The organism is Agrobacterium sp. (assembly GCF_059499945.1).
The window spans coordinates 1-57,259 of the sequence record NZ_JCABZP010000011.1 but is presented as its reverse complement, the minus strand read 5'-3'; the positions used below and the strand labels follow the sequence as shown (position 1 = coordinate 57,259).

52 protein-coding genes (1 of these 52 cut by a window edge) are annotated in these 57,259 nt (G+C 59.9%); 31 read left to right on the top strand and 21 right to left on the bottom strand.

Translation table 11 applies throughout. From position 1 onward, the window contains the following. Positions 1–722, bottom strand: partial view of a sugar ABC transporter ATP-binding protein gene (locus AC5I5B_RS09310; RefSeq protein WP_003506542.1) — the beginning only. It extends 802 nt beyond the left edge of the window; 722 of the gene's 1,524 nt are visible here — the first part of the coding sequence; it begins with the start codon at positions 720–722; the stop codon falls past the left edge of the window. Positions 723–797: 75 nt separating this feature from the next. Continuing rightward, positions 798–1,757, bottom strand: coding sequence for a galactofuranose ABC transporter, galactofuranose-binding protein YtfQ (ytfQ, locus tag AC5I5B_RS09305; protein WP_003506544.1), 960 nt, complete (start codon positions 1,755–1,757; stop codon positions 798–800). 521 nt (positions 1,758–2,278) lie between these two features. Between ytfQ and AC5I5B_RS09300 the strand changes: the two genes are divergently transcribed. Beyond that, positions 2,279–4,090 carry an IlvD/Edd family dehydratase gene (locus AC5I5B_RS09300; RefSeq protein WP_003506552.1) on the top strand — a complete coding sequence of 604 codons (1,812 nt, stop codon included), beginning with the start codon at positions 2,279–2,281 and terminating at the stop codon, positions 4,088–4,090. A gap of 140 nt (positions 4,091–4,230) precedes the next feature. On the opposite strand, the gene AC5I5B_RS09295 is transcribed toward AC5I5B_RS09300, so the two are convergent. The 10 genes from AC5I5B_RS09295 to AC5I5B_RS09250 all read right to left on the bottom strand — a co-directional run bounded on the left by AC5I5B_RS09295 (position 4,231) and on the right by AC5I5B_RS09250 (position 11,964). Then, positions 4,231–4,458, bottom strand: a complete 228-nt coding sequence (locus AC5I5B_RS09295; protein ID WP_003506553.1) for a hypothetical protein — start codon at positions 4,456–4,458, stop codon at positions 4,231–4,233. Between the two features lie 38 nt (positions 4,459–4,496). Then, entirely contained in the window at positions 4,497–4,901 is a 405-nt protein-coding gene (locus tag AC5I5B_RS09290; RefSeq protein ID WP_003506554.1) for a VOC family protein, read from the bottom strand. Then, a complete protein-coding gene (locus AC5I5B_RS09285; protein ID WP_112958655.1) occupies positions 4,898–5,404 on the bottom strand; it encodes a helix-turn-helix domain-containing protein in 507 nt (168 codons plus the stop codon). The genes AC5I5B_RS09290 and AC5I5B_RS09285 overlap by 4 nt, the downstream gene beginning before the upstream one ends. Before the next feature lie 66 nt (positions 5,405–5,470). Further along, positions 5,471–5,659: a hypothetical protein gene (locus AC5I5B_RS09280; RefSeq protein ID WP_003506556.1), complete on the bottom strand. Its 189-nt coding sequence runs from the start codon at positions 5,657–5,659 to the stop codon at positions 5,471–5,473. A gap of 164 nt (positions 5,660–5,823) precedes the next feature. Further along, positions 5,824–6,942 (bottom strand): pyridoxal-phosphate-dependent aminotransferase family protein, encoded by a 1,119-nt coding sequence (locus AC5I5B_RS09275; RefSeq protein WP_087745548.1) that lies wholly within the window; start codon positions 6,940–6,942, stop codon positions 5,824–5,826. A 9-nt stretch (positions 6,943–6,951) separates the two neighbouring features. Beyond that, positions 6,952–7,731, bottom strand: a complete 780-nt coding sequence (locus AC5I5B_RS09270; RefSeq protein ID WP_112958641.1) for an ABC transporter ATP-binding protein — start codon at positions 7,729–7,731, stop codon at positions 6,952–6,954. Then, positions 7,728–8,531, bottom strand: coding sequence for an ABC transporter ATP-binding protein (locus tag AC5I5B_RS09265; protein ID WP_112958642.1), 804 nt, complete (start codon positions 8,529–8,531; stop codon positions 7,728–7,730). The genes AC5I5B_RS09270 and AC5I5B_RS09265 overlap by 4 nt, the downstream gene beginning before the upstream one ends. Further along, positions 8,528–9,358 (bottom strand): ABC transporter permease, encoded by an 831-nt coding sequence (locus AC5I5B_RS09260; protein ID WP_111785056.1) that lies wholly within the window; start codon positions 9,356–9,358, stop codon positions 8,528–8,530. The genes AC5I5B_RS09265 and AC5I5B_RS09260 overlap by 4 nt, the downstream gene beginning before the upstream one ends. Next, positions 9,355–10,344, bottom strand: coding sequence for an ABC transporter permease (locus AC5I5B_RS09255; protein ID WP_003506565.1), 990 nt, complete (start codon positions 10,342–10,344; stop codon positions 9,355–9,357). Before AC5I5B_RS09255 ends, AC5I5B_RS09260 begins: the two co-directional genes overlap by 4 nt. A gap of 9 nt (positions 10,345–10,353) precedes the next feature. Next, complete coding sequence (locus AC5I5B_RS09250; RefSeq protein WP_112212282.1) at positions 10,354–11,964, bottom strand: ABC transporter substrate-binding protein; 1,611 nt, start codon at positions 11,962–11,964, stop codon at positions 10,354–10,356. 375 nt (positions 11,965–12,339) lie between these two features. Here AC5I5B_RS09250 and AC5I5B_RS09245 point away from each other — a divergent pair, with 375 nt between their 5' ends. Both AC5I5B_RS09245 and AC5I5B_RS09240 read left to right on the top strand, forming a co-directional pair. Next, positions 12,340–15,045, top strand: coding sequence for a DNA translocase FtsK (locus AC5I5B_RS09245; protein ID WP_035213009.1), 2,706 nt, complete (start codon positions 12,340–12,342; stop codon positions 15,043–15,045). A gap of 91 nt (positions 15,046–15,136) precedes the next feature. Then, complete coding sequence (locus AC5I5B_RS09240; protein WP_003506571.1) at positions 15,137–16,213, top strand: Ldh family oxidoreductase; 1,077 nt, start codon at positions 15,137–15,139, stop codon at positions 16,211–16,213. A gap of 33 nt (positions 16,214–16,246) precedes the next feature. Here the strand turns inward: AC5I5B_RS09240 and AC5I5B_RS09235 are convergent, their stop codons facing one another. Beyond that, entirely contained in the window at positions 16,247–18,241 is a 1,995-nt protein-coding gene (locus tag AC5I5B_RS09235) for a putative bifunctional diguanylate cyclase/phosphodiesterase (RefSeq protein WP_003506574.1), read from the bottom strand. Between the two features lie 316 nt (positions 18,242–18,557). Between AC5I5B_RS09235 and AC5I5B_RS09230 the strand changes: the two genes are divergently transcribed. From AC5I5B_RS09230 to AC5I5B_RS09190, 9 genes are all read left to right on the top strand, one after another. After that, complete coding sequence (locus AC5I5B_RS09230; protein WP_161974198.1) at positions 18,558–19,604, top strand: class I SAM-dependent methyltransferase; 1,047 nt, start codon at positions 18,558–18,560, stop codon at positions 19,602–19,604. 91 nt (positions 19,605–19,695) lie between these two features. Next, positions 19,696–20,520, top strand: coding sequence for a bifunctional allantoicase/(S)-ureidoglycine aminohydrolase (locus AC5I5B_RS09225; protein ID WP_035213010.1), 825 nt, complete (start codon positions 19,696–19,698; stop codon positions 20,518–20,520). A 168-nt stretch (positions 20,521–20,688) separates the two neighbouring features. Beyond that, on the top strand, positions 20,689–22,191 hold the full coding sequence (locus AC5I5B_RS09220; RefSeq protein ID WP_035213033.1) for a sensor domain-containing diguanylate cyclase: 1,503 nt from the start codon (positions 20,689–20,691) through the stop codon (positions 22,189–22,191). A 276-nt stretch (positions 22,192–22,467) separates the two neighbouring features. Next, positions 22,468–23,658 (top strand): efflux RND transporter periplasmic adaptor subunit, encoded by a 1,191-nt coding sequence (locus AC5I5B_RS09215; protein WP_003506580.1) that lies wholly within the window; start codon positions 22,468–22,470, stop codon positions 23,656–23,658. An 11-nt stretch (positions 23,659–23,669) separates the two neighbouring features. Further along, the gene (locus AC5I5B_RS09210; protein ID WP_080864945.1) at positions 23,670–26,804 is read left to right on the top strand and encodes a multidrug efflux RND transporter permease subunit; all 3,135 of its coding nucleotides are present in this window, start codon (positions 23,670–23,672) and stop codon (positions 26,802–26,804) included. Positions 26,805–26,922: 118 nt separating this feature from the next. Beyond that, positions 26,923–27,546 carry a TetR family transcriptional regulator gene (locus AC5I5B_RS09205; protein ID WP_031234023.1) on the top strand — a complete coding sequence of 208 codons (624 nt, stop codon included), beginning with the start codon at positions 26,923–26,925 and terminating at the stop codon, positions 27,544–27,546. A gap of 201 nt (positions 27,547–27,747) precedes the next feature. Beyond that, positions 27,748–29,271 (top strand): sugar ABC transporter ATP-binding protein, encoded by a 1,524-nt coding sequence (locus tag AC5I5B_RS09200; RefSeq protein ID WP_080864946.1) that lies wholly within the window; start codon positions 27,748–27,750, stop codon positions 29,269–29,271. Positions 29,272–29,320: 49 nt separating this feature from the next. Further along, entirely contained in the window at positions 29,321–30,322 is a 1,002-nt protein-coding gene (locus AC5I5B_RS09195) for an ABC transporter permease (RefSeq protein WP_112958643.1), read from the top strand. A 72-nt stretch (positions 30,323–30,394) separates the two neighbouring features. Then, entirely contained in the window at positions 30,395–31,348 is a 954-nt protein-coding gene (locus AC5I5B_RS09190; protein WP_020011756.1) for a substrate-binding domain-containing protein, read from the top strand. Between the two features lie 56 nt (positions 31,349–31,404). On the opposite strand, the gene AC5I5B_RS09185 is transcribed toward AC5I5B_RS09190, so the two are convergent. Further along, a complete protein-coding gene (locus tag AC5I5B_RS09185) occupies positions 31,405–32,298 on the bottom strand; it encodes a LysR family transcriptional regulator (protein ID WP_003506591.1) in 894 nt (297 codons plus the stop codon). A gap of 537 nt (positions 32,299–32,835) precedes the next feature. On the opposite strand from AC5I5B_RS09185, the gene odc2 reads away from it, so the two are divergent. The 6 genes from odc2 to AC5I5B_RS09155 all read left to right on the top strand — a co-directional run bounded on the left by odc2 (position 32,836) and on the right by AC5I5B_RS09155 (position 38,320). Continuing rightward, a complete protein-coding gene (odc2, locus tag AC5I5B_RS09180; RefSeq protein ID WP_003506594.1) occupies positions 32,836–33,969 on the top strand; it encodes an ornithine/lysine decarboxylase in 1,134 nt (377 codons plus the stop codon). 193 nt (positions 33,970–34,162) lie between these two features. Continuing rightward, complete coding sequence (locus AC5I5B_RS09175) at positions 34,163–34,732, top strand: GNAT family N-acetyltransferase (protein ID WP_003506595.1); 570 nt, start codon at positions 34,163–34,165, stop codon at positions 34,730–34,732. 145 nt (positions 34,733–34,877) lie between these two features. Then, positions 34,878–35,279 carry a MarR family winged helix-turn-helix transcriptional regulator gene (locus AC5I5B_RS09170; RefSeq protein WP_020813368.1) on the top strand — a complete coding sequence of 134 codons (402 nt, stop codon included), beginning with the start codon at positions 34,878–34,880 and terminating at the stop codon, positions 35,277–35,279. Positions 35,280–35,366: 87 nt separating this feature from the next. Then, positions 35,367–36,662 (top strand): MFS transporter, encoded by a 1,296-nt coding sequence (locus AC5I5B_RS09165; protein WP_112958644.1) that lies wholly within the window; start codon positions 35,367–35,369, stop codon positions 36,660–36,662. 307 nt (positions 36,663–36,969) lie between these two features. Then, on the top strand, positions 36,970–37,668 hold the full coding sequence (locus AC5I5B_RS09160; RefSeq protein ID WP_080866755.1) for an OmpW/AlkL family protein: 699 nt from the start codon (positions 36,970–36,972) through the stop codon (positions 37,666–37,668). A 208-nt stretch (positions 37,669–37,876) separates the two neighbouring features. Then, positions 37,877–38,320 (top strand): glyoxalase superfamily protein, encoded by a 444-nt coding sequence (locus AC5I5B_RS09155; protein ID WP_020813365.1) that lies wholly within the window; start codon positions 37,877–37,879, stop codon positions 38,318–38,320. 72 nt (positions 38,321–38,392) lie between these two features. Here the strand turns inward: AC5I5B_RS09155 and AC5I5B_RS09150 are convergent, their stop codons facing one another. The 4 genes from AC5I5B_RS09150 to ugpB form a co-directional block, all read right to left on the bottom strand. Further along, positions 38,393–39,454 (bottom strand): sn-glycerol-3-phosphate import ATP-binding protein UgpC, encoded by a 1,062-nt coding sequence (locus AC5I5B_RS09150; RefSeq protein WP_080864949.1) that lies wholly within the window; start codon positions 39,452–39,454, stop codon positions 38,393–38,395. Further along, on the bottom strand, positions 39,454–40,302 hold the full coding sequence (gene ugpE, locus AC5I5B_RS09145) for a sn-glycerol-3-phosphate ABC transporter permease UgpE (RefSeq protein ID WP_080864950.1): 849 nt from the start codon (positions 40,300–40,302) through the stop codon (positions 39,454–39,456). Before ugpE ends, AC5I5B_RS09150 begins: the two co-directional genes overlap by 1 nt. Positions 40,303–40,312: 10 nt before the next feature. Beyond that, the gene (ugpA, locus tag AC5I5B_RS09140; RefSeq protein WP_003506735.1) at positions 40,313–41,194 is read right to left on the bottom strand and encodes a sn-glycerol-3-phosphate ABC transporter permease UgpA; all 882 of its coding nucleotides are present in this window, start codon (positions 41,192–41,194) and stop codon (positions 40,313–40,315) included. 68 nt (positions 41,195–41,262) lie between these two features. After that, entirely contained in the window at positions 41,263–42,573 is a 1,311-nt protein-coding gene (gene ugpB, locus AC5I5B_RS09135; RefSeq protein WP_174014776.1) for a sn-glycerol-3-phosphate ABC transporter substrate-binding protein UgpB, read from the bottom strand. 363 nt (positions 42,574–42,936) lie between these two features. Between ugpB and AC5I5B_RS09130 the strand changes: the two genes are divergently transcribed. From AC5I5B_RS09130 to AC5I5B_RS09120, 3 genes are all read left to right on the top strand, one after another. Further along, the gene (locus tag AC5I5B_RS09130) at positions 42,937–44,043 is read left to right on the top strand and encodes a CobW family GTP-binding protein (RefSeq protein WP_031234541.1); all 1,107 of its coding nucleotides are present in this window, start codon (positions 42,937–42,939) and stop codon (positions 44,041–44,043) included. Then, the gene (locus tag AC5I5B_RS09125; RefSeq protein WP_003506739.1) at positions 44,040–44,324 is read left to right on the top strand and encodes a hypothetical protein; all 285 of its coding nucleotides are present in this window, start codon (positions 44,040–44,042) and stop codon (positions 44,322–44,324) included. The genes AC5I5B_RS09130 and AC5I5B_RS09125 overlap by 4 nt, the downstream gene beginning before the upstream one ends. Before the next feature lie 81 nt (positions 44,325–44,405). Then, positions 44,406–44,843 carry a YqaA family protein gene (locus AC5I5B_RS09120; RefSeq protein ID WP_060724971.1) on the top strand — a complete coding sequence of 146 codons (438 nt, stop codon included), beginning with the start codon at positions 44,406–44,408 and terminating at the stop codon, positions 44,841–44,843. 204 nt (positions 44,844–45,047) lie between these two features. On the opposite strand, the gene zigA is transcribed toward AC5I5B_RS09120, so the two are convergent. Then, complete coding sequence (zigA, locus tag AC5I5B_RS09115; RefSeq protein WP_065695022.1) at positions 45,048–46,253, bottom strand: zinc metallochaperone GTPase ZigA; 1,206 nt, start codon at positions 46,251–46,253, stop codon at positions 45,048–45,050. A gap of 299 nt (positions 46,254–46,552) precedes the next feature. Here zigA and aztA point away from each other — a divergent pair, with 299 nt between their 5' ends. Genes aztA through aztC form a run of 3 tightly spaced genes read left to right on the top strand, consistent with a single transcriptional unit; the run spans position 46,553 to position 49,294 of the window. Further along, the gene (gene aztA, locus AC5I5B_RS09110) at positions 46,553–47,380 is read left to right on the top strand and encodes a zinc ABC transporter ATP-binding protein AztA (RefSeq protein ID WP_112958645.1); all 828 of its coding nucleotides are present in this window, start codon (positions 46,553–46,555) and stop codon (positions 47,378–47,380) included. Further along, positions 47,373–48,239 (top strand): zinc ABC transporter permease AztB, encoded by an 867-nt coding sequence (gene aztB / locus AC5I5B_RS09105; RefSeq protein ID WP_077998654.1) that lies wholly within the window; start codon positions 47,373–47,375, stop codon positions 48,237–48,239. Before aztA ends, aztB begins: the two co-directional genes overlap by 8 nt. A 29-nt stretch (positions 48,240–48,268) precedes the next feature. Further along, positions 48,269–49,294 (top strand): zinc ABC transporter substrate-binding protein AztC, encoded by a 1,026-nt coding sequence (gene aztC / locus AC5I5B_RS09100; protein ID WP_003510406.1) that lies wholly within the window; start codon positions 48,269–48,271, stop codon positions 49,292–49,294. A 129-nt stretch (positions 49,295–49,423) separates the two neighbouring features. On the opposite strand, the gene AC5I5B_RS09095 is transcribed toward aztC, so the two are convergent. After that, on the bottom strand, positions 49,424–49,852 hold the full coding sequence (locus AC5I5B_RS09095) for a GNAT family N-acetyltransferase (protein WP_223564883.1): 429 nt from the start codon (positions 49,850–49,852) through the stop codon (positions 49,424–49,426). A 193-nt stretch (positions 49,853–50,045) separates the two neighbouring features. Between AC5I5B_RS09095 and AC5I5B_RS09090 the strand changes: the two genes are divergently transcribed. The 7 genes from AC5I5B_RS09090 to AC5I5B_RS09060 all read left to right on the top strand — a co-directional run bounded on the left by AC5I5B_RS09090 (position 50,046) and on the right by AC5I5B_RS09060 (position 56,997). Further along, the gene (locus tag AC5I5B_RS09090) at positions 50,046–50,519 is read left to right on the top strand and encodes a ribonuclease H family protein (protein WP_080867430.1); all 474 of its coding nucleotides are present in this window, start codon (positions 50,046–50,048) and stop codon (positions 50,517–50,519) included. A gap of 309 nt (positions 50,520–50,828) precedes the next feature. Continuing rightward, positions 50,829–51,521 carry a FadR/GntR family transcriptional regulator gene (locus AC5I5B_RS09085; protein WP_003510400.1) on the top strand — a complete coding sequence of 231 codons (693 nt, stop codon included), beginning with the start codon at positions 50,829–50,831 and terminating at the stop codon, positions 51,519–51,521. Further along, positions 51,518–52,690 (top strand): PLP-dependent transferase, encoded by a 1,173-nt coding sequence (locus tag AC5I5B_RS09080; RefSeq protein WP_020813353.1) that lies wholly within the window; start codon positions 51,518–51,520, stop codon positions 52,688–52,690. Before AC5I5B_RS09085 ends, AC5I5B_RS09080 begins: the two co-directional genes overlap by 4 nt. Before the next feature lie 38 nt (positions 52,691–52,728). Continuing rightward, positions 52,729–53,988: an ABC transporter substrate-binding protein gene (locus AC5I5B_RS09075; RefSeq protein WP_099087117.1), complete on the top strand. Its 1,260-nt coding sequence runs from the start codon at positions 52,729–52,731 to the stop codon at positions 53,986–53,988. Between the two features lie 149 nt (positions 53,989–54,137). Next, positions 54,138–55,082, top strand: coding sequence for a carbohydrate ABC transporter permease (locus AC5I5B_RS09070; protein ID WP_003510397.1), 945 nt, complete (start codon positions 54,138–54,140; stop codon positions 55,080–55,082). 3 nt (positions 55,083–55,085) lie between these two features. Next, positions 55,086–55,916, top strand: coding sequence for a carbohydrate ABC transporter permease (locus AC5I5B_RS09065; RefSeq protein WP_003510396.1), 831 nt, complete (start codon positions 55,086–55,088; stop codon positions 55,914–55,916). Positions 55,917–55,920: 4 nt separating this feature from the next. Then, entirely contained in the window at positions 55,921–56,997 is a 1,077-nt protein-coding gene (locus tag AC5I5B_RS09060; protein ID WP_112958646.1) for a sn-glycerol-3-phosphate ABC transporter ATP-binding protein UgpC, read from the top strand. Positions 56,998–57,007: 10 nt separating this feature from the next. Here AC5I5B_RS09060 and AC5I5B_RS09055 read toward each other — a convergent pair. Continuing rightward, positions 57,008–57,259 (bottom strand): TOBE domain-containing protein (locus AC5I5B_RS09055; protein ID WP_495752615.1); only part of this gene is annotated, 252 nt, incomplete at its 5' end.

Here is a 57,259-nt window from a genome sequence, read left to right as displayed (position 1 = left end):
CCGAGCATCATCGAGATGAGTTCGGACCTCGGCAGGCTGCCGATGTCGCGGGTGCCGACGAGGCGGCCATTGCGCAGCACCGTCACCCGGTCGGCAATATCATAGACCTGATTGAGGAAGTGGGTGATGATGATGATGCCGATGCCGCGGGCGCGCAGGTTTTTCAAAACCCCGAACAGCATCTCGACCTCATGGGCGTCAAGGCTGGCTGTCGGTTCGTCCAGCACCAGCACCTTGCCGGAAAGATCGACGGCGCGGGCAATGGCGATGATCTGGCGGATAGCGACGGAATAGCTGGAAAGCAGGGCGTTGACGTCGATGGAAAGCCCGTATTGGGCGAGCAGCGCCTGCGAATTCTTCTGCATCGTGCTGCGGTCGATCAGCCCGAAGCGGCGTGGCTGGCGGCCGAGAAACAGGTTTTCGGCGACCGTGAGATTTTCGAGAAGGTTCACTTCCTGATAGACCGTGCCGATGCCAAGCGCCTGCGCCTCGCCCACATTGGTGGGCGAGATTTCGCTGCCCTCCAGAAAGATCGAACCGCTGTCGCGGTGATAAACGCCAGTCAGGATTTTGATGAGCGTCGATTTGCCCGCGCCGTTTTCGCCAAGCAGGGCATGGATTTCACCGTGCCCGAGCGAAAAATCGACGCCATCGAGCGCCGTGATCCCCAGAAAGGATTTGCCGATGGCGCGTGCTTCCAGAAGTGGTGCCGTTTCGGACATTGAGCAGGTTCCGCATGAAGAATGCCATGATGGAGCGGCACGAACGACGCGCCGCTCCTTCCGAAGAATGGGGTATCAGTAACCCAGACCCTTCTTCGCCTCGTAGACCTTCATCGGGTCGTCGGATGCCGTGTAAAGCTTGGATTCGGTCTGAATCCACTTCGCTGGCGCCTTCTTGTCCTTCAGATAGGCTTCGAGCGCGTCGAAGGCCGGGCCGGCCATGTCAGGCGTCAGCTCGACGGTGGCGTTGGCTTCACCGGCTGCCATGGCCTTGAAGATGTCAGGCACGGCATCGATGGAGACGATCTTGATGTCGGTTCCGGGCTTCAGACCGGCTTCCTTGATCGCCTGGATCGCACCGACGGCCATGTCGTCATTGTGGGCGTAGACCGCACAGATGTCCTTGCCGCCGCCTTCGGCCTTGATGAAGCTTTCCATCACTTCCTTGCCCTTGGTGCGGGTGAAATCACCCGTCTGCGAGCGTGCGATCTTGATGTTCTTGTGCGAAGCAATGGCCTCTTCGAAGCCCTTCTTGCGGTTGATGGCGGGCGAAGAGCCGGTCGTGCCCTGCAGTTCTACCACCTTGCAATCCTTTGAGCCGACGTCCTTGACCAGCCAGTCGCCGGCAACCTTGCCTTCATGAACCTGATCGGAGGTTACGGCGGTCAGGTAAAGATCGTCCGGAGCCTCGATTTGGCGGTCGAGCAGGATGACAGGGATTTTTTCTTCCTTGGCTTCCTTCAGCACGGCATCCCATCCGGTCGCGACGACCGGCGCGATCAGGATCGCGTCCACGCCCTGCGCGATGAAGCCGCGAACGGCCTTAATCTGGTTTTCCTGCTTCTGCTGCGCGTCGGCGAATTTAAGCGTGACGCCGCGCTTCTCTGCCTGCTGCTTGGTGACGGTGGTTTCAGCCGCGCGCCAGCCGGATTCCGAACCGATCTGCGAGAAGCCGACGGTAAGCGATTTGGCGGAAACACTTGATGCAAGGCACAGCGAAACGGCGACAGTAACTGTCGCGAGAGCTTTTCTCATCTTAATCCTCCCAGAGATGATGTCAGCGTGACGGAGACACTATGAGCATATAGTAATACTCTTGAAAAGAGGCATTTTCGCATATTTCAATTTCAGAATGGTGTGTCTGGTCTCGGATTTTGAAATATATCAATTAATATCAAATGGATAAATGATTCATGTTTTGTGGTTCGAACAGCCGGCACTGCTGCTGCTCACACCGCTATAGCGCTTGACAGCATATGGCTGTGTCTAATAGTAATACAAATAAGAAGATGATTTTTGCCGGAATTTTGGGTCTTGTGATCGGAGTTCAATCGGCAAAAGAGGGAGGGAGATTCCTTTGCGCAATCCTGCGATGGCCGTAAATGCCGAAAAATATTCGGTTAAAGCCGCAGAGCAGCCCAAGCCTACTCGTCTGGGCTCTCACTGTCGGTTATGCGTGATCTCCGAAAGCTGATTCCATTTTCCTTGCGCACAACATAAGCTTGTCGCATTTCGTAATATTTTACCGTTGGCCACTTCCGGCTGGAGACCGCATCATGACCAAATCCGACAATCTGCCCGCAACCCAAGGCAAGCTTCGTTCGCGCGCGTGGTTCGACAACCCCGCCAATGCGGATATGACGGCGCTTTATCTCGAGCGTTACATGAATTTCGGCCTGAGCCAGGCTGAACTTCAGTCTGACCGCCCGATCATCGGCATTGCGCAGACCGGTTCGGACCTTTCGCCCTGCAACCGCCACCATCTTGAACTCGCTAACCGTCTGCGCGAAGGCATTCGTGAAGCGGGTGGCATCGCCATCGAGTTTCCGGTGCATCCGATCCAGGAAACCGGCAAGCGTCCGACCGCCGGTCTCGACCGTAACCTCGCATATCTCGGCCTCGTGGAAGTGCTTTATGGCTATCCGCTCGACGGCGTCGTTCTGACCATCGGCTGCGACAAGACCACGCCTGCCTGTCTTATGGCGGCGGCCACCGTCAACATTCCCGCCATTGCCCTTTCCGTTGGCCCCATGCTGAACGGCTGGTTCCGTGGCGAACGCACCGGTTCCGGCACCATCGTCTGGAAGGCGCGCGAACTTCTGGCCAAGGGCGAGATCGACTATCAGGGCTTCGTCAAGCTCGTCGCCTCGTCGGCTCCGTCCACCGGTTATTGCAACACCATGGGCACGGCAACGACCATGAACTCGCTTGCCGAAGCGCTCGGCATGCAGCTTCCGGGTTCGGCCGCCATTCCGGCGCCTTACCGCGACCGTCAGGAAGTCTCCTACCTGACCGGCCTGCGTATCGTCGAAATGGTCAAGGAAGACCTGAAACCATCAGACATCATGACCAAGGATGCCTTCATCAACGCCATCCGCGTCAACTCGGCCATTGGCGGCTCCACCAACGCACCGATCCATCTGAACGGCCTTGCACGCCATGTCGGTGTCGAACTGACCGTCGATGACTGGCAGACCTATGGCGAAGACGTGCCGTTGCTTGTCAACCTGCAGCCAGCAGGTGAATATCTCGGTGAGGACTATTACCATGCCGGCGGCGTTCCGGCAGTCGTCAACCAGCTGATGACCCAGGGGCTCATCAAGGAAGACGCGATGACCGTCAACGGCAAGACCATTGGCGACAACTGCCGTGGCGCCATCATCGAAGACGAAAAGGTCATCCGTCCTTACGACCAGCCGCTCAAGGAGCGTGCAGGCTTCCGCGTTCTGCGCGGCAACCTGTTCTCCTCCGCCATCATGAAGACGAGCGTGATTTCGGAAGAATTCCGCAACCGTTACCTCTCCAACCCGAACGATCCGGAGGCCTTCGAAGGCCGCGCCGTAGTGTTCGATGGTCCGGAAGATTACCACCACCGCATCGACGATCCGTCGCTCGGCATCGACGCCAACACCGTCCTCTTCATGCGCGGTGCAGGCCCGATCGGTTATCCGGGTGCAGCGGAAGTGGTGAACATGCGCGCGCCGGATTATCTCTTGAAGGAAGGCGTCAATTCGCTGCCCTGCATCGGCGATGGCCGCCAGTCCGGCACATCGGGCAGCCCGTCCATCCTCAACGCTTCCCCGGAAGCTGCGGCCGGTGGCGGTCTCGCCATCCTGCAGACGGGTGACCGCGTTCGCATCGATGTGGGTCGCGGCAAGGCCGATATCCTGATATCAGGTGAGGAACTGGCCAAGCGTTACGAAGCGCTTTCCGCCGAGGGTGGTTACAAGTTCCCTGACCATCAGACGCCATGGCAGGAAATCCAGCGTGGCATCGTCAGCCAGATGGAAACCGGCGCGGTTCTGGAACCGGCCGTGAAGTATCAGCGCATCGCCCAGACCAAGGGCCTGCCGCGCGACAACCACTAAGGCAAGGCCGTTTCGGCCGACCGCTTTTTAATCAGCCCCGGGGTAAAACCCGGGGCTGAAGCATTTTAAAATACCGTGCTCCGCAACCGCGTAAACTTTGCGGGCGGCCGAAGAGCATGATAGTTTCGTTGCTTATCTGCCTACTTCCCCGATGGGGCTGGCGGCTTTCCCAGATATGGCAGGAAGAACATGTACAGCCCGCTGAAAATAAGCAAAGTCAGCGGCAACAGCGGAGCATAGACGATCACCGATGGCGTCGGACCGAAAGCCATCGAGATGAAGTTCGCCAGAATGGTGATGGTCAGCAGAATGCCCAGCCACCGATGGCTCTGCCTTATCCAGTTTCGCAAGATCAAAGTCGCCCCCAAGAAAAAGCATCCATGATGGAATGTGACACATGGGCGCTTCAGCGGGCCTGAACGAGCTTCCAGCCATTGCCGGAAGGATCGCGGAAGCTCGCATCCACCGAGCCGTAGCGGGCGATCGGTTCCTGGGTGAATTCGACGCCGCGTTTGTGCATCACGTCAAAGGCTTTCTGGCAATCCTCGACCACCAGAACCAGCGGCGGCATCGCGCCTTTGGCCACGGCTTCGTTCAGATTTTGCGCCGTCGCCTCGTCAACGGTCGGAGCCTGTGGCCGAAACAGGCCCAGCTGGAAATCCTGTTGGTCCGGGTGCTGCACGGTCAACCAGCGATAATCGCCGTTGCGCGCGTCGGTGTGCACACGAAATCCAAGTTTTTCGACGTAGAATTGCAGCGCTTCGTCCTGATCATGAACGTAAAGCCCGACAACTTGAACACCATTTTTCATGAGATATCTCCCTTTCGCTCGTCGTGCCTAGCGCTTTTCGTTCGTCGGCGCTTCTCCGAAACTGCGATTGTGAGATGAGGGCGATTTGCGGCGCTGACGAAGCAATGGGGAACCTGCTCGAGATCGGCAGGCGAAAGCCGCATCCGTCGCCGCAATTCACTCGGGTTTTCCCCCGTCACATCGCGGAAAACACGGCCAAATGTACCGATGCTGTTCCAGCCGGTCTGCAGCGCGATTTCGATGATCGCAAGGTCCGTGTCACGCAGAAGCGCCACGGCGCGTTCCACCCGGCGGGTCAGCAGATAGCGGTGAGGGGGTATGCCGAAGGCATCGCGAAACGATCTCGCGAAATGGGCCTGCGAGGCGCCGCTGACACTGGCAAGTCGTGAAACAGGCCACGCCTCATGGGGTGCGGCATCCATATGATCCCTGGCGCGCAGAAGACGGCGCAGCAGTTTCAAGTCTCTGTTTGCAGAGTTTTTATCATTTCCGAACCGGCGCATGCGCCAATCATTGAATGAACCGGCGGCCCTTGGCAAGTTTCATGCCCGGCAGGCTACCGAAACCTCCTAGATCACCGGATAAAGCGACCAGAAGAACAGTTCATATTCCTGATCGCGGTCGTCGTCATGCGACTCGTCGTCCGGTCTGCGCGGCGTTTTGTCCTGAAACTCGGTCTCCACCCGCTCATTGACGACGGGCATCCTTCGGCCGATGCCAAAGAGGTCAAAGGAGAGCATGTTGAACCCTGCTACCATGGCCAGTTCCCTTCTTCACGCGAGTTAACGGTGTGTTAAGTTTCGCGCGTTGCCATGATTTCGTCAAGATTGACCGAGGAATTTGTCTACCATTTTTAACAACAATGTCGTGACTGACGTTTCACTGCTGCCGGATTTTGCGCAATGAATGTTTATCGCCACCTTCAAACGCGGTTCGGATCGGCGTCAGAATAGGCTTTTTCGCTCGCTTCCAGCGCGGAATCGGTATCTGCGGCATGGCCGAGGCTTTTCAAGGCACTGGAGAAGGCCACGATATTGGCTTTCACCGCCTCCGGATGCGCCCGTCGACCGGTGTGGTTGAGCCTTATCAGCCGTTCCGCGCCGGGGCCGACCCCGGCGGAAATATCCGCGCCATGCTTTTGGGATGCAGCGGCGAGGAATGCCTTGGCTTCGACGGTATCCGGCAGGATTGCTGTGGAAACGAGGGCGGAGGCGTGCGCCTCCTTCACCCAGGTTGGAATACCGAGCGCCCTGATGCCGTTCCGGGTGGCCGCGGCCGCCCTTTCGTGGCGTTCATTGGCAGATGCCAGACCTTCCGCCTCTATCCGGTCAAGTGCGGCCTCCAGGGCATAGAATTCCAGCGGAGCGGGCGTTCCGGGCAGCGCTCCGCGGCCGGCATCGAGCCAGAGTTTCTTCTGGTCCATAAGCGAGAGCATGGAGTTGTCGGACGCATTCTCGTGCGAAAGAAGCTCCCACGCTTTTTCGCTGACGGAAATCGCGGAAACCCCGGCCGGCCCGGCCAGCGCCTTTTGCGGGCCGATGACGGCGATATCGATGCCCAGCCGGTCAACCTCGAAGGCATGTCCGCCGATGGACGCGACGGCATCGACGAGGGTCACGATGCCCCTTTGCCGAGCGAGCGTGGCGATGGCGGGCAGAGGGTTGAGAATGCCGCTTGCCGATTCCGCGTGGACGATGGCGAGAAGATCGAAATCCAGCCCTTCGTCCAGTGCCTGCTCCACCTCCTCCAGTGTGACCGGCTTTGCCGGGCTGGCCGTCAGGTTGCGCACCGTCGCGCCACCCCTTTCCAGCCAACCGCCGAACCACGCGCCATAGGGGCTGGTAACGATGTTGAGCGCCCGCAGGCCCGGTCGTGCAAGGCTTGTCGCTGCTGCCTCGAGCGCCAGCACGGCTTCCGCCTGTATGAGAAGGACGTCGTTCCTCGTGCCCATCAAGGCTGCCAGCCGGTCGGCAAGAACGGCATAACGCTCCGCAGGAAAAGCGGGTGGGTCGAGCAGTAACGCATAATCGGGAACGGGCATGTCTTTTCCTTACGTGGTAATGGTCAGTCGCGGTGCGGCGTCGATCAGTGTTCTTGCGGTCGAGGATTGCGGCGCCGAGACGATATTTCCCGTCCTGCCGATTTCAACGATCCGTCCCGCTTCCATGATGGCGACGCGGTGGCAGACGGCGCGGATGACTGCGAGGTCGTGGGAGACGAAAATACAGGAAACGGCCGTCTCCCGCTGTATTTCCACCAGTAGTTCGAGGATTCGCCTGCGAACCGAAACATCCAGCGCGGAGACGGCTTCATCCAGAATGAGAAGCGACGGCTTGAGCGCAATGGCCCGCGCGATCGCGACGCGCTGCCTTTGGCCGCCGGAAAGCTCGAAGACCGATCGGCTGGCATAGCTGGCGGGCAGGCCCACGCGGTCGAGGAGACGGTGTATTTCTGCTGCACGCTCGCGTCTTGCGGCCATGCGATGAACGCGCAACGGTTCGCCGATGGCGTCTTCGACGCTCGCGCGCGGATTGAATGCGCCATGCGTATCCTGAAACACCATCTGCATGTGCTGGCGGGCGGCACGAAGCTTCCCGCCGTCAAGCGCCAGCCAGTCGCGGCCTTTGAAATGGATCGTGCCTTCGTCAGCCGGGATCAGCCGCATCAGAATGCGCGCCAGCGTCGATTTTCCGCAGCCGGAGGGACCGGCAAGTCCCAGCGTCTCGCCGGGCTGAAGCGAAAAGGAGATGTCGGAAAGCGCCGCCACCGTTCTTGCGCCGGTGCGATAGGTTTTCGACAGTCCGTCGACGCTCAGAAGGGCTTCGTTCATGACGCGGCCTCGCTGATCAGCGGCGGGGTCGAGAGATCGAGATAATCGGCAAGCAGCGCACGCGTATAGTCATGGGTGGGTGCGGAAAGCACCCGCCGTGTCGAACCGTGTTCCACTAACCGGCCCGCACGTAGGACCGCGATCTCGTCGGCAAGGCTGGAAGCAAGGCCGATATCATGGGTGATGAAGACCAGCGTTTTGTTTTCCTGCCGCACCAGATCGTCCAGCAGCGTGGCGATGGCGGCCTGACTGACCGTATCGAGCGCGCTCGTGGCCTCGTCGGCAATCAGGATCGAAGGACTGGCTGCAATCGCGGCAGCAATTGCCACGCGTTGCCTCTGGCCGCCGGAAAGCTGGTGCGGATAAGTGGCGAGCAGATGGGAGGGATGCGGCAGCCGCACCCGCTCCAGAAGGCCGCGGGCAAGATCGCGCGCTTGCCTCCATGACAGGCCGAGATGCCGCACGGCCCCTTCCGCCACCTGTTCGCCGATGGTGAGAACCGGGTTTAGCGTCGCGCCGGTATCCTGAAAGATCGTGCCGATATCGCGCCCCGGCAGCGGCCTGCCTTGAAACAGGCCGCTATCGCGGCTCCAGGAAATATCACCGGAAACGCGCGCATTGCCGGGGAGAAGCCCGGCAATGGCTCTGCCGAGCGTAGATTTTCCCGACCCGCTTTCGCCGATGATCGCCAGCCTCTGCCCCTGCCGGATGGTCAGCGAAACATTCTGCAAGGCAGGCGCATCGCCTGTCGCATAACAAACGCTGAGATCATCGATCCGGCACAGCGCATTGCCGCTCATGGCGCTTGCCTCCTTGTCGCCATCGCCCTGTTGATGCCTTCTGCGAGAAGATAAACGCCGAGAACCGTGACCAGAAGGCCGATGCCGGGGATGACGGACAAAAACGCAGCTGAGCGCAGGACGTTACGTCCTTCGGCAATCATCGAACCCCAGGTGACGATATTGGGATCGCCGAGCCCGAGGAAGGACAGTGCCGCCTCGGTTAGGATGGCTGCCGCGACGATGATGGCGGCGAGCGCCAGAACCGGCGGCAGCGCGTTGGGCAGGATCTGCCTGAACGCGATTTCCAGCGGATGCATGCCGATGGCGCGGGCGGATTGAACATAATCGCGCTCGCGGATGCTCAAGACCTGCGCCCGCATCAGCCGCGCCGGATCAGCCCATGCGCCGAGCGCAATGGCGAGAATGACAATGGGCATGGAGGGGCCGATGGTGCTGACGAAGGCGAGTGCGAGCAGGAAATTCGGCACGATCTGAAAGGCGTCGGTGACGCGCATCAAAGCTTCATCCACGAGGCCGCCGGCAAATCCGGCAATGGTGCCGATGACGGTGCCGATAACCAATGCGGCGGCGGCGGCGCCGATGCCGACGAGCAGGGAGGCCTGCGCGCCATGGGCAAGTTCTGCCAGCACGTTGCGGCCCAGCCGGTCGGTGCCGAGAGGCAGGGCGGCATCGGTAAAGGGTGCGATCAGGGGCTCGCCGACGATGGCCAGCGGGTCGCCCGGAAAAACGACGGGTGCGGCGAGCGCCGTCATGGCAAGCAGCACCAGAATGATGGCGCCGGTGGCGCCTTCGAAACTGCGCAGCAGCCGGAGAGCGAAACTCATGCCTGTCGCTCCCCGCTGCCGATGCGCGGATCGAGAACGGCATAGAGAATATCGACGGCGAGATTGACGAGGATGACGAAGACGGCGCTGGTCAGAATAATGCCCATCAAAAGCGGCGTGTCGCGGCCGCTGACGGCTTCCTGCGCCAGCCGGCCAAAACCGGGAATGGCAAAGACGCTTTCGATCACCACGCTGCCGCCCAGCATGGTTGCGGCCTGCAGGCCGAGCACGGTGACGAGCGGAAGAGCGGCATTGCGCGCGACATGGCGCAGCACGATCCGCCGTTTGGAAAGCCCTTTTGATCTGGCGAACAGCACGAAATCCAGCGGCCAGACCGCCGCCATGGCGGTGCGCGTGACGCGCAGGAAAAGAGCCAGGTAGATGAGGCCGAGACTGGCCACCGGCAACACGAGATGACGGCCGATGTCGAGAGCCCTTGCAAATCCCTGCTTGCCCGAGGCGATGGTTTCTACGCCTGAGGTGGGTAGCCATTTGAGTTGAACGGCGAAGACGATGGCCAGCACGAGGCCAAGCCAGAAGCCGGGGGTGGCGTAAAGCGCCAGCGAAAGCGTTGAAAGCACGCGGTCCGCCAGCCCGCCGGGACGCGCGCCCGCCACGATGCCAAGCGCGGTGCCGAGGATGAAGGCGAGTGTGGTGGCGCTGCCCATCAGGAGAAGCGTGTTCGGCAGCCGCTCGAGGATCAGCCCCAGCACAGGCCGGTCGAAGGCAAGCGACCAGCCGAGATCGAGCCGCAGCACCGAGCTGGCATAGAGCCAGAAACGGGCCAGCACGGAACCGTTCAACCCATATTGTTCGCGCAGCACATCCCGCAGCCCGGCATCGCCGCCGCCGATGGAGACGAGATAGGCATCCACAGCGTCTCCGGACGCATTTTCAAGCAGCACGAAGGTGAAGACGAGAACAATCAGCAACACCGGAATGGCGCTGACTGCCCTTCGCTTCAGCAATGTCGTTGCACGCTTCACGGCGAGACCTCAGGTGTCGACGGTCGTATCCGCCCAGTTGGAAACGGCCCAGCGGGGATTGCTGGCGACATGTTTGACCGTATCGCGTGCCACCGTGATGAAACCCCATTCGGCGACGTTGATCAGCGGCAGATCGGCAGTGACCTGCTTCTGGAAATCCTTGTAAAGCGCCGTGCGTGCCGCCGTGTCCACCGTTACCGCCGCCTTGTCGATCAGTTCGTCCAGCGTCTTGTTCTCGTAACCGCCCTGATTGGAGAAACCGACGCCCGCCGGAATGCCGGAACGCACGAGAATGGTGGTGGAAATCGCCGGATCGCCGCGGAAGACCGGCGGCGCGATGGCGAGATCGAAGGCATGATCGGTGTAGACGGCCTTCTGATGGGCGGCTGAATCATTATTGACCAGCTCGGCATCAATGCCGATTTCCTGTAGCGCCTGACGAAGATAGGAACCGAACTGTCTGGTTTCATTGAAATAGGGTGCCGGAAGAAGTTTCAGTGAGAAACGTGTTCCGTTCGCGCCGCGCGCATAACCCGCCTCGTCCAGCAGGGCATTGGCCTTGGCCACATCGAAATCATAGGTCTCGACATCGTCGGTATAAAATTCCGGCGCGTTTTTCGGCACCGGGCCTGTGGATGCCGTGGCGTAACCGAGGAAGACTTTGTCGATGACGAATTTTTTGTCGATGGCGTGGGCGATGGCCTGTCTGACCTTGAGATCGGCGAGTTCCTTGCGGCGATGGTTGATTTCGACCACCAGCTGATAGGTCAGCGCCTCGTAACCATCGGCTATGACCTTGATGCCTGCCACCTTCGAGATACGGTCGAGATCTGCCAGCGGCACGGCGGAAAAGGCGGCGAGCTGGATTTCCTCTGCTTCGAGCGCAGACGCGGCGCCCGCCCGGTCTGGCAGAACGCGATAGATGATCTCATCGAGCTGCGGCTGGTTCTTGCCCCAATAATTGGGATTGCGGGTCAGGCGATAATATTCGCCGGGCTTGTATTCCGCAAAAACGAAAGGCCCGGTGCCGACCGGCTTGGTATTGGCCGGGTTGGTGGCGATATCGGTGCCCTCATAAAGATGTTTCGGCACGACGCTGGTAATGACCGGCAGCGCGTTGCGAATGAGCTGGAACGGCGTTGGCTTGGAGAAGCGGAAGATCGCCGTGTGGTCATCCGGCGTGTCCACCTTCTCGAGATTGGCAAAGACCAGCCGTCCGAGATTCTGCAACGGTTTCCAGACGGAGAGCGCCGAAAAGGCCACGTCTGCGGAGGTAAAGGGTTTGCCATCGTGCCAGGTCACGCCCTCGCGCAGCTTGAAGGTGGCGCTTAACCCGTCATCCGATCCCGCCCATTCGGTTGCGAGGCGCGGTTCCAGGCCGTCCTTGCCGTTAAAGGAGGCCTCGGCCAATGGCTCGATGATCTTGCTGGCAATATAAAACACGCCGTTTGAGGCGACGATCGCCGGATTGAGGTTTTTCGGCTCCGAATCGGCCGCGACGATCAGCCTTCCGCCGGGCGTCGCCTGCTGTGCAGCGGCGATGCCCGCAAGCCCCGTGGTTGCGGCAAGAAGAAGCGAGGTCTTGAGAAGCGAGCGACGGGACAGGTGGACAGGCGACATGATTCACTCCGGAAATGAGGGCTGGGCGGGCCTTTCCGCTTGGTCCGCGGCCGGCCGATCTTAAGGCTGCAACCTCGGCAGTGTCCACGTTAATTCGCGGGCTTTACAGCAATGATTTTACGTTGCGAGGGCCTTTGCGGAAACAATATGCTTTCCGGCGGTGCTGCGCTTTTCTCACCTTGCCTTCTTGCCCTCGGTAATGCTCTGAAAATTTGATATAACCTAATAAAATTAAACGGTTGGAATGCCGTGCCCTCGATGGCATGTGTCCCGTGCCGCCTGTGGACGGAACGAAAATCTGCCGCGTCGACCCCGTTTGGAAAGGGGTAATTAACCTTTATTTTTTATTTCAGGGAGACCGAAATATGTACGTTTATGATGAGTGTGCACGCTGCCATGAGCTTCTCCCGATCCAGATTCCAGAATTCGTCCAATAGCGTAGGGGAGGGGAGCGAGAAGGCTCGTCATGCCGGCGGCCAGTCGGTTGCCGGTCAACAGACGGCGGCGATGAAGGCCAGCGCGGCACCCAAGCCGAATGCCGATGTCAGCGCAGCCGACGCCATCGAAGGCCGCGCCGAGATGCCCGGCTGGCAGAATGCTTTTGTGCTCGGCCCGAATGTCCGTTTCACCCGCACGCCGGAAAGCGCGTTTGCGCGGCGCATGCCGGTCGAGACTCCCAATATTCCGGAGGAGGAAGTCCCGGCTGTCGCTCCGCCTGAAGCAGTGGAGCCGGAAGTGGTGGAGCAGCAACAGGCTGTGCAGCAGGAGGTTGCTCCTGTCAATCAACCGGTCATAAAGCCGGCGGAGCAGCGCATGCCGCCGCCGCGCATGCCGTTCCTGCCACAGCCGCCGGATGCCCGGGGTGCGAGGGCGCTGACCTACAAATTGCGGCTGGAGCTTGCCCGCAAGCAGGCGGAAGAGGCGGCTGCCGCTGCCCGGATGCCGGTTCAGACGGAGATTTCCCTAGCTTCAGAAGCGCCCGCGCAGCAGATATTCTCGCCGGTTCAGCCGCCATCCGTCGAGCCCGCCATCGATGCAGTTCAGACCACCGCACCGCAGGCCGTCATTCCGGCTTTCGCCGCCCATCTGCCGGATGAGCTGTTCTGGGAAGTGATGACGCTTGATCTGCCGGGCAGCGCCGGCGAGGGCGTCTCTGCGTCCGCGCGTGCCGTTCTTGCAAATTCGGTCACGGCATCTGCTGTCGTCGCGCCGGTCGCCTTTGCATCGCCCGCCGCCGCTGCGATCGTACTTTCGTCCGAGCCTCCTGTTGTCACCGTGCCCGGCGGTTCCGCGATCAGGCTTTACCGCGAAATCGGTGTGCATCATTCCGCCATCCCGGCCCCCATTCAGGTCGTTGAACCGGAAATCGCGCCGCCGCCGGTGGCGGAGGCGCCGATGGTTGTCGAGACACAGAGACCTGTGGAGCAGGTTCAGCCGGTGGAGAAAATTGCGGCCGAGCCGCGCTTCACGCCGCGCGCGCCCATCCAGGCCTCGCAGCCGATGTTCCGGGAAGCGCCGGTCTTTGCGGACGGCGAATATGAATACCCCTCCATCGATCTTCTGCAGGAGGCCCGCGTCCAGCAGACCACGACCATGACGCCGGAAGCGCTGGAGCAGAGCGCCGGGCTTCTCGAAAGCGTGCTGGAGGATTTCGGCATCAAGGGCGAGATCATCGATGTCCGCCCGGGCCCGGTCGTCACGCTGTATGAGTTCGAACCCGCCCCTGGCGTCAAGTCCTCGCGCGTCATCGGCCTCTCGGATGATATCGCCCGCTCCATGTCGGCGCTTTCGGCGCGTGTCGCCGTCGTGCCCGGCCGCAATGTCATCGGCATCGAACTGCCGAACCCCGTGCGTGAGACGGTTTATCTGCGCGAACTGATCGAAGCGACGGATTACGCCGAGACCCGCCAGAAGCTCGCGCTTTGCCTCGGCAAGACCATCGGCGGCGAACCTGTCATCGCCGAGCTGGCGAAGATGCCGCACCTTCTGGTCGCCGGCACCACCGGCTCGGGCAAGTCGGTTGCCATCAACACCATGATCCTGTCGCTGCTCTATCGTCTGAAGCCGGAAGAGTGCCGCCTGATCATGGTCGATCCCAAGATGCTTGAGCTTTCGGTCTATGACGGCATCCCGCATCTTCTGACCCCTGTCGTCACCGATCCGAAAAAAGCAGTCATGGCACTGAAATGGGCCGTGCGCGAAATGGAAGATCGCTATCGCAAGATGTCGCGTCTCGGCGTGCGCAATATCGACGGTTATAATGCAAGGGCCGCTGCCGCCCGCGCCAAGGGCGAGACCGTGTTCTGCAACGTGCAGACCGGCTTTGACCGCGCCACCGGCGAGGCGGTCTACGAGCAGGAGGAAATGGACCTCACGGCCATGCCTTATATTGTCGTCATCGTCGACGAGATGGCCGACCTGATGATGGTCGCGGGCAAGGAAATCGAAGGTGCGATCCAGCGCCTGGCGCAGATGGCGCGCGCCGCCGGCATCCATCTCATCATGGCCACACAGCGTCCGTCGGTTGATGTCATCACCGGCACGATCAAGGCGAACTTCCCGACCCGCATCTCTTTCCAGGTGACGTCGAAGATCGACAGCCGCACCATCCTTGGCGAACAGGGCGCGGAGCATCTGCTCGGCCAGGGCGATATGCTGCACATGATGGGCGGCGGCCGCATCGCGCGTGTCCACGGCCCCTTCGTTTCGGACGAGGAAGTGGAAAAGGTGGTCGCGCATCTGAAGACGCAGGGACGTCCGGAATATCTCGGCACCGTTACCGAAGACGCCGACGAAACCGACGAAGAGGTGGAAGAGGAAACCGCTGTTTTCGACAAGTCCGCCATGGGTGAGGACGACAGCGATGATCTCTATGAAAAGGCCGTCAAGGTGGTGATGCGCGACAAGAAGTGCTCCACATCCTATATCCAGCGCCGCCTGTCCGTGGGCTATAACCGCGCCGCTTCGCTCGTCGAGCGCATGGAGCAGGAAGGCATTGTCGGGCCTGCCAACCATGTCGGCAAACGCGCGATCATCGCCGGCGAACGCTCTTCCTATGATGCCATGGGGGCCGAAGACTGATTGAGCCTTCGGGCGTGCGATATTCGATTGCAAAAACGCGCCCCGTGAATAGCTTGTGCGGCATGGATTCTGGAATTGGGAGGATTCCCTCATGGCGCACAGCAATGAAAAAGCCACCGTCCTGGCGAGGCTGGATGAGCTGGAGCGGTTTTGCCGCGCCGTTTTCCTTGCCGCTGGCACCGACGACGAAACGGCCGATGCGGCGACGCGCGCCATGATGCATGGCACGAGGCTCGGTGTGGACAGCCATGGTGTTCGCCTGCTTGCCCATTATATCACCGCGCTTGAAGGCGGGCGTCTCAATCGGCGGCCGCAGATCGCCCGTGTTTCCGGCTTCGGCGCAGTGGAAACGATCGACGCCGACCACGCCCATGGCGCCCGCGCCACCTATGCGGCCATGGACAGCGCCATGGCGCTTGCGGAAAAATTCGGCATCGGCGCGGTGGCGATCAGGAATTCCTCACATTTCGGCCCGGCAGGTGCTTATGCGCTGGAAGCGGCGCGGCGGGGTTATATCGGCCTCGCCTTCTGCAATTCGGACAGTTTCGTGCGCCTGCATGATGGCGCCATGCGCTTCCACGGCACCAACCCCATCGCCATTGGCGTGCCGGCAGCGGATGACATGCCCTGGCTGCTGGACATGGCCACCAGCGCGGTGCCCTATAATCGCGTTCTGCTTTACCGGAGCCTCGGCCAGCAGCTGCCGCAAGGCGTTGCCTCTGATGGAGACGGCGTCGATACGCGCGATCCGCATGCCGTTGAAATGCTTGCCCCGGTCGGCGGAGAGTTCGGGTTCAAGGGTGCGGCGCTTGCGGGAATGGTGGAGATTTTCAGCGCTGTGCTGACAGGCATGAAACTCAGCTTCGATATCGCTCCCATGGGCGGGCCGGATTTTGCCACGCCGCGCGGGCTTGGGGCCTTCGTTCTGGCGCTGAAGCCGGAAGCCTTCCTGGAGCGGGAGGCGTTCGATGAGGGCATGAAACGTTATCTCGAGGTCCTGCGGGAATCACCGGCGCGGGAAGACTGCAAGGTCATGGCGCCGGGTGACCGGGAGTGGGCGGTGGCCGCAAAACGGGAGAGGGAAGGGGCTCCTGTCGATCCCGTCACGCGGGAGGCGTTCTCGGAGCTCGCGGCAAGATTCTCGGTTAGCCCGCCCGCCTATCATTAAATCTGCCTGCGGCTTTCCGCCTTCAGCCCAGAGTCAGGCGGGGCGCAGCAGCATGTTCGGGTGCGGATAGGCGGTGGCGGCCGGGCCCAGCCTTTCGGCGACGACGGGGCGACCGATATAGTAACCCTGCGCGTAATCGATCTCCATCTGCCGCACCAGCCTTAGCTGTTCCTCAGTCTCCACGCCTTCGATCAGGATTCTGTGGCCGCGGTTGCGGATGAGGCGGATCATGTCCTGCAGCATTGCCCGGCCACGCGGGGTCTTGCTGTCATGCAGGAAGGAGCGGTCAATCTTGACGGTATCGAAATCCGTCATGCGCAGCCACGAAAGGCCGGCAAAACCCGTTCCGAAATCATCCAGCCAGATATTGATGCCGAGCGTCTTCAGGTCGTTCAGACACCGCAGCACGTCAGAATGCATTTCCATGTCGACGCCTTCAGTGATTTCGAAGGCGAGCCTGTTGCCGGCAATGCCGGCCTCCACGAGAATGGCCGCGACCGAGGTGGCAAAACCCGGATTTTTCAATTGCATCGGCGAGACGTTGACGCTGACGACAGCCACCTTGTCATCGGCCAGTATCTGTTTGCAGACGGTCTTGATGGTCCACAGGCCCAGTTCCATGATCGTGCCGGTGCGCTCGGCAATCGGAATGAAAATACCGGGTGCAACAGGGTTCCCGTCCAGCAGGCGAAGCCGCATCAGCGCTTCAACCCCCGCGGTCTCATTGGTCGAGATGTTGAGAATCGGCTGGTAGACGAGGGAAACGAGATTTTCCGCGATGGCGATTTTCAGCAGGGCGGCAATGTTCTCCGTCTCGTCGCTGGTCTGCGGATCATCGGGATCGAACAGCTTCATGCAGTTGCGACCGTTGCCCTTCGCAATATAGAGCGCGCGGTCGGCTTCATTGATGATCTTTTCCAGCTTGGCGTCCGGATTGGGGCGGGTGAAGGACGCACCGATGCTGACAGTGACGATGAAGGTGCCGTCCCGGCGCTGGTCATGGGCGAGCGACAGGTTTTCAACGGTGTGGCGGATCGTCTCGGCCAACTCGCCAACCTGCTGCTTGGACTTGAACGGCGCCAGCACGATGAATTCCTCACCGCCATAGCGGCCGATTGAGGCGCCGTGTTCGGTGATGGCGTCCTGCAGGGCGGTGCCAACAGTCATCAGGCATTTGTCGCCCTCCTGATGGCCGTAACGATCATTGTATTTCTTGAAGAAGTCGACGTCGATCAGAAAAACGGCAAAGCCTTCTTCCTTCCTGATCCAATTGTCCCACAGCAGGCGCAGATGATGATCAATGGCGCGGCGGTTCTGCAGGCCGGTCAGTGAGTCGGTATTGGAAAGGCGCAGCAGCGCCTGGCCACGTTCGTCCGCGGCCTTCTGTTGGGCTTTTGCCTCCAGCCCGTTCACAAAGACGTGGTAGCGTTCCCGGTTCAGGTTCCAGTTCACGTAAGAGGTGAAGACGAAGCAGGATATGTAGAAGGTGCCGAAGGCGAACTTGTAGAAGCTATCTTCGGGAAACTGCGTTGCCGCCAGAAAATAGGTAACGAGAATAATGCCTGAAGACACCAGCGACAGGTGGAAGCGGAAGGTGAAAAACAGATTGGCGCCCATCATGAAGATCGCCCCGAAAACCATGTAGTAGGACATGTTTTCGGTATTGTCGGTCAGTAGCGAAGGCAGCAGCCAGCCGATATAGCCCATGACGAGAGCGGTAGCGCAGGTAAGATCAAGCGCCGCAGTGCTGGCGCCATTGCGCAGCTGAATTTCCAGCGTCAGCAGCGATGAGATGACGACGGCAAAGCGTGCGAGAATGGTGTAAGATGCGACATCGGGTATCAGAATGATGTCGGTTGCGGCAAACAGCAGATAGATGAAAACAGCGGTCCACAGGCCCCGTCGGATTGAACCACGGCGGCTGCGCTCACCTTCCTGCTGGTAAAGGGCAAGAAGTTCATCAGAAAACCGGGAGTCCGGCCGCCGATAGTCTTGCTGTCCACTCACCTCTCCCAATGTGTGCTTCATGCACTTTCCCATAGTGTTGCGTATACTTTATTAAGTAACTGCTTATTCCACTTTTCCGTGTGCTGTCGCACCCAGTGCGGGTTCCCGTCGATCTCCGCCGATGTGGGCCGAGAACATGGAAAGGAAGAACGCATCATACGTTCGCAACATTAAGTTTCACTAAATCGCGTATCTGCTTTCTCCCGTACTCACGAGTGTGACCAAAAAAATACGCTAATCTACTAATGTATCCCTACACCGCACAAAAATCGAAAGCGAGTGGCCTTCCGTCTCCCAGAAACGTATAGTTAACAATGTGTTAATACTGGAGGCTGAAGTGGTGCGGGTAAAGAAGAAAAATCTTGACGGGGCAAGTCTGATTACCCCGGATACTGTCGCAAAAGAGATTTTTGCACGCAGGACGGAAACATTCGATGAGCAGTTCGCAGTTGCGAAAGCAGAGGTGGCGCTCATTCTCGAATTGGCACAACAGCAATTCGACAATCGTGTTTCGGCACGTGAGATAATACATAGAACGGCGGGTGCACTTCATGGCCTGCGGGAAAATCTCCACTCCAGCGTGTGGGCTGAACTGATTCCGCTGGTACAGAATCACCCCGTTTCGAGCCATTTTCTGGAGGACCCGTTCACGCGGTGGTCTTTCGAAAAGCCGCGGGGTTATTCGGGCGATGCGCAGCTGCTCGATTTCATTTATGGTCACGACAGTGTTGCCGAACTGGTGAAGAAGGCTACGCCGCTAGGTGCGGCCCTTTACGATTATACGAAGGATGCCAGTTCCTCGGTCGCCGTGCGCGAGCGGCGCGATTTGCTGACACGCTTCGTTGACGAGGCCGCAGCCCGGCACGGCAATGAGACGGAAATCCTCACCATCGCGTCCGGCCATCTGCGCGAGGCGGATGCGTCCATGGCGTTGAAAGAGGGCGGGATCAAGCGCTGGGTGGCGCTCGATCAGGATCCCTTGAGCGTCGGTTCCGTCGCCCGGGATTTTAACGGCAGCTGCATCGAGGCGATCGACGGTTCCGTGCGCGATATCGTGCTGCGCACGCAGGAACTCGGCACCTTCGATCTGATCTATGCGGCCGGTCTCTACGATTATCTGAACGACCGTGTGGCGATCAAGCTCACGCGGCGCTGCATGGAGATGCTGAAACCCGGCGGCATGTTCCTCTTCGCCAATTTCTCGGAAGACATCGTCGTCGACGGTTACATGGAGACCTTCATGAACTGGGCGCTGCTGTTGCGCTCCAAGGCGGATATGTGGCGGATCGTCAATGCCAGCGCTGATCCTTCCAGCATCGAGGCGGAGGTGTTCTTCGGGGAGAACCACAATATCGTTTACGCAACGATGCGTAAGAAGGCGTGACATCCTTCGGCCAGTCTCTGCTTGCCAATAACTATTTGCTTAAACCTCGTCGCGGGCCTAAGAATCCGCGCCGAATGCGTTGCAGGATGGAATGGCTGAAATGAAGAGATATTATTCGGATATGGGCGGTTTGCCGGGACAGACGGAACTTCTGTCGAGCAAGGCGGTGTTCAAGACCGCTTATGCGGTCATCCCCAAAACCGTCATGTCCGATATCGTGACAAGTGTGCTGCCGCACTGGACCGGCACCCGGGCCTGGATCATCGCCCGGCCGATGACGGGTTTTTCCGAAACTTTCGCGCAATATATCGTTGAGGTGCAGCCCGGCGGCGGCAGCGACCGGCCGGAACCGGACGCACGGGCCGAGGCGGCGATCTTCGTCGTTGACGGCGAAATGACCGTGGAGTTCGAAGGCGTGCAGCATGGCCTGCGAGAGGGTTCCTTTGCCTTCCTGCCTGCCGGCTCCCGCTGGCAGCTTCGCAATTCGGGCAAGGCGCCTGTCAAGTTCCACTGGGTCCGCAAGGCGTTTCAGGCGGTCGAGGGTCTGGAGCCGCCGCCGGTGATCTTCACGCATGAAGATGAAAACACTCTCTCGCCCATGCCCGACACGGACGGCAAATGGGCAACGACCCGTTTCATCGATCCGGAGGATGTACGTTACGACATGCACCTCAACATCGTCACCTTCGAGCCGGGCGCGACCATTCCCTTCATGGAAACCCATGTGATGGAACACGGCCTTTATGTGCTGGAAGGCAAGGCCGTCTACCGGCTGAACGAGGATTGGGTGGAAGTGCAGGCGGGTGACTTCATGTGGCTGCGCGCCTATTGCCCGCAGGCCTGTTATGCGGGTGGACCGGGCCGCTTTCGTTACCTGCTCTACAAGGATGTGAACCGGCACGTGAAGCTCTGGTAACGGGCATCATAGTCACAGAACCCGGGAATTATCGCGCAATCCGAAGGTTTGCGCGATAAATGCTTGCGTTAAATCGAATATCTCTAATAAATCCGGTGATGCGGGCGGCCATTGCCGCCCCGCACCCTTTCGGCCTTCATCCGCATTTACCTCAAGAAGAATGCCCGCATGAGTGAGACGATCGATACCAACATCTTCAACCTCGCGCCCGTGGCGATGTGGATAGAAGATTTCAGCGACGTGAAAAGCCAGTTCGATATCTGGCGGTCGCAGGGCGTCGAGGATATCAGGACGTTTCTTCTCGAAGATTTATCAAGGGTTGCGGCCTGCTCCCAGAAAATCCGTGTGATCAAGGTCAACGTCAGGACGCTGGAGCTGTTCGAGGCGCGTGATCAGGCGCATCTCGTTGACAATCTGCACCGGATTTTTCGTGACGACATGCTGGAAAGCCATGTGAACGAGCTTTCCGAACTCTGGGCGGGCAAGACGGAATTCACCAGCAACGCGGTCAATTATTCAATCGGCGGCAAGCGGCTGGATATTCAGTTGCGCGGTGCGGTCATCCCCGGCCACGAAGAAACACTCGGGCGGCTGCTTTTGACCACCGAGGATGTGACGGAGCGGGAGGAGGCCCGCCGCAAGGAGCGTCTCAACCGCCGTTACGCCGAAGGCATGTTCAAACATTCGCCCGTTTCCCTGTGGGTGGAAGATTTCAGCCGGGTGCGGCGATTGATCGAGGAGGTCAGGGAGCGCGGCATCATCGATTTCCGCGTGTTCATGGATGTTCATCCCGAATTCGTGCGGCAATGCATGAGCGAAATTCGCGTCATCGACGTCAACCGCGCGACGCTCGACCTGTTCTGCGCGCCGGACCGGCAGGTTCTGTTGCAGCGGCTTGGCGATATTTTCCGCGGCGAGATGGAAAAGCCGTTCCGCGAACAGCTGATGGAGCTTTGGAACGGCAATCTCAACCACCATCGCGAGGTGGTGAATTATGCGCTTGACGGTTCGGAGCGGCACGTTCTCCTGCATTTTTCCGTTTTTCCGGGCCATGAGCACGACTGGTCGCTGGTGCAGGTGGCGTTGACGGACATTACCGCGCGCAAGAAGGCTGAAGCCTATCTCGAATATCTCGGCAAGCACGATGTGCTGACCAAGCTGCACAACCGCGCCTTCTATTCGGATGAGTTGAACAGGCTGGAGCGCAGCGCGCTCAGGCCGGTTTCTGCGATCGTTATCGATCTCAATGGCCTGAAGGACGCCAATGACAAGCTGGGGCACGATGCCGGTGACGCTTTGTTGCGGCGCATGGGAGAGGTGCTGAACGGCGTCGTGACCGCGCCGAACCATGCCGCGCGCATCGGCGGTGACGAATTCGCCATCCTTCTTCCCGGCGCCGACAAGCAGGTTGCCGCCGCCATGGTCGAAACCGTTTATGAGTTGCTGAAGATCAACAACCAGTTCTATTCCAGCGCGCCGCTCAGCCTGTCGCTGGGTGTGGCGACCAGCGAGGCCGGCGAGACGATGGAATCGCTGGTGCGCCGCGCCGATATGAATATGTACGAGCAGAAGAACGCCTATTATGCGGCCCTGCGCAACAGATCCGCCGATAATAGCGACACGACGAAGAACGGTCCGCCGGAAGCCACCTCGCTGAAGCGTCTGTTCTAAGCGGGCGGGAAACGGCACATTGCCGTCCCGTTTGCGCCATTTCCGTTTGATGCTCTGGCGATATGGCCACGCGCAGGTTCACTGCCGCCACAGGCGCTTCCCGCAAGGGCGGCCCTCCTTCCCGATTTCTGCAATAGCCATTCCCGTTTCCAAACCGTCTCACGCCTTCACAAGCGCGTGAGACGGCTTTTGCACTGCAACAATTTCATTGCCAAATTTTACATACGTCTTAGTATGTATGTAAATGTGACCTTTTTTATGGATTCGGAGCGCAGTATGGCGAAGAGATTGAGGCAGATCGCGGCGGTGTTGTTGACAGGCATCGTTTTGGTCGGATGTAGCGATGAGCAGGCCTCAGCGCCCGGCGCGCCGCCGCCCGGTGCCGTGAAGATCGTGACGGTGAAGCAGGAAGAGCTTCCCATTACCAACGAATTGCCCGGGCGCATTGCGCCGACGCGGCTTGCCGAAGTGCGTCCGCGTGTCTCCGGCATCATCGTGGAGCGGGTGTTCGAACAGGGCTCGCTGGTGCAGGAAGGCGATGTTCTCTATCGGATCGATCCCGCGCCGTTTCAGGTGCGTGTCGACAGCGCCGAAGGCACGTTGCGCCGGGCGCAGGCCGCGCAGCTTCAGGCGCGGCAGACCGCCGACAGGCAGCAGCAGCTGCGCCGGTCCAATGTTGGTTCCCAGCAGGAATTCGACAATGCCATCGCCCAGCTGGCGCAGGCCGATGCCGAGGTAGCCGTGGCCGAAGCCGGCGTCGCGGAAGCGAAGCTCAATCTGCAATATGCCGATGTCAAAGCCCCGATCGGCGGCCGGATTGGTCGCGCACGTATTACCGAAGGCGCACTCGTCAGCGCCACCGGCTCGGAAAATCTGGCGACGATCCAGCAGCTTGATCCGATCTATGCCGACTTCACCCAGCCGGCCGCCGATCTCATCCGGCTGCGCAAGGCCCTGCAGGATGGCAAGCTGATGACCGGCCCGAACGAAGCCGAAGTCAACCTGCTGTTCGATGACGGCAGCCGCTACCCCGTTCCGGGCCGCCTGCTGTTTTCTGAAGCCGCGGTGGATGAAACCACCGGTCAGGTGACGCTGCGCGGTGAATTCCCGAACCCGAACGGCGATCTGCTGCCGGGCATGTATGTGCGCGTGCAGATCCAGCAGGGCATCCAGAAAGCCGCCTTCGCCGTGCCGCAGCAGGCGGTTCAGCGCGATGCCGGCGGTCAGGCCAGTGTGCTTGTCGTTAATGCCGAAGACACGGTCGAGCAGCGTCGCGTCAGCGTTGGCCGCTCCGTCGGCGATCGCTGGGTAATTTCCGAGGGCCTGAAGGATGGCGACCGCGTCGTGGCCGAAGGTTTCCAGAAGACCGCTCCGGGCGCGAAGGTGAAGCCGGAACCGTGGTCTGATGAGGCCGATGTCGCCACTGCCGCCGGCAGTGAGAGCGCGGCTCCCGCTGCGAAGCAATAAGGACCGATTTCATGGCACGTTTTTTCATCGATCGGCCCATTTTTGCCTGGGTCGTCGCCATCTTCATCATGCTCGCGGGCCTGCTTGCCATTCCCATGCTGCCGATTGCGCAATATCCGAATGTCGCCCCGCCGCAGATCTCCGTCTCGACCACCTATCCTGGCGCGTCGCCGGAGGATATTTACCAGAGCGTCACGCGTCCCATCGAAGAAGAGCTGAACGGTGTTCCCGGGCTGATCTACTTCGAATCGACGTCGGAATCCTCGGGTCGCATTTCCATCAACGTCACCTTTGCGCCGGGCTCCAATATTGGTGAAGCCCAGGTGGAGGTTCAAAACCGCATTGCGCGCGTTGAACCCCGCCTTCCTCAGGCAGTCACGCAGCAGGGTCTGCGTGTCGAGCAGGCAGGCACGTCGTTCCTGATGATGGTGGCGCTCACCTCCGTCGACGGCAACACAGATGCCATCGGTCTCGGCGATTATCTCAGCCGCAACGTGCTGGGTGAGTTGCGCCGCGTTCCCGGCGTCGGCAGCGCGCAATTGTTCGCTACCCAGCGCTCTATGCGCATCTGGATGGACCCGGACAAGATGCTGGGCCTCAGCCTGACATCGAACGACGTCATCAGCGCCATCCAGGCACAGAACTCGCAGGTTGCCGCCGGCCGCATCGGTGCATCGCCAAATCCCATCGGCCAGCAGATTTCCGCAACCGTCAACGTGCAGGGTCAGCTCACCTCGCCGGAAGAATTCGGTTCCATCGTGCTGCGCGCTAATCCGGACGGCTCATCCGTCCGGCTGCGCGACGTCGCGCGCGTGGAAGTGGGCGGCGAAAGCTATAACTTCTCGAGCCGCCTGAACGGCAAGCCGAGCGCTGCTATCGGCGTACAGCTTTCGCCCACCGGCAATGCGCTGCAGACCTCCGAGGGCGTTCGCGCCACGATGGAGGAGCTGTCGCGGTATTTCCCGCCGGGTCTGGAATACGAAATTCCCTATGACACCAGCCCCTTCGTCAAGATTTCGATCGAGAAGGTCATTCACACGCTGCTCGAGGCCATCATCCTCGTCTTCGTGGTGATGTTCGTTTTCCTGCAGAATATCCGCTACACGATCATTCCGACACTGGTGGTGCCCGTGGCGCTGCTCGGCACCTGCGCCATCATGTATGTCTCGGGTTTCTCTATCAACGTTCTGACCATGTTCGCCATGGTTCTCGCCATCGGCATTCTGGTGGATGACGCGATTGTCGTCGTTGAGAATGTCGAGCGCATCATGGCGGAAGAGCATCTGTCGCCCAAGGAGGCCACCCGCAAGGCGATGGGCCAGATTTCCGGCGCGATCATCGGCATCACGCTGGTGCTGACAGCCGTGTTCGTGCCCATGGCCTTCTTCCCGGGCGCCGTCGGCATCATCTACCAGCAGTTCAGCCTGACCATGGTGGTGTCGATCCTGTTCTCCGGCTTCCTCGCCCTGTCGCTCACGCCGGCGCTCTGCGCGTCGTTCCTGAAGCCCATCAAGGCCGGGCACCATGAGAAGAAAGGCTTCTTCGGCTGGTTCAACCGCGGCTTCGACAAGGCCTCGCACAAATATTCCTCGTCCGTCGGCAGCATCATCAAGCGTTCCGGACGCTTCATGGTCATCTATGCGGCGTTGCTGGTCGGCCTCGGCTGGGCGTATATGCAACTGCCGAGCTCGTTCCTTCCGAACGAAGATCAGGGCTACCTGATTGTTGACATTCAGGCGCCGGCGGAAGCCAGCAGTGATCGTACGCTGCAATCCATCCAGCAGATCGAAAAGATCTTCATGGAAGAGCCGGCGGTGGATCGTGTGATTGCGGTTTCGGGTTTCTCCTTCTCCGGCTCCGGCCAGAATGCCGGTCTGGCCTTCGCCACCTTGAAGGACTGGAGCGAACGCGGACCGAATGATTCCGCCGCCGCCATATCGGCGCGCGTCAATGCCAAGCTGTGGGGGCTTCCGGACGCCATGTCCTTCGCGCTGTCGCCGCCGCCAATCCAGGGCCTCGGCAATTCCAGCGGCTTCACCTTCCGCCTGCAGGATCGCGCGGGTGCGGGACAGGCTGCTCTCAGCGCTGCCGGTGCGCAACTGATGGCCGCTGCCCGTCAGAGCCCCATCCTTGCCGGCCTTCGCATTGAAGGTATGCCGGATGCGGCACAGGTCAACCTGATCATCGACCGTGAGAAAGCCAATACGTTCGGCGTCACCTTCAGCGATATCAACGCCACCATCTCGGCCAATATGGGCTCGTCCTACGTCAATGACTTCCCCAATGCCGGCCGCATGCAGCGCGTGACGGTGCAGGCGGAGCAGGGCCAGCGCATGAAGACGGAGGATCTCCTGAACCTCAACGTCCGCAATGCCAATGGCGGAATGGTGCCGGTGAGTTCGTTTGCCACGGTGGAATGGGTGCGCGGTCCCTCGCAGGTGGTCGGTTATAACGGCTATCCGGCTGTCCGTATCGGCGGCCAGTCCGCACCGGGCTATTCGTCCGGTGACGCCATTGCCGAAATGGAGCGTCTGGCGAGCGAATTGCCTGCTGGTTTCGGTTTCGAATGGACCGGTCAGTCGCTGCAGGAAATCCAGTCCGGTTCGCAGGCGCCGGCATTGATCGGGCTCAGCGTTCTCTTCGTCTTCCTGCTGCTCGCAGCACTTTACGAAAGCTGGTCCATTCCGCTCTCCGTGATGCTGGTGGTACCGCTTGGCGTCATCGGCTCGGTGGCGGCTGTCATGCTGCGCGGCATGCCGAACGACGTCTACTTCCTGGTGGGCCTCGTCGCCATCATCGGCCTGTCCGCAAAGAACGCGATCCTGATCATCGAATTCGCGAAGGATTTGCGGGCGGAAGGAAAATCCACCTATGATGCGACGGTGGAGGCGGCGCACTTGCGCTTCCGGCCGATCCTGATGACGTCGCTTGCCTTCTCGCTCGGCGTGCTGCCAATGGCGATCGCCTCCGGTGCGAGTGCGGCGAGCCAGAATGCCATCGGCACCGGCGTTCTGGGTGGCATGATCTCGGCGACGATCCTCGCGATCTTCTTCGTCCCCGTCTTCTTCGTCTTTGTCATGAAGATTTTCGGGGATCGGAAGAAGGAGAAAGAGATTGCTGCTGACGCCGTATCGCCGGCGGAATAAAACGTGTGTGAAGGCCGGGCCAAAAGTCATGTGAATGCGTTCATCTGATTGACAGCCCGGCACTGCAAAGAAGGCACGGTGCGAAAGCGCCGTGCCGCGATTGGAAGGAGACATGAGCATGCGCCGAACCAAGGCCGAGGCAGAAGAGACGCGTCAGGCGATCCTTGCCGCTGCCGAGCGGGTGTTCTTCAAAAAGGGTGTTGCCAACAGCTCTCTCGATGAGGTGGCGGCTGCCGCCGGCGTCACGCGCGGAGCGATCTACTGGCATTTTTCCAGCAAGAGCGATCTCTTTATCGGCCTCTATCAATCGGTGTCCCTGCCGGAATCGGATCTGCTCGATTTCGGCGACCCCGACCTCAAGGGGCTGGCTCTGCTGGCCAAGATCGAGGAAGCGGCCTGCAAGTGGCTGACGCTTCTTTCAAAAGATGAGCAACGCCAGCGCATCATGACCATCAGCCTGCGCACCAATTACTCGGATGAGTTCGCCCCGGTGCTGCACGCGCAGGAGGAACTAGACCGGTATCACAAGGATCGGCTCGAGGGCGCTTTCGCGCGGGCGCAGGCGGAAGGTGCATTCAACGACAACTGGACGGCGGACTCTGCGCTCGACGCGCTCTACTGGCTGCTGAAAGGCATGTGCTCCGACTGGCTGCTGTTCGGCAAGCGTTTCGATCTGGCCAAGGAGGGCGCCGAAGCCGTGCACCGTCTGATGAAGGGTTTCCAGCGCTCCTCCGCATCCTGACAGGACTTTCACGACCTTCTGGCTTGCGGTTCATACGGTCAAATTTGAGTGTATTCTAAAACACCAGCGAAAATTGCTTTACGTACCTCAAAACGGACGCTAGCTTCTTCTTCGAGCTTTGGGAGGAGTTCGTAGATGGTCATTTCAAATAAAATTAAGGGGCAAGCGCCGTCCGTTCCTGCGGGACACCGGTGACGGCACATGGCTTTTGCTGACGAATCTCCAGACCATGCCCTTATCCGGACGGTTGGGCTGTCGAAGTCTTTCGGGCCGGTACAGGTTTTGAAAGATATCGAGATCGCGGTGCGTGCCGGTGAGGTCCACGCGATCATAGGCGAGAACGGCGCCGGCAAGTCGACGCTGATGAAGCTTCTGGCCGGCAATGAAAAGCCGTCGGGCGGGGAAATCCGCATCGATGGCGAAGCCGTGGCGCTGAGCGGCCCTGTGGATGCTGAACATCGCGGCATTGTTCTCGTGCATCAGGAAATATTGCTGGCGCCCGATTTGACGGTGGCGCAGAACATCTATCTCGGCCGCGAAGTACGCAGGGGCGCCATGGTGGACGACCGCGCCATGCGCGCCGGCGCCCGCAAGGCGATCGCCGATCTTGGCGGTACGATCGATCCGGACGCCATTGTCGGCAGCCTGTCGATTGCCCAGCGGCAGCTGGTGCAGATCGCCCGCGTTCTGCTTGTGCCGCATCGCGTGGTCATTTTCGATGAGCCGACGGCGAGCCTTACGCCCATCGAAACGGATGCACTGCTGAATGTCATCAGGGACATCCGGGCAAAGGGCGTGGCCGTGCTTTACATTTCGCATCGTCTGCCGGAAGTGAAGGAGATTGCCGACCGGGTGACGGTTCTGCGTGACGGCAAGCTGATCGCCTCCCATCCGGCATCGGCGCTGGAGCCTGCCGATATGGCGCGGCTCATGGTGGGGCGCGACGTAGCCAAGCTTTATCCGGACCGCGCCGCCGGCGGCGAGCACGAGCCGGTTCTGCAGGTGGAGCATTTTACCGTTCCGGGTTATGCAGAGGATGCCGGTTTCAGCCTGCGCAGGGGCGAAATTCTCGGTTTTGCCGGTCTCGTTGGCGCCGGCAGAACGGAACTCATGGAAGGAATACTCGGCCTGCGCGCCGGTCGGGGAACCGTGCGGCATCACGGCAGGCCGGTGCATTTCGCAAAGGCGGAAGACAGCCTGAAGGCCGGCATCGTTTATCTGAGCGAGGACCGCAAGGGCAAGGGGCTGCTGCTTGGCAAGGATCTGCGGATCAACCTGACACTGGCCTCGCTCAGGAAATTCAGCCGGATGTTCCAGATCGACACGCGGCGCGAAACGGCGGCGCTCGATGATGCGGTGCGCGACTTCGATATTCGCACTGGCCGCAAGGATTTGCTTGCGGGCCAGCTCTCCGGCGGCAACCAGCAGAAGCTGCTGCTCGCCAAGATGATGCTGCTCGATCCCTCCATCGTCATCATCGACGAACCGACACGGGGCATCGACATCGGCACCAAGGAGCAGATTTACCGCTTTATCGCCAAGCTCGCGGATGAGGGGCGCTCGATCATCGTTGTTTCCTCGGAAATGCCGGAGCTGATCGGCATCTGCGATCGTATTCTTGTGATGCGTTCGGGCCGGATCGTCGGTGAGGTGACAGGTGAGCGCATGACCGAAAACGACATCGTGGCGCTGGCGACGGGCGTTCATACGCAGGAACCTGCCTGAGCGCCCGTGTCGCGGGAAATATGGCCTGATAAAGAAACTGAGGGAAAACATGACTGAGGCCGCATTTGATAACGGCAAAACGCCGAAGACCTCGAAGGACTGGGACCTGCGAGCGGTTGCGCCTTTCGTGGCGCTGGCCCTGCTGCTGGTTCTCGGCACCATCGCCAATCCCAATTTCATCGGCATCGATAATCTGTTGAATGTCGTCACCCGCAGCGCCTTCATCGCCATCATCGCGCTCGGGGCCACCTATGTCATCACGTCAGGCGGGCTTGATCTGTCGGTCGGCGCCATGGTCGCATTTGTCGCCAGCCTGATGATCCTGTTCATGAATAGCGCCTTCATCGCCAGTCCGCTTTTGATGCTGCTTACCGCCATGGCGCTGGCGCTCGCCATCGGGGCTGCCTGCGGGCTGACAAACGGCCTCATCACTACCATCGGCCGCATCGAACCTTTCATCGCCACGCTCGGCACCATGGGCATTTATCGCGGCTTGACCACGTGGCTGTCGCAGGGCGGCGCGATCACGCTGCGCAACCCGGAAATCCAGACGCTTTATCGCCCGGTCTATTTCGGTAATGTCTTTGGTGTGCCGGTGCCTGTCATCGTCATCTTCGTCACCGCCGCAATAGCCGCCTTCGTGCTTTATCGCACCCGCTATGGCCGGCATCTCACGGCCGTCGGCTCCAGTGAGGATGTGGCGCGTTACTCCGGCATTTCGGTCGCACGGGTGCGCACCATCGCTTATGTGGTGCAGGGGCTCTGCGTCGCCGTTGCGGTGCTGCTTTATGTGCCGCGTCTTGCCTCCACCTCGGCCACGACAGGCATGTTGTGGGAGCTGCAGGCGATCACCGCCGTCGTCGTCGGCGGCACGGCGCTGAGAGGCGGGGTAGGGCGCATCTGGGGTACAATCTGCGGCGCCTTCATTCTGGAGATCGTCGGCAACATCATGATCCTGTCGAACTTCGTCAGCGAATATCTGATCGGCGCCATTCAGGGCGCGATCATCATCATCGCCATGCTGGTGCAGCGCTCGCTCAGCCGCAGGTGACGTATCACGCCGCGCCATGTGGGGCAGGCGCGGTTGAAGGAGGAACGCCCCGGTCTTGGGAGGAAAGAGACTATGCGTAGTAAATTCATCGGCGTGGCCTTTGCCGCGCTGGCCACGGTGCTTGCGGGTTCAGTACACGCACAGGACAAGAAGGTCACCATCGGCGTGTCCATTCCGGCGGCCGACCATGGCTGGACGGCAGGCGTCGTCTATCATGCCGAGCGTGTGGCGAAGCTGTTGATGCAGGAGCATCCGGGGCTCAACATCATCGTCAAGACGTCGCCGGATGCCGCCAATCAGGCGAATGCGCTTCAGGACCTTGCCGTGCAGGGGCTCGATGCACTTGTCGTGCTGCCGTCCGATCCGGATCCGCTCGTCAACGCCATCAAGGAGATCAAGGACAAGGGCACCTTCGTCGCGCTCGTCGACCGCGCGCCGAGCGTCAACGACAATTCGATCCGCGATCTCTACGTTGCCGGCAACAACCCCGCGCTTGGCCAGGTGGCCGGCGAATACATCAAGAAGACGACGCCGGATGCCGAAGTCGTGGTCATTCGCGGCCTGCCGATCCCGATCGACCAGCAGCGCCAGGATGGTTTCGACAAGGGTATTGCCGGTTCCAGCGTCAAGGTTCTCGACCGCCAGTACGGCAACTGGAACCGCGACGACGCCTTCCGCGTGATGCAGGACTATCTGACCAAATACAAGAAGATCGACGTGGTCTGGTGTCAGGACGACGACATGGCGATCGGCGTGCTGGAGGCTATCCAGCAGGCGAAACGTACCGATATCAAGTATATCGTTGCGGGCGCCGGTTCCAAGGACATGATCAAGAAGGTCATGGACGGCGACAAGCTGGTCCCGGTCGACGTGCTCTATCCGCCCGCAATGGTGGCGACAGCCATGCAGCTGACGGCCGGGCATTTCTACGATCAGGTGCCGGTCGCGGGTGAGTATATCCTCGATGCGACCCTGATCACCAAGGACAATGCCGAGCAGTTCTACTTCCCGGATTCGCCGTTCTGATCTGATTTTCAGCTAACATCTACGCCCGCCGCAAGGCGGGCGTTTCATTTGGTGGCTTACCCGTTCTTCCTGAACCACGCCGAGAGATAATCGACAAAGCTGCGCACCTTGGCGGGCAGGTAGCGGCGATGCGGATAGACCGCATAAATGCCCCTGTCCTTGGAAATATAATCGTCGAACAGCGTCACCAGCTCACCGGACTGGATGTAGGGTCTGGCGATGAAATCCGGCACCAAGGCGATGCCGAGACCAGCGCGCGCCGCGCGCAACGTCGCCTGCGGGCTGTTGACCTCGATCGGCCCACTGATGGTGACCGAATTCGAGCCGCCATCCGGCTCCAGATACCGCACTGTATTATGAAAACGCGTATTGGTGTCGATGATGAAAGGCACGCGGGAGAAATCCTGCGGGCCGTCTAGCGGCCCGTGTTGCGCCACGAAATCCGCCGTCGCCACCGCATAGACCCGGAAATCGGAAAGCTTGCGGGCGATCAGACCCGAATCTTCCAGTCGGGTGATTCGAACCGCGAGATCGAAACCTTCCTCGATCAGGTCGACGAATCGGTCTTCCGCAACGATTTCCAGCGACAGTTCCGGATTTTCCTTGGCAAAATCGATCAGGCTCTGGCCGACATCGGCATCGATGAAGGTGCGGGGAACGGAAATTTTGAGCTTCCCCTTCAGATCGGCATTCTTTTCACGCACCAGATCGGCGAGGTTATCGATCTCCTTCAGAATATCGGAAGCGGTGCGGTAATAGGTATGACCGGCTTCCGTCAGCGAGAACTGCCGGGTGGTGCGGTTGAGGAGCAGTGCGCCGAGATCATCTTCCAGTTCCCGCACATATTTGGACAGAAGCGCCTTGGAGCGCCCGGTCTTGCGCGCCGCGGCGGAAAACCCCTCAGCTTCGACAACATCGATAAAGGCGCGGATGCGGGTCAGCGTGTCCATGAAAATCCTCCGGTTCGTTCCATATAATTGAACGTGCGCAAGTCACTGTTCAACCCTTAATTCACTGCTGAAAAAATCCGCTCTTTGGTGAAAAATTCCTCTTGATTATGACTGCGAATATTCTTATCTCCCGTGCTGCCCAAAGTCGCACGTGCCCATGTGTGTCCGCCGAGTCCTCGATGTGGTGAGGATTTAGGTAAGGTACCTGGAACTAACCCCTCCAGTCGCTATTCCGGCCAACCGGGAAATGCGAGGACATATGAAGCAACGACGGTGCGGGCCTTTCTGGTTCTCTGCCGGCTTTCCATCAGCCGGGGTACTGAAGAGGCACACCATCATTGCCTGAAGTGCGGTCGGGTCATTCCCTCCAATCGATGGCAGACAAAGCCGAATGATGCTCTGGCAGGGCGTCGTTCACATTCGCGCCTTGAGCGTATGCTATCGAGTCTGCGCCTCCACCGGCTGATTCGTATGCATATCTCGAGCGTCCTTTGTCCTTCGGATTTTTCCGAAGTCGGTTTAACAGGGAATATATCGATGACGACTGCACGCATTCTCGACTTCATCAAGACCCGACGTCCCGAAGGCCCTTGCCTCGTGGTTGATCTCGACGTCGTGCGCGACAATTTCAACGCTTTCCGGCACTCCCTGCCGAACAGCGCCATCTATTACGCCGTCAAGGCAAACCCGGCTCCCGAAATCCTGAAGCTGCTCGCTTCGCTCGGCTCCAACTTCGATTGCGCCTCCGTGGCTGAAATCCAGATGGCGCTTGATGCGGGTGCGACTTCCGACCGTATCTCCTTCGGCAACACCATCAAGAAGGAACGCGATGTTGCACGCGCTCATGCGCTCGGCATCGATCTCTTCGCCGTTGATAGCCACGAGGAAGTCGAGAAGGTTGCCCGTGCCGCTCCCGGCGCACGCGTGTTCTGCCGCGTGCTGACGGATGGCGAAGGCGCCGAATGGCCGCTGTCGCGTAAGTTCGGCTGCGTGCCGCAGATGGCTGTCGACGTTCTGGTCTATGCACATCAGCTCGGCCTCGAATCTTACGGCGTTTCCTTCCATGTCGGTTCGCAGATGATGAATCTCGACGCATGGGATGCGGCGCTGGCCGATGCCAAGCGCGTCTTCGCTTCGCTTGCCAAGCAGGGCATCCACCTGCAGATGGTCAACATGGGCGGTGGTTTCCCGACCAAGTACCTGCGCGACGTTCCGGCTGCCGAAGAATACGGCCAGGCGATCGACACGGCGCTGCGCAAGCACTTCGGCAACCAGATCCCGAAGACGATCATCGAGCCGGGCCGCGGCATGGTCGGCAATGCCGGCGTCATCAAGGCGGAAGTTGTTCTCGTGTCGCGCAAGTCCGACAACGACAACCACCGCTGGGTGTTCCTCGACATCGGCAAGTTCGGCGGTCTCGCCGAGACGATGGATGAGGCTATCCGTTACCCGATCCGCACCGAGCGCGACCAGGACGAGATGGAGCCCTGCGTTCTGGCCGGCCCGACCTGCGACAGCGCCGATGTGCTGTATGAAAAGAACATGTACCCGCTGCCGGTCTCGCTGACCATCGGCGACGAAGTTCTGATCGAAGGCACAGGCGCCTATACGACGACCTATTCGGCCGTTGCCTTTAATGGCTTCGAGCCGCTGAAGGCTTACATCATCTGATCCGAACGCCGTCCGCTGAGCAGGGCGGCGTCTCGACCAAGCTTCCGTTCCGGCTTTGCCGATTGTGCTGATGCGCAAATCCCTGCTTGCTGCACCTCTTCCAGCCGAGGAAAGCGTGTCGGCGGGCCGGAACGGCTCCACCATTTTTTTATCAAGGGCCGCGTGTGGGCGGTAGTGTGACGGGAGGCCAAGGATGGCCGCTCTTTTGAATTCGGTACGGGCATTTTTCACACCGCAGACGTTTCATGTCGATCAGGAAAATCCGGGCGATGTCGTCGCCCGTGAGAACCTGCTGGACCGCGCCATGGGCGCCGGCCGCCGCCGCAAGTCTTCCGAGAAGCTGCGCGCCGGTCGCGTTCCGGCCGAAGGTCTGGCACTCGTCGCCCGCGATGAGGATGGCCATGTCATCGGCACGGTGCGCCTGTGGAATGTCGAGGCCGGTATCTCCCGCGAAGGTCGCGCCGTCGAAGCGCTGCTGCTCGGCCCGCTGGCTGTCGATGCCGCCCATGAGGGCAAGGGCATCGGCTCGGCGCTGATGCGTGCCGCCATTGGCGAAGCCACCAAGCGCGGCCACGGCGCCGTTCTTCTGGTTGGCGACGCCCCTTATTACGAACGTTTCGGCTTCTTCGCCGACAAGGCCCAGCATCTCATCATGCCCGGCCCGTTCGAGCGCAGCCGTTTCCTGGCGCTGGAACTGAAAGCAGGCTGGCTGGAAGGCGCTGCCGGTCTGCTGGTGGCAAGCGGCCGCAGGCTCTCTGCCTGAACGAACCTCGCTGCTGATATCAAACCCCGACCCAAAGCCGGGGTTTATTGTTTCTGCTATATGGCCAAGGGAGGTGGCCGTTGCCCGCCGATAATTCCCGAGCACCTCTTGCGCGCAAAAATTTACGGGTATACACCCGAGACAAATGCCAAACGATAGTTGCCACTGCATCCTGTTGCGCAAAGCATCCCGTAAGGTCTCGTCCTATTATGACGAGGCCCTGGCGCCGCTTGGCGTCAATATCGGTCAGTTCAGCCTGCTGCGGAACATCAACCGCACCGCGCCCGTCTCGCTAACCGATCTGGCCGCGCGGGTGGAACTGGATCGCTCCACCGTTGGCCGCAATGCCAAGGTGCTGGCTCGTATGGGTCTGGTGGCCATCGGCCATGGCGAGGATCAGCGGGAAGCGATGCTGACGGTGACGACGGAAGGACACGCGATCCTGAAGGCGGGTGCGCCGCTCTGGGATGGGGTACAGGATGAAATCGAGGCCCGGCTTGGGCCCGAAAAGACAGCACAATTGCAGGAACTGCTCGCAGCCCTGTAATTTTTGGGGATATGCGGGTATCTGCCCGCAATATAGGGTATATACCCGTAAAATATCGGCCACGGCCGCTGGAAAGGGAATTTGAACATGCTCTCCACACGCCTCGCCAGCTGGATGGCCGGCAGAAATCTGCATTATGGCTGGCTCGTTGCCGCAACCACCTTTCTGACCATGCTGGCCACCGCCGGTGCGATGGGATCTGCAGGGGTGATGATCCAGCCGCTGCATCAGGAATTCGGCTGGGATATTGCCGATATTTCCTCGGCAATGGCCGTCAGGCTGGTGCTTTTTGGCCTGCTTGGACCTTTTGCCGCCGCCTTCATGAATCATTTCGGCGTCCGGCAGGTGGTGTCCACTGCGCTTGCCCTGATCATGGGCGGCATCGTCGCCTCCTTCTTCATGACCGAGGTATGGCAATTGCTGCTGCTCTGGGGCGTGGTGATCGGTGTCGGCACCGGCATGACCGCCCTGGTATTGGGCGCCACCGTGGCGGCTCGCTGGTTTTCCAAGCGTCGCGGATTGGTGATCGGCCTCATGACGGCGAGCAACGCCACCGGCCAGCTGGTCTTTCTGCCGCTGCTGGCGGCGCTGACGGAAGCCTATGGCTGGCGAACCGCCCTTACCCTGTCCGTGGCGGTAATTGCCACGGCCATGGTTCTCGTCCTGCTTTTGATGCGCGACCATCCTGCCGATGTCGGCCTGCCGGCCTATGGCGAGACCGTGGTGGCAAAGCCGGTCAAGCAGGATCACAATCTTCTCGCCACATTGCTATCGCCGCTGGTGACGCTGAAGAGCGTATCGGCCAACCCGGTCTTCTGGGTGCTTTTCGGCACATTTTTTGTCTGCGGGCTTTCGACCAACGGTCTTATCCAGACACACTGGATTTCAATCTGCGGTGATTTCGGCATGGCAGCGGTGACAGCGGCGGGCACACTGGCGGTAATCGGCATCTTCGATTTCTTCGGCACGATCTTCGCCGGCTGGCTTTCCGACCGGTTCGACAATCGCTTCCTGCTGTTCTGGTTCTACGGTCTGCGCGGCCTGTCGCTGCTCTATCTCTCATTCTCGGGGTTCAGCTTCGTGGAACTTTCTGTCTTTGCCGTCTTCTACGGGCTGGACTGGGTGGCGACCGTACCGCCGACGGTGAAACTTGCCGCCGAGAATTTCGGTCGCGAAAAGGCCGGTCTCGTTTTCGGCTGGGTCTTTGCCGGCCACCAGCTGGGAGCCGCCACCGCCGCCTTTGGCGCCGGTTTCTTCAAGAGCGACTTCGACACCTATATGCCCGCGCTGCAGATTGCCGGTCTGATGTGCATGATCGCGGCCGTCTCGGTTCTGCTTCTGCGCAAGCCCGGTTCCGCGCACCTCACGCCCCAGACCGCGTGAGAAAGGTGATGCACTGAAAAAGGCCTGTTGATGCAGGCCTTTTTGTATTTCCCAGAATATGTGCCGGGCGCGCAGTGTACCGCTCCTAGACCGCGAACGTATCTGTTGCGAAATTATCACAATGCGCGCCGGTTCTCAGTTCCTTTGCGCGATCCGTATCCCGGTTTGATCCATCTCAATCGGCCTGCCTTTCCCGTCGTCATAGTGGCTCCCAAGCGGTTGCGGCAGGCGACGATTCGCCAGGCCCGCCGTCATCAGCCGGTTTCCGGGGACTTGCCCGGCTGCGGTGCGCTATAGGAGAGATGGAATGACGAACAGAAACAGAAAAACCGCTTTGCTTGCCAGTGTCATGGCTGGTGTTGCGGCCACGCTGATATCCGCCAATGCCATGGCGGCCGATCTGGCCCCGGCAGCGCCGGCGCCCACCGCCGAAGAGGCGATTGCCGCGGCAAGCCCGTGGATGCTGCGCGTGCGCGGCCTCGGCGTCATCACCAATGACAGCGGCAGCGTCGACGGTGTGCCGGGCGCGGACCTGTCCTATTCGGATACGGTGATCCCGGAACTCGACATCAGCTATTTCTTCACCCCGAATATCGCCGCCGAGCTTATTCTTGGCACCACCTACGCCAAGATCAACGGCGAGGGCGTGCTCGCCGGAACGCCAGTGGGCAAGACATGGCTGCTGCCGCCGACGCTGACGCTGCAATATCACTTCACCGATTTCGGCGCCTTCAAGCCCTATATCGGCGCGGGTGTGAACTATTCGATGTTCTACAACCAGTCCGAAAAGCCGGGTTTCAGCAATCTGGACGTCAAGAACAAGTTCGGCGCGGCCGTGCAGGTCGGTTTCGACTATATGCTGGACGAGCATTGGGGCGTGAACTTCGATGTGAAGAAGATCTTCCTGAAGACCGACTGGACCGCCGAACTGGGTGGCACGCCGATCAGCGGCAAGGCGAAGCTCGATCCCTGGCTTATCGGTGCGGGTATCACCTACCGTTTCTGATCAAGGGATCGGTTGAGCGCCGCCTTTGACGGGCGGCGCTTTCTGAGATATAGGGACGGCCACGGGCAAGGAGCCCCGGCCGTCCGCAGGCGTTTACGCCCCTGGTGAAGCTCTTCCTTTAATAACGGTCATCCCATGTTTTGCATGTCGTCGATGGCAACGCGGACCCCCTTCGGAACATTCGGCATGCTCATGTTGGAGAACCGTTATGTACGTGTCCAAACCGCTTCCCGCGCTTGAGGGGCTGAAGGAACAGGCGAAACGCCTGCGCGCCGCTCTCGAAGGCGAGGGACAGGCAATCACCCATTCGAAAGCGCTGGAACTCATCGCCGCGCAATATGGCTTCCGCGACTGGAATACCCTCCACGCATCAGCCGGCAACCGCCCCGCCTTCAACCCCTACCTTCTGGGCTCAAGGGTGGAAGGCTTTTATCTAGGCCAGCCCTTCGTGGCCTCCGTTCTGGGCGTGCAGGCGCTCGGCGGCGATCCCGAACGCTACCGGCTGACCCTGCATCTTGACGACCCGGTGGATGTCGTCACCTTCGAAAGCTTTTCCGCCTTCCGGCAGCGGGTTCACTGCAACGTCGATACATCCGGCCGGACGGTGGAGAAAACCTCCAACGGTCGGCCGCAGGTGGAACTTGTCTGGTAAGGAGGCGCTGAAGGTTCTAGCGATGGCGCAAGCACCCGCCGAGTGGCGGGTGTCCCGTTTCTGTGACCAAGCCTAAATCCGCTTGCCCGATGCATCGAACAGATGGAAATCCTTTGCCTGTGCGGCGATCCGTAGCGTCTCGCCGATGCGCAGCTGCGAACGGCCGTGGACGCGGAAAACGATCGCGGTGCCATCGGCGAAGGAACCATGCACATAGCTTTCCGCCCCCACCAGTTCCACGGCATCCACTTGCACGGTGCCGGTGAAGGCGGCATCCGCGGGGGCTTCATCGGCAAGGGTGATGTCTTCGGGGCGAATGCCGAGCGTGGCGACGCCCTGTGGCAGTGCAGTGGTTCCCTGCACCGACCAGCCGGAAGAGCCGTTGGCCGTCGCCGTGCCGTGGTTGAGCAGGTTCATGGAGGGGGAGCCGATGAAGGTGGCGACGAAGGTGGTGGCCGGTTTTTCGTAAAGCTCGATCGGCGTGCCCATCTGCTCGATGCGGCCGGCATTCAGCACCACCAGCCGGTCTGCCAGCGTCATGGCCTCCATCTGGTCATGGGTCACGTAGACGCTGGTGGTGGCGAGCGAGCGTTGCAGGCGGCGGATTTCGACGCGCATCTGCACGCGCAGCTTGGCGTCGAGGTTGGAGAGCGGCTCGTCGAACAGGAAGGCTGCCGGCTTGCGCACGATGGCGCGGCCCATGGCGACGCGCTGGCGCTGGCCGCCGGAAAGCTGGCGCGGCCTGCGCTCCAGGAACTGTTCGATTTCGAGCGCCCTGGCCGCCTCGGTGATACGCCGATCGATCTCGTCCTTCGGCGTGTTGCGGTTCTTCAGGCCGTAGGCAAGGTTCTGCCGCACCGTCATATGCGGATAAAGCGCATAATTCTGGAACACCATGGCGATGTCTCGGTCCGACGGTTCGAGATCGTTGACGACGCGATCACCGATTATGATCTGGCCGCCCGAAATGCCCTCCAGTCCGGCAATCATGCGCAACAGGGTGGATTTTCCGCAGCCGGAGGGGCCGACGAGCACGATCATCTCGCCGTCGGCGATGTCCATCGATACGCCCTTGATGGCCTCGACATTGCCGCCATAAACCTTGCGGACGTCTTTCAGCGCAATTTTTGCCATTACTTCTCGGTCTCCACCAAACCTTTGACGAACCAGCGCTGCATCAGCACCACAACGATAACAGGGGGGATGATGGCGAGGATCGCCGTCACCATCACATAATTCCAGGGCGTCGAGGCATCGGTGAAATCCACCATGCGCTTGAGGCCGATGATGATCGTGTTCATCTTGGCGTCGTTGGTCACGAGCAGCGGCCAGAGATACTGGGTCCAGCCATAGATGAACAGGATCACGAAGAGAGCGGCGATATTGGTTTTCGACAGTGGCAGCAGAATATCGCGCATGAAGCGGAACGGCCCTGCATTGTCGATACGAGCCGCCTCGACCATTTCGCCGGGAATGGTCAGGAAAAACTGCCGGAACAGGAACGTCGCCGTCGCGGACGCCATCAGCGGAAGCGTCAGTCCCGCATAGGTATCGATAAGCCCGAGGTCGACGATGACCTTGTAGGTGGGCAGGATGCGCACCTCGACCGGCAGCATGAGCGTGATGAAGATCATCCAGAAGAAGCCCATGCGGAAGGGAAAACGGAAAAACACGATTGCGAAAGCCGACAGGAAAGAAATGACGATCTTGCCGATGGCAATGGCGAGCGCCACGACGAAGCTGTTGAACAGCAGCCGTTCAAGGCTGACGCCGACCACTCTTTCGACGCCGCCGACCATGGCGTCTGTATAGTTTTCACCAAGATGGTCGCCGGGCAGCAGCGACATCGGTGGGCGAATGATGTCATTCGACGTCATGGATGACGCGATGAAGGTGTAGTAGATCGGGAAGGCCACGATGATGATGCCGAGAACCAGCATCAGATGGGCGATCACGCGGGCGACCGGGCGATTTTCAATCATCAGGAAATCCTCAGCCGTAGTGCACGCGCTTCTCGACGAAGCGGAACTGGAAGGCGGTCAACGCAATGACGATCACCATCAGGATGACGGATTGCGCGGCGGAAGAGCCGAGGTTCAGGTTAACGAAGCCATCATTATAGACCTTGTAGACCAGCGTTTCCGTGGCCTTTGCAGGGCCGCCGCCGGTAACTGCGTGGATGATGCCGAACGTATCGAAGAAGGCGTAGACAGTGTTGACGACCAGCAGGAAGAAGGTTGTCGGCGCAAGCAGCGGGAAAACGATGGTCCAGAAGCGCCGCGCACCACGCGCGCCGTCAATGGAGGCCGCTTCCAGCAATGATTTAGGAATTGCCTGTAAGCCTGCGACAAAAAACAGGAAATTGTAACTGATCTGCTTCCATGCCGCGGCGGCGACGACGAGCAGCATGGCCTGGTTGCCGTTGAGCAGCGGATCCCACATGATGCCGTTACGGCGCAGGATATAGGAGAAGGTTCCCATGGCCGGGTTGAACATGAAGAGCCACAACATGCCGGCCACGGCGGGAGCCACTGCGTAAGGCATGATCATCATGGTGCGGTAAAAGCCCTTGCCGCGCACCACGCGGTCCGCCGCTGTCGCCAGAAGCAGCGCCAGCCCCATGGAGACGAGTGCGGTCAGGATGCTGAAGATGACCGTGACCTGCAGCGAGTTCAGATAGCTCTCGTCTGAAAGTACGGCGGAAAAATTGGCCAGCCCGACGAAATTGCTGCTCAGCCCGAAGGCGTCCTCGCGCATGGTCGACTGGTAGAGCGCCTGGCTTGCAGGCCAGAAGAAAAAGATCACCGTGAGGATGATCTGCGGTGCGACCAGCAGATAGGGCAGGATCTTGTTGGGGAATACGACGCTTTGCACGGCGATCTCCTGATGAGATGGGAGTGCCGCCCGCACCGGATAAGGATGCGGGCGGGGGCAGGGATCGTTTAGTTGCCGATGGCCTGCTTGATGGCCGCATCACCGCGCGTGACAATCTTGTCGAGCGCCGTCTTTGCGTCCTGCTTGCCGGCCAGCATCGCCTCATACTCCTCGTTCATGATGTCGCGCACCTGCGGCAGGTTCACGAGGCGCACGCCCTTGGAATTTTCCGTCGGCGGCTTGCCCATCATCTGCAGAAGCGGCGTTTCGCGGGCAGGGTTCTTGTCGTAGAAGCCGGATTTCTTGGTTTCCTCATAGGCCGCGATCGTCACCGGCATGTAGCCCGAGACCTGATGCAGGCGCGCCTGGATCTTGGTCTGGGAGAGGAAATGGAAGAATTCGGCCACACCCTTATATTCGGCATCGCTCTTGCCACCGAAGACCCAGAGGCTCGCGCCGCCCGGAATGGTGTTCTGCGGACCATGGCCCTCATAATAGGGAAGCTGGCCGATGCCGTAATTCATGCCGGTCTTGACGATATCGCCAAGGCCGCCGGAGGATTCGGTCAGGATGCCGCATTCTCCGGACATGAACAGCTGCTTGGCTTCCGAAGTGCGGCCGCCATAACGGAAGACACCGTCTTTCGCCAGATCGGCAATCGCCTGGAAGTGTTCAACGAAGAGCGGCGCGTTGACGGCAAGCTTCACATCGGTGCTGCCAAGCCCGTTTTCATTACTGCCATAGGAAACGTTGTTCCACGCGGCGAAGTTTTCAGTCTGAATCCAGGTGAGCCATGTGGAGGTGAAACCGCATTGGGCGGCACCGCTGGTCTTGATCTTCTTGGCGGCTTCGAAAACTTCCGGCCATGTCTTCGGCGGGTTGGCGGCATCGAGGCCGGCTTTCTGGAAGACATCCTTGTTGTAATAGAGGATCGGCGAGGACGAATTATAGGGGAAGGACAGCATGGTGCCGTCAGGCTTGGAATAATAGGCGACGATGCCGGCCAGATATTCGTCCTTGTTGAAGGTATAACCGCCTTCCTTCAGAACATCCGCCACCGGCTTGATGGCGCCGGCGGCACCCATCATCACACCCGAGCCGGCGTCGAAGACCTGAATGATCGCGGGCGGCTGCTTGGCGCGGAAGGCGGCAATGCCGGCATTCAAGGTTTCCGGATAGGTGCCCTTGAAGACGGGCGTGATCTTGTAATCTTTCTGGCTCTCGTTGAACTCTTTCGCCAGCGTATCCACGACCTCGTTATTGGCGCCGGTCATGGCGTGCCACCACTGGATTTCCGTTACTGCATATGCATTCGATGTGACAAAAAACGAAAGCGCGGATGCCGCGGCGAGGCGGTAGCTGAGTTTTTTCAAGGTGATTCCTCCCATTATGAAAACAGTAAAAGATACAGCCCCTTAATTGCAGCCTATCCTCCTCGATCCGGCTGCGGGTGATCTTTCCTGTATTAGCACTACCGATTAAAAGCGAACTCTAACGAAAATGCAAGAGAACGTGGAACGATTAAAACGAAAGTGAAGGAAACGGATTTATTATTCCATTTCCTTCGTTCCGTGGTTTTTTCATGCGCCCGAGAGTTGGGAGCATGTGGCCATGACATTTTCTTATCCGGCATAAGGGAATTGCTCTCGCCGGAAATCCCGTAATCGTCATTGATATGTTATTACATTACGTATTATGGTGCCGTGAATTTTATGGATAGCGAAGGTGCTGAAGTGTTCGGAATGAAGCGGAAGAAGGCGGTGGAGCGCAGGGACGACCCAACCGTCGCGCCATCCGTCAGCACGGTGCCGGTCACCCTGCTGACGGGTTTTCTGGGGGCGGGCAAGACGACGTTGCTGAACGAGCTTCTGGCTGAGCCGGCCATGGGTGATGCCGCTGTCATCGTCAATGAATTCGGCGCGGTGCCCATCGATCACGGTCTGGTTCGGACGGGTTCTGAACGATATTTCAGAACGACGACGGGCTGCATCTGCTGTACCGCCACCAGCGATATCCGCACCTCGCTTTACGAGCTGCATCAGGCCTTTCTGGAAGGGGTGGTGCCTGGTGTATCGCGCGTCGTTATCGAAACCACCGGCCTTGCCGATCCCGCACCGATCATCAACAGCCTGATCGCCGGCGGCACGCCGGCGCTTGGCCTGCGTGATCACATTGTCGCCCGGCATTTCCATCTTTCAGGCGTGGTGACGGCTTTCGACGTTGTCGCCGGCCCGGCGATGCTCGACAGTTTTATCGAGGGCTGGAAACAGCTTGCCTTTGCCGACCACGTCGTCCTGACGAAAACCGATCTTGCGGATGCTGCGGCTATTGACCGCGAAAGCATCGCCGATCTCAATCCTGCGGCGTCGTTTCATGACCGTAATGCGGCCGGCTTCGACCTGATGTCGTTATTTAAGGCATCGGATTATTCGCTGCGCGGCAAGCCGGAGGATGCACCGGGATGGTTGGCGGCCGACAGGCTGAGCCTTCATTCCGCCCATCAGCACGATATCAACCGCCATGGTGTCGGGGTCGAGGCCTTCGATCTCACCTTTGACGGCGCTTTGGATCCGCAGGCGATTGTCACTTTTCTTGAACTCGTCACCAGCAATGTGCATTCCGGCCTGTTGCGGCTCAAGGGAATTTTCGGTGCGACGGATGACCCCGAGCGGCCGGTTGTCGCCCATGCGGTGCAGCATCGGCTTTATCCACTGACCCGGTTGGAAAGCTGGCCGGATGGCAACCGCGCAACGCGCATCGTCCTGATCGGCATGGATATGCCGCAGCAGCCGATCCGCGATCTGTTCGATACATTGGCCTCGCAGGCGGGGCGGAAGGCATTCCGATGACGGTAAAAACGAATCCGCTTGCGCGCAGCGGCTCCGCGATCGTCTCGCAGGCCCGCATCATGAAGGATTGGACGCGGGAGCTGCTGTTTCTTTCAGAAGACGACATCGTCTCCGTCCACGAGATTTCCTGCGCGCTGCCGAATTGCCCGCCGAAGGAAACCGTAATCCTCATTCTGTCCGCATCCGGCAAGACCCGGCAATTGTCGGTTCATAAGGCGCTGCTGGATGTAGCCCGCCATGATGTGGTTCAGGCCATTGCCGCCGATGTGCCGGCCGTGTGAGACGTCGCCCGCTTGACGCCGGGGGCGTCATCCGGCACTTCGGCAAAGACCGTGAGATTCGCGGATGATGAAGGGCAGGCAATGGCCGATCTGGCAGTATATGCGGGTTTGTTTCTGACGGCGTTTATCGCGGCGACCATTCTGCCCATGCAGTCGGAGGCGGCACTGGCGGGCCTCATCCTTCTTAAATCCCAGCCTGTCTGGCTATTGGTCGCCGTGGCCAGCGCCGGCAATGTTGCAGGCTCCTTTGCCAACTGGCTGCTCGGCCGCGGCATTGAGCGCTTTCGGCGTGAACGCTGGTTTCCGGTCGGGGAGGCGACGCTGGAGCGCGCGCAGAACTGGTATCGTCGTTATGGCAAATGGTCCCTGCTGCTCAGCTGGGCGCCGCTGATCGGTGATCCGCTAACGGTTGCCGCCGGCATCATGAAGGAGCGGCTACCGGTCTTCCTGCTGCTGGTCACCATCGCCAAGGTCGGGCGCTATCTTGTGCTGGCGTTGGTAACGCTGAATTTTCTGTAGTGTTTCGTACGCTCATTTTCGCGAAACGGTGGTGCTTGTTTCTTCTCCCCGTCGGGGAGAAGATGGCCTGAAGGGTCAGATGAGGGGGCAAGCGCAGAGATTTGCGAAGAGCTTGCCCCCACAACCCGCTGCCGCGACCTTCTCCCCGGCGGGGAGAAGGCGAAAGACGCATCCGCTCGGCTAAAATGCGGGCGGTGGAGTCAATCAGGCTGCCTGCCTGTCCCAGCTGGCGAAGGGGTCCGGCAGGTGCCGCCATACATCCGGCGTGAATGCTTCGGTATCGATAAGGCAGGCATCGAGCTGCGCGCGGATGCGTGCCTCGCTCATCGGATCGGAGCCGATGAAGACGATTTCCTGTCGCCGGTCACCGAAGACCGGGTCGAGATAGGGCTTCATCATATCCAGAAACTGCTTTTCGCGCGGCCATTGCTCCCTAGGCACGGCGGACCACCAGAGGCCCATCCTGCCGGTGCGGACCAATGCGCCGGCCTGACTGATCTCGCCGACATAACGCGGACGCGTTGCCAGCCAGAAGAAGCCTTTGGCGCGCACCACCCCCGGCCAGGCGCGGTCGATGAAGCGCTGGAACAGTACGGGGTCAAACGGCTTTTGGGCGCGATAGACGAAGGAGCGGATGCCATATTCCTCGGTTTCGGGAATGTGATCCTTGAAGCCGTGCAATTCCTTGAACCACAGGGGGTGTTCTTCGGCCCTGGCGAAATCGAAACGGCCGGTGCCCAAAACCTCCTTCAGCGCCACCTTGCCGAAATCGGCCTCGATGAGTTTCGCATCCGGGTTCAGCCCGACGATGATCTTGCGTGCGGCATCCCTCTCATCCGGCGTGGCGGTGCCGATCTTGTTGAGGACGACGACATCCGCAAATTCGATCTGCTCCACCAGAAGATCGACGATCGTGCGGTTGTCACCTTCGCCCGCCGTTTCGCCCCGGTCGGCCAGAAAATCGGACGAGCCGTAATCCTTGAGAAGATTGGCGGCATCCACCACCGTCACCATGGTGTCCAGACGCGCGACATCGGAAAGGCTGCGGCCGTTTTCATCGCGAAAATCGAAGGTTGCTGCGACCGGCAGCGGTTCGGCGATGCCGGTGGATTCAATCAGCAGGTAATCGAAACGACCCTGTTCGGCCAGCGCCCGCACCTCGGTCAACAGGTCGTCGCGCAGCGTGCAACAGATGCAGCCATTGGTCATTTCCACCAACTGCTCTTCCGTACGGGAGAGATTGGCGCCGCCATCGCGCACCAGCGCGGCGTCGATATTGATCTCGCTCATGTCATTGACGATCAACGCGACGCGCAGACCATCGCGATTGGCGAGAATATGATTGAGAAGCGTCGTCTTGCCGGCGCCCAGAAAGCCGGAAAGCACGGTGACGGGAAGTTTTTTTGACATGTGGACCTCGTTCTTTAGCAACGCTCGCGTGGACCTCACGGCGGACACGCGGACGATCTGGAAACGACGGGTTCAATGCTGCCCCGTCCATATTCTGTAACGTAATAACATTACATATTGATTGCGTGTCAACGGGCGACAGAAAAAAACCTCCCGCAACGCGAGGTGGTCTGTGGCTTGCGCAGAGCGCAACGTCATCTTTCCAAGAGTTAATGTTATTTCATTACATATTCGTTTGACGAATGTAATAACATTACATATCAAGGGCCATCGAATGACATCCTGCCCCGGAGGGATCGATGAACGATCCGTGCCTTGCCTTCAAAAACCTGACACTTGGATATGCCGGCCGCGCGGCGGTGCATCATCTGAATGGCGATATCGCCAAAGGCTCGCTCACTGCGGTGGTCGGCGCCAATGGTTCTGGAAAATCGACGCTGATGAAAGGCATTGCCGGCATTCTGAAGCCGCTCGGCGGCGAGTGCCGGGTGAGTTCAGGTATTTCCGTCGCCTATCTGCCGCAGCAATCGGAACTCGACCGCTCCTTTCCGGCGCAGTTGCGGGATCTGGTTGCGCTTGGTCTCTGGCCGAAACGCGGCCTGCTCGGCCGCCACCGTCCCGCAGACCGGGCGGCGATGGGCCGCGTCATGGAAGCGGTCGGGCTTTCCGGTTTTGAGAGGCGCAATATCGACTCGTTGTCCGGCGGCCAGATGCAGCGCGCTTTGTTTGCCCGCGCCATGCTGCAGGATGCGCAGCTGATCCTGCTCGACGAGCCCTTCAACGCCGTCGACGAGCGCACCGTTGCCGACCTTATGGTGCTGATCAAATCATGGGTGGCGGAGGGGCGCACGGTTCTGGCCGTCCTTCATGACCATCAATTGGTGCGGCAGCACTTTCCTCAGACCCTGTTCCTTGCCCGGAAGCTCGTCGGTCTGGGCACGACAGCTGATGTCCTCAAGGCGGAGAACATCCGGCAGGCGCGGCATTTCCACGAGGCATGGGAGGAAAATGCACCCTGGTGTGAGCCGGCCGACGAGCCTTCGGCCCAAATAGTCGGGGCAAGTCCGCAAACGGCATCCGTCCATTCCCATGCCCACTCACACGCGAATTTGAATGCCCATGGCTGATATCTTCATCCAACCCTTCGTCCAGTATGTCTTCATGCAGCGCGCGCTTGCCGGTGCCTTGATCCTTGCCATCAGCTGCGGCCCGGTCGGGGTGTTTCTGATGCTGCGCCGCATGAGCCTGACAGGCGACGCCATGTCCCACGCCATCCTGCCGGGGGCGGCGGTCGGGTTTCTGTTCTACGGGCTGGAAATCCTGCCCATGACCATCGGCGGGCTGGCCGTCGGCCTACTGGTCGCGCTGGGCGCGGGTGCTGTGTCGCGCTTCACTATCCAGAAGGAAGACGCCTCGCTTGCCGCCTTCTATCTCATTTCACTGGCGCTCGGCGTGCTGCTTGTATCGTGGCGCGGTTCGAGCGTCGATCTCATGCATGTGCTGTTCGGCACGGTGCTGGCGCTGAACAATGAGGCGCTCGGCCTGATCGGCGGCATCTGCATCGTGACGCTTCTGGTGATGATCACCTTCTGGCGGGCGCTGCTGGCGGAATGCCTCGATCCCCTGTTCCTGCGTTCGGTCAGCAACTGGGGCAGCCCGGTGCATTTCCTCTTCCTCGCCATCGTCGTGCTCAATCTGGTCGGCGGCTTCCAGGCGCTGGGAACGCTGCTGTCGGTCGGCCTGATGATGCTGCCCGCCGCCGCCAGCCGCTTCTGGTCCAATCGCGTCGCGCCCATGTGCTTCATCTCCATCGGCATCGGCATGGTTTCCTGCTTTGCGGGCCTGCTTTTGTCCTATCACGCGTCGCTGCCATCAGGCCCGGCGATCATCCTTTCCGCGGGCGTCATCTATGCGCTCTCCATCCTCGTCGGCACGCGCGGCGTGCTCAGCGATCTTCTCGGTTCCGGCCGTCACAGAGCGGCCTGAAAACAGCGTTCGAAAAAAGGAGAACCTTCATGTTCAAAACCCTCCGTCTAGCAACGGGCGTCAGCCTTCTTTCCCTCTCCCCGGTTCTGATGGCGCAGGCGTCCGCCGCCGAACTCAAGGTCGTGGCGAGCTTCTCGATCATTGCCGATTTCGCCAAAAACGTTGGCGGTGACCGTGTCGAAATCACCACCCTGGTCGGGCCGGATGGCGATGCCCATGTCTATGAGCCGCGCCCGGCCGATGCCGTCGCCGTCAGCAAGGCGGATGTGGTGCTGGTCAATGGTCTGGAATTCGAAGGCTTCCTGAAGCGGCTGATCGACACAAGCGGCACAAAGGCGCCGGTGGTGGAACTGACGAAGGGTGTGGAGCCGCTCAAGCTTTCCGAAGAGCCGGCCGGTCACGCCCATCCGGAAGCGGAAGAAGAGGAAGGTCACGATCACAAGGCAGAAGAAGCCGGCCACAAGCACGAGGCGGCCGAGGCCCATGATCACGATCACGGCCATGAGGGACACCACCATCACGGCGAGTTCGACCCGCATGCCTGGCAGTCGATCAAGAACGCCGAAATCTACGTGAAGAACATTGCCGGCGCCTTTTGCGAGGTCGACAAGGCCGGTTGCGCCACTTACACCGCCAATTCGGATGCCTATATCGCCAAGCTTGCCGCTCTGAACGAGAAGGTGAAGACCGAGATCGCCGCCATCCCGCCGGAAAAGCGTGTCATCATCACCTCGCATGACGCTTTCGGTTATTTTGAGCATGCCTATGGCCTGAACTTCCTCGCGCCCGAGGGCGTATCGACGGAATCCGAAGCTTCAGCCGCCGATGTCGCCAAGCTGGTGGATCAGGTGAAGCACGACAAGGCTTCGGCAATCTTCGTCGAAAATATCACCGACAAGCGGCTGATAGACCAGATCGCCAGCGAAACTGGCCTCAAGGTTGGCGGCACGCTTTATTCCGACGCGCTTTCGACCGCCGACGGCCCGGCTGCCACCTATATCGACATGATCAACCACAATATCGAGACGATTACGGCGGCCGTTCTCAGCCAGTAAAACGGGCAGTTTCGCTATGAGCTGGGGAGGGTGGCCTGCGCCGCCCTCTCTGCTTTTTGTGGTTTGCCCCTGCAGATATTTATGCAGTTCGACCGCAGGCGCAGAAGCCGTCGAGATCTCGCAGCGTCATCAGAAAACCTTGCGCAGGAAAAACCGGCTGTGCGGCCCGGGATAGTTCTCAATGGTGCCAAAGACCTCGTAGCCTTGCTTCTTGTAAAATTCGGGAGCCTGAAATGCGAAGGTATCGAGCCAGGTCCCTTTGCAACCCTCACCTTTTGCCCAGTCTTCCGCATCTCGCAGTAACTTCGACCCCAGATTTTCGCCACGCATGGCTTCCGGAACGAACAGCAGCTCGATGAAAAGCCAGTCGTAATAGAGCTTCGCCCACAAGCCGCCGCGAACTTCATTTTCGTTATCGCGGAGCAAGAGCGCCAGCGGCTTGTAATTTTCATCTCCCGCTTTTGAGAGATTGTAAGCAAGAAGAGGCTCGAGGATGGCCTTTCGATCCTCTTCCGCTGGCTCCAAAACACGCTGAATAGTCACGAGAGGCATTTCCATCTCCGTCGATTCCTGACCTTGGGAATGAATTCGATAGTAGATGAATGCACGGTTGTCACGCCCACTTGCTGGCGCAAATATGCGGCCTGCTGTGGAGCGAGAAGGCGGGACAGCATCAGAGCGACAATCCCTTCGCGATGGCCCTGGAACTGCTCCTTTAGCGATTTCCATATCGGTGCTACACACCATCTTCATGGCTGATGCGCTTCACATCTTCACCGACGGCTCCTTCGATAATGCCTCCCGATCCGGAGGATGGGCGTTCGTCGTTCATGAAGCAGGCCTTCAAGTCCATTCCGCCTCGGGCAAGACGGTTGGCGCATCGAACAATACGTTCGAGGTCCTCGCTGTCCTGAACGCAATGTCCTGGATCGCCGCCGAGGCGCCAACGCGGGCAGTCACGCTCTGGACGGACGCTGTTCATGTCATTGAAGGCTGCCGCCGATATAGGGCCATCTGGCGCACCAATGGCTGGAAGCGGATCACACCTAACCAGCGCACCCGCCGAAGACCGATCCCCGACAGGGAAATCTGGCAGCAGCTCGACAATCTGCTGGAGCGGCATCCCCATGTGGTCGTGGAATGGTGCAAAGGGCATTCCGGCACTGTCGGTAATGAGTATGCCGATGCATTGGCGCGTGGGGTAGCCCGCGCTACGGTGAATTAGTCGGCGGCCGTCAGTCGCCGAGATTCGGTGCGTTAAGCTCTTAACTCCAGTCACTTTCGGTCTCGATCTTTTCCCGTATCGGGCGGTTGCGCGGTACTTTTTTACCGCAACGTCAACCCACGTAATCACCCACGGCGACCTGAATCGTTTCAGGTATTTTGTGCCATTTCGGAGGCACAACAGGACATCGTGAAGGAGTGGCTCCACCAGAATCCGTCCTTGCCGGTTGACAATCCATCCACCCTTTGAAATGGTAAGATGTCAGACCAATTTAGAGGGTGCGTCTTGGACAGATCCAGCCGGGAACTCATGCAGCCGATTCCGCCGAGCGACCGCGTGCGCCAGGTCGAGGCCGCTCTTTCCGACTATGTGGAGCGGGCAGGGCTGAAGGCGGGAGACCGGCTGCCGGCGGAGCGGGAACTGATGGCGGCGCTGGGCGTGGGCCGATCCACCATCCGTGAAGTCATCCGCAAGTTTCAGGCGCTGGGTGTCATCGACAGCCGCAAGGGCAGCGGCAATTATCTGCTGAAGCCGATTTCCGCTGCCACCGTGCATATGCCGATTTCCATCGATGCCGAAAGCCTGCGCGATGCGCTTTTGATGACGCTGGAGGTGCGGCGTGGCATCGAAGTGGAAGCGTCCATGGCGGCGGCGCGCCGCCGCACGGCGGAAGATATTGTCACGATGGAAGCGCGGCTCGATGAGATGGAGCGGGTGCATCTGGCTGAAGGCACGTCCGGCAAGGCCGACCTTGCCTTCCACCTCTCCATCTATGACGCCACGCATAATTCGCTGTTCAAGCAGCTGCTGGAGCAGATGCGCGAAGGTTTCGAACGTTTCTGGCTGAAGCCTTTCGACCGGCCGGACTTTGCAAGCCGCTCCTTCCCCTTTCACCGCACGCTGTTCAACGCCATCGCCGCCGGCGATGCGGAGACCGCCCGTGAAGAAACACTGAAAATCCTCGCTGTCGTCGAGGAGGATATCAAGGACATGTCGAAATGAACCAAGGCAACGATCTCTTCGATCCCGCCTCCCTGATCGTCGCCCATGACGAGGCCCACGCTTTCGAAGCCGTGGTGCCGCCACTTGTGCAGACCTCGCTTTTCACCTTTTCCAGCTACGACGAAATGGTTTCCACCTATCGCGGCGAAAAGGTGCGGCCGGTCTATACGCGAGGGTTGAACCCGACCGTGCGGATGTTCGAAGAGATGCTGGCAAAGCTGGAGGGCGCAGAAGATGCGCTGGGTTTTGCCAGCGGCATGTCCGCCATTTCGTCCACCGTTCTCTCCTTCGTTTCGCCGGGCGACCGCATCGTCGCGGTGCGCCATGTCTATCCCGATGCGTTCCGCCTGTTTGGCACCTTTATGCAGCGCATGAATATCGAGGTGGTCTATGTCGACGGCCGCGACGAGGCGGCGGTTGAAAAGGCTATGCCGGGCGCGAAGCTGTTCTACATGGAAAGCCCCACCAGCTGGGTGATGGAGGCCCATGATGTCGGTGCGCTCGCCGCGATTGGCAAGCGCCATGGCGCCGTCACCGTCATCGACAATTCCTGGGCAAGCCCTGTCTTCCAGCAGCCGATCTCGCTCGGTGTCGATCTTGTCGTGCATTCGGCGTCAAAATATCTCGGCGGGCACAGCGATGTGGTCTCCGGCGTGGTTGCCGGTTCCAAGGCGATGATCGACCGTATCCGGGCGGAAACCTATCCCTATCTCGGCGGCAAGATGTCGCCCTTCGATGCGTGGTTGCTGATCCGCGGCTTGCGCACCCTGCCGCTGCGCATGAGGGCGCATCAGGCATCGGCGTTGGATATTGCCAGCCGCCTGCAGGCGCTCGATGTGGTGGAAAAGGTTTGCCATCCGGGATTGGCGAACCGCCTGCCGCCCGGCCTCAACGGTACGTCTGGCCTGTTTTCCTTCATTTTCAAGGAAGGGGTGGATGTGCGCGCTTTTGCCGACCGCCTCAAACTTTTCAAACTGGGTGTTTCCTGGGGTGGGCATGAAAGCCTGATCGTCCCGGGTGAAGTGGTGCTTGAACAGAAGGCGCAGCCAAACTCCGCGCACACGTTCGGCATCAGCGCGCGTTCGGTGCGCCTGCATGTCGGACTGGAGGGCACGGAAGCGCTCTGGAACGATCTCGAACCCGCGATCAAGGCGGCCACGGCCGCCTGACGCGTTTTAAAACTGACGACAAAAAAGGGGAGAACGACATGAAAAAACTGGTAGCAGCAGCAATCTTCACCGCCCTGATGACCGGAACGGCGCTGGCGGATACGACCTTGAAACTGGTCGAGGTCATTACAAGTCCCGAACGGACGGAAACGCTGAAGGGCATCGTTTCGAAGTTCGAAACTGCCAATCCCGGCACCAAGGTGGAGATCATCTCTCTGCCCTGGAGCGAGGCCTTCCAGAAATTCGCAACCATGGTCTCTGCCGGCGATGTGCCTGATGTGATGGAAATGCCCGACACCTGGCTTTCGCTTTATGCCAATAACGGCATGCTCGAGAGCCTGGAACCTTATCTCGCCAAGTGGGAACACACCAAGGGTCTGAGCGAGCGCACGCTGGAACTCGGCCGCGACGTGAAGAACACGGCCTACATGCTTCCCTACGGTTTTTATCTCCGGGCCATGTTCTACAACAAGAAACTGCTGGAACAGGCTGGCGTGAAGGAGCCGCCGAAGACGCTCGACGAATTCGCCGATGCCTCCAAGAAGGTCGCAGCACTTCCCGGTAAATACGGTTATTGCCTGCGTGGCGGGCCGGGCGGACTTAACGGCTGGGTCATGTTCGGCGCGTCCATGGCGGGATCGAACGAGTTCTTCACCAAGGACGGCACCTCCACCTTCGACAGCCCCGGCTGGGTGAAGGGCCTGACCTATGTGATCGATCTCTACAAGAACGGGTTGGCGCCGAAGGACAGCGTCAATTGGGGCTTCAACGAGATCGTCGCGGGCTTTTATTCCGGCACCTGCGCCTTCCTCGATCAGGATCCGGACGCCCTTATCGCCATTGCCCAGCGCATGAAGCCGGAAGATTTCGGTGTCATGACCATGCCGAAGGGACCTGATGGCAAGACCTTCCCGACCATCGGTTTCGCCGGCTGGTCGATCATGTCTGCCTCCGCCAACAAGGACCTTTCCTGGAAACTGGTCGAGACGCTTGAAGGGCCGGAAGGCAATATCGAGTGGAACAAGAAGACGGGCGCGCTGCCGGTGCACAAGTCGGCGGAGAAGGACCCCTTCTATGCCAGCGAGCAGTTCAAGGGCTGGTTCAACGAGCTGGCGGACAAGAACGCCGTGCCGACGAAGATGCCGACCTACCTTGAGGAGTTCGCCTTCTTCAAGGATTCGCTTGTGATCAAGACATCGCAGGAAGCGCTTCTTGGCGATATCTCGCCGGAAGACCTCGCCAAGCAATGGGCTGATTACATGACCAAGGCGCAGCAGAAGTTCCTCGCCTCGAAATAAACCATACGGCCGGCCGCGCGGGCAATTGATGTCCGTGCGGCTGTTTGCCGGGCCTTCGGTGCGACAGGCCTTCATCTTGCAATTTTTCGGATCGGCCGGCCAAAGGCTGGAAACCTGTCCTTTCCGTCGTCCGTTCAGGGAGCGATACAATGTCCTATGCCCATGGCGCCGGGCCGGTGGCCGCGCGCAAACCGGCTGGCAAACCAGCGATGCGAAGGTTTGCCGACTGGGCCGAACCCTGGCTCTATAGTGCGCCGGTTCTCGTGCTCATCGTTGCCGTCATGCTGGTGCCGCTGGTGCTCGGCCTGTCCTATGCGTTTCGCGACGTGCAACTGCTCAATCCTTTTTCCGGCGGTTTCGTCGGCCTGAAACATTTGGAGGCGCTGTCACAGGATGCTGCCTTTTACCGGGCCTTGAAAAATACGCTTTGGTGGACCGGTGCTTCCGTCTTCCTGCAATTCTTCTTCGGCCTCATCCTGGCGCTGCTGCTGGACAAGCCGTTCGCGGGCAGGGGGCTGGCGCAGGCGCTGGTGTTTCTGCCATGGGCCGTGCCAACCTTCCTCGCCGGTCTCAACTGGGCATGGCTGTTCAATCCCGTCATCGGGCCGCTGCCGCACTGGATGGTCTCGCTCGGCCTTCTCTCCGCGCCGAACAATATTCTCGCCGATCCGCATCTCGCCATGTGGGGGCCGATCATCGCCAATGTCTGGTGGGGCATTCCCTTCTTCGCCATCACATTGCTTGCCGCACTTCAGGCGATCCCGCGCGATCTTTACGAGGCCGCTTCCATCGACGGGGCAAACCCGTTGCAGCGCTTCACCTCCATCACCCTGCCATTTCTCGCACCCACTATCGCCATCACCGTTTTGCTGCGCACCGTCTGGATCGCCAATTTCGCCGATCTCATCATCGTCATGACCAATGGCGGACCGGCAGACCGCACCCAGATCGTCGCCAGTTACATCTTTACGCAGGCCTTCCGGCGGCTTGATTTCGGTTATGCCTCGGCCATCGCGCTGGTGCTTCTGGTGCTGCTTCTGGCCTATTCCATGCTCATCGTGCTCCTGCGCCAACGCCTTATCGAGAAGGACTGACCGATGACATCAAGGATATTCCTCACCCTTGCCCATCGCCTGGCAATCCTTGCCTATATCGTCTTCGCGCTGTTTCCGCTGTTCTGGCTGCTCAAGGTCTCGGTTACGCCGAATGACCTGCTTTATAGCGAGGGCGTGCGGATGTGGCCGTCGCATGCGACGCTTGATCACTACCGTTATGTCATAGAAAACAGTGCCTTCCCGACGTTTTTTAAGAACAGCGTCATCGTTGCCGGCTCCACGGCACTTGCCGTTACGGTGCTCTCGTCACTGTCCGGTTATGCGCTGTCGCGGTTCCGCTTCAAGGGCAAATACTGGATCGTGGCGCTGATGCTGATTACCCAGATGTTTCCGCTGGTCATGCTGGTCGCGCCGATCTTCAAGATGCTGTCGCCGCTCGGCCTCACCAACAGCCTGACGGGTCTCGTCATCGTCTACACCGCCTTCAACGTGCCGTTTGCCACTTTCCTAATGCAGTCATTCTTCGACGGTATTCCGAAGGATCTGGAAGAGGCGGCGATGATCGACGGGGCAAGCCGTTTCACGGCATTCCGCCAGATCATCCTGCCGCTGACATTGCCGGGCATCGCTGCGACGCTGGGCTTCGTCTTCACCGCCGCGTGGAGCGAGTTGCTGTTTGCGCTGATGCTGATTTCGGGCAACCAGAGCGCCACATTCCCGGTCGGGCTGTTGACCTTCGTTTCAAAATTTTCCGTCGATTTCGGGCAGATGATGGCGGCGGGTGTTCTGGCGCTCATTCCGGCCTGTCTCTTCTTCCTGCTCATTCAACGTTATCTCGTGCAGGGCCTGACGGCCGGCGCGGTGAAAGGATAATCCCATGGCTTCCATCGAGCTGAAGAATGTCGGCAAGACCTATGGCGACCTTGCGGTCCTGCACGGGGTCGATCTGAAGATCGAGGACGGCGAATTCATCGTCCTCGTTGGCCCATCCGGCTGCGGAAAATCGACACTTTTGCGAATGATCGCCGGTCTGGAGGAGATTTCAGCGGGCGAATTGACCATCGACGGTGAGCGCGTTAACGACCGCAAGCCGAAGGACCGGGATATCGCCATGGTGTTCCAGTCCTATGCGCTTTATCCGCATATGAGCGTCGCCGACAATATGAGCTACAGCCTGCGCCTGCGCCGCAGCACCAAGGAAACAATCGCGGCGGCCGTGGCCGGTGCTTCGGCGAAACTCGGTCTCGATCCCTATCTGGCACGCCGTCCGAAGGCGCTTTCCGGCGGCCAGCGCCAGCGCGTCGCCATGGGCCGGGCCATCGTGCGCCAGCCTAAGGCATTTCTGTTCGATGAGCCACTCTCCAACCTCGATGCACGGCTTCGCGAGCAGATGCGGGCCGAAATCAAGCGCATGCATGCTGATCTCGGCGCCACCTCGGTTTATGTCACCCATGACCAGATCGAGGCGATGACGCTGGCATCCCGTATCGTCGCGATGAATGCCGGCCATGTGCAGCAGATCGGCGCACCGCTCGATCTCTACGATCGCCCAGCCAATCTGTTCGTCGCTGGTTTTATCGGTTCGCCTGGCATGAATTTTCTGGAAGGACGGCTCGGGCGGGAAAATGGCGGTAGTTTCGTCGTGCTCGGCGATGGCACACGCCTCGAACTCGGCCGCGACGTGAAGCTTGCCGATGGTGAGCCGGTCACACTCGGTATCCGGCCGGAACATGTCACCGTCTCGCCTGCGGATGGTGCTGTCGAGGCGACCGTCGATCTCGTCGAGCCGACGGGTCTCGGCATCATCCTGCACCTGACCGTGCATGGATTGCCCTTCAAGCTGTTTTCGTCTGATCGGGCGCTGTTGCAGCCGGGCAAGTCCCTGCGGGTCGGTTTCCCGCAGGAACGGCTTCATGTCTTTGACAGAGACGGTGTCAGGATCGGTGAGGCCTGAACTTAAGGCCTCATATCGCGATGCCCTTGTCATCGAACCTGTGGATTTTGGTGTCATCGGGCGTGATGAACACGGTATCACCGTGTCTGCATTCGAACTCACCATCGGTTCTGGCGGTGATCGGCCCGATGCCTTGGACGTCGAGGTGGAGGAAGGTATCGGAGCCGAGATGTTCGGCAACCGTGACCTTGCCCTGCCACAACCCACTTTCTTTCGACAGCACCAGATGCTCCGGCCGCACGCCGGCGGTAGTCGCTCCCTT

Bases quoted from the DNA above. Each gene is read 5' to 3' on its own strand.
- AC5I5B_RS09165 (WP_112958644.1), top strand. From the start codon at position 35,367: ATGCTCTCCACACGCCTCGCCAGCTGGATGGCCGGCAGAAATCTGCAT.
- AC5I5B_RS09250 (WP_112212282.1), bottom strand. From the start codon at position 11,964: ATGTCGCCTGTCCACCTGTCCCGTCGCTCGCTTCTCAAGACCTCGCTT.
- AC5I5B_RS09085 (WP_003510400.1), top strand. From the start codon at position 50,829: ATGCAGCCGATTCCGCCGAGCGACCGCGTGCGCCAGGTCGAGGCCGCT.
- aztA (WP_112958645.1), top strand. From the start codon at position 46,553: ATGAACGATCCGTGCCTTGCCTTCAAAAACCTGACACTTGGATATGCC.
- AC5I5B_RS09065 (WP_003510396.1), top strand. From the start codon at position 55,086: ATGACATCAAGGATATTCCTCACCCTTGCCCATCGCCTGGCAATCCTT.
- AC5I5B_RS09215 (WP_003506580.1), top strand. From the start codon at position 22,468: ATGGCGAAGAGATTGAGGCAGATCGCGGCGGTGTTGTTGACAGGCATC.
- AC5I5B_RS09070 (WP_003510397.1), top strand. From the start codon at position 54,138: ATGTCCTATGCCCATGGCGCCGGGCCGGTGGCCGCGCGCAAACCGGCT.
- AC5I5B_RS09290 (WP_003506554.1), bottom strand. From the start codon at position 4,901: ATGAAAAATGGTGTTCAAGTTGTCGGGCTTTACGTTCATGATCAGGAC.
- AC5I5B_RS09270 (WP_112958641.1), bottom strand. From the start codon at position 7,731: ATGAACGAAGCCCTTCTGAGCGTCGACGGACTGTCGAAAACCTATCGC.
- AC5I5B_RS09260 (WP_111785056.1), bottom strand. From the start codon at position 9,358: ATGAGTTTCGCTCTCCGGCTGCTGCGCAGTTTCGAAGGCGCCACCGGC.
- odc2 (WP_003506594.1), top strand. From the start codon at position 32,836: ATGACGACTGCACGCATTCTCGACTTCATCAAGACCCGACGTCCCGAA.
- AC5I5B_RS09075 (WP_099087117.1), top strand. From the start codon at position 52,729: ATGAAAAAACTGGTAGCAGCAGCAATCTTCACCGCCCTGATGACCGGA.
- AC5I5B_RS09095 (WP_223564883.1), bottom strand. From the start codon at position 49,852: ATGGAAATGCCTCTCGTGACTATTCAGCGTGTTTTGGAGCCAGCGGAA.
- AC5I5B_RS09220 (WP_035213033.1), top strand. From the start codon at position 20,689: ATGAGTGAGACGATCGATACCAACATCTTCAACCTCGCGCCCGTGGCG.
- zigA (WP_065695022.1), bottom strand. From the start codon at position 46,253: ATGTCAAAAAAACTTCCCGTCACCGTGCTTTCCGGCTTTCTGGGCGCC.
- AC5I5B_RS09190 (WP_020011756.1), top strand. From the start codon at position 30,395: ATGCGTAGTAAATTCATCGGCGTGGCCTTTGCCGCGCTGGCCACGGTG.
- AC5I5B_RS09120 (WP_060724971.1), top strand. From the start codon at position 44,406: ATGGCCGATCTGGCAGTATATGCGGGTTTGTTTCTGACGGCGTTTATC.
- AC5I5B_RS09210 (WP_080864945.1), top strand. From the start codon at position 23,670: ATGGCACGTTTTTTCATCGATCGGCCCATTTTTGCCTGGGTCGTCGCC.
- AC5I5B_RS09185 (WP_003506591.1), bottom strand. From the start codon at position 32,298: ATGGACACGCTGACCCGCATCCGCGCCTTTATCGATGTTGTCGAAGCT.
- AC5I5B_RS09240 (WP_003506571.1), top strand. From the start codon at position 15,137: ATGGCGCACAGCAATGAAAAAGCCACCGTCCTGGCGAGGCTGGATGAG.
- aztB (WP_077998654.1), top strand. From the start codon at position 47,373: ATGGCTGATATCTTCATCCAACCCTTCGTCCAGTATGTCTTCATGCAG.
- AC5I5B_RS09060 (WP_112958646.1), top strand. From the start codon at position 55,921: ATGGCTTCCATCGAGCTGAAGAATGTCGGCAAGACCTATGGCGACCTT.
- AC5I5B_RS09245 (WP_035213009.1), top strand. From the start codon at position 12,340: ATGATGAGTGTGCACGCTGCCATGAGCTTCTCCCGATCCAGATTCCAG.
- AC5I5B_RS09090 (WP_080867430.1), top strand. From the start codon at position 50,046: ATGGCTGATGCGCTTCACATCTTCACCGACGGCTCCTTCGATAATGCC.
- AC5I5B_RS09285 (WP_112958655.1), bottom strand. From the start codon at position 5,404: ATGCGCCGGTTCGGAAATGATAAAAACTCTGCAAACAGAGACTTGAAA.
- AC5I5B_RS09150 (WP_080864949.1), bottom strand. From the start codon at position 39,454: ATGGCAAAAATTGCGCTGAAAGACGTCCGCAAGGTTTATGGCGGCAAT.
- AC5I5B_RS09265 (WP_112958642.1), bottom strand. From the start codon at position 8,531: ATGAGCGGCAATGCGCTGTGCCGGATCGATGATCTCAGCGTTTGTTAT.
- AC5I5B_RS09125 (WP_003506739.1), top strand. From the start codon at position 44,040: ATGACGGTAAAAACGAATCCGCTTGCGCGCAGCGGCTCCGCGATCGTC.
- AC5I5B_RS09155 (WP_020813365.1), top strand. From the start codon at position 37,877: ATGTACGTGTCCAAACCGCTTCCCGCGCTTGAGGGGCTGAAGGAACAG.
- AC5I5B_RS09080 (WP_020813353.1), top strand. From the start codon at position 51,518: ATGAACCAAGGCAACGATCTCTTCGATCCCGCCTCCCTGATCGTCGCC.
- AC5I5B_RS09160 (WP_080866755.1), top strand. From the start codon at position 36,970: ATGACGAACAGAAACAGAAAAACCGCTTTGCTTGCCAGTGTCATGGCT.
- ytfQ (WP_003506544.1), bottom strand. From the start codon at position 1,757: ATGAGAAAAGCTCTCGCGACAGTTACTGTCGCCGTTTCGCTGTGCCTT.
- AC5I5B_RS09200 (WP_080864946.1), top strand. From the start codon at position 27,748: ATGGCTTTTGCTGACGAATCTCCAGACCATGCCCTTATCCGGACGGTT.
- AC5I5B_RS09130 (WP_031234541.1), top strand. From the start codon at position 42,937: ATGAAGCGGAAGAAGGCGGTGGAGCGCAGGGACGACCCAACCGTCGCG.
- AC5I5B_RS09235 (WP_003506574.1), bottom strand. From the start codon at position 18,241: ATGAAGCACACATTGGGAGAGGTGAGTGGACAGCAAGACTATCGGCGG.
- AC5I5B_RS09280 (WP_003506556.1), bottom strand. From the start codon at position 5,659: ATGGTAGCAGGGTTCAACATGCTCTCCTTTGACCTCTTTGGCATCGGC.
- AC5I5B_RS09205 (WP_031234023.1), top strand. From the start codon at position 26,923: ATGCGCCGAACCAAGGCCGAGGCAGAAGAGACGCGTCAGGCGATCCTT.
- AC5I5B_RS09170 (WP_020813368.1), top strand. From the start codon at position 34,878: ATGCCAAACGATAGTTGCCACTGCATCCTGTTGCGCAAAGCATCCCGT.
- ugpE (WP_080864950.1), bottom strand. From the start codon at position 40,302: ATGATTGAAAATCGCCCGGTCGCCCGCGTGATCGCCCATCTGATGCTG.
- AC5I5B_RS09225 (WP_035213010.1), top strand. From the start codon at position 19,696: ATGGCTGAAATGAAGAGATATTATTCGGATATGGGCGGTTTGCCGGGA.
- AC5I5B_RS09300 (WP_003506552.1), top strand. From the start codon at position 2,279: ATGACCAAATCCGACAATCTGCCCGCAACCCAAGGCAAGCTTCGTTCG.
- AC5I5B_RS09195 (WP_112958643.1), top strand. From the start codon at position 29,321: ATGACTGAGGCCGCATTTGATAACGGCAAAACGCCGAAGACCTCGAAG.
- aztC (WP_003510406.1), top strand. From the start codon at position 48,269: ATGTTCAAAACCCTCCGTCTAGCAACGGGCGTCAGCCTTCTTTCCCTC.
- AC5I5B_RS09275 (WP_087745548.1), bottom strand. From the start codon at position 6,942: ATGCCCGTTCCCGATTATGCGTTACTGCTCGACCCACCCGCTTTTCCT.
- AC5I5B_RS09175 (WP_003506595.1), top strand. From the start codon at position 34,163: ATGGCCGCTCTTTTGAATTCGGTACGGGCATTTTTCACACCGCAGACG.